This window comes from Pseudomonas sp. SZ57, from assembly GCF_009495975.1.
Lineage (GTDB): Bacteria > Pseudomonadota > Gammaproteobacteria > Pseudomonadales > Pseudomonadaceae > Aquipseudomonas > Aquipseudomonas syringae.
On sequence record NZ_WIBD01000030.1, the window covers coordinates 1 to 57671 of the forward strand.

The following is a 57671-nucleotide window of genomic DNA, read 5'->3' on the forward strand; positions in this document are numbered from 1 at the left end:
GCATTTCGTGACGCTCCGCGTCACAGCTACATGCTGTATCGGGCTGGACAGAAATCTTGGTGGGAGTGAGCTTGCTCACGAAGACTTTGGTCCAAACGCCATATTTCCGGGGGCTGCACCGGCCTCTTCGCGAGCAAGCTCGCTCCCACGAAGACTGTGTATTACGCTGAGCGCGGAGCATGTTGCGGGCACTTATCGTTCCTCACGCTCCGCGTCACAGCTACATGCTGTATCGGGCTGGACAGAAATCTTGGTGGGAGTGAGCTTGCTCACGAAGACTTTGGTCCAAACACCATATCTCCGGGGGCTGCACCGGCCTCTTCGCGAGCAAGCTCGCTCCCACGAAAACTTGTGTGTAACGCTGAGCGCGGCGCATGGACAAGATGGCGTTCTTAGGGATACCTCTCGTTCCGCACGCTTTAGCGTGGCAATGCATTTTGGTGACGCTCTGCGCCACATGGCATTGATGGCCATACGCCACGCGCGCGAGTAATACCGGGTATTTCCGGTGCCTGAACAGCTTCGCGTTGGCGGCAAGCATGGATCGTGGCACGATGGTCCGGTTATCGAACCGGACTTCCTGACCATGCCGCACTCAACACCCAAGAATTTTTCACTGATCGCCGCTATCGACCTGGGCTCCAACAGCTTTCATATGGTTGTGGCAAAAGCCAATCAGGGCGAGATTCGCATTCTTGAGCGCCTGGGCGAGAAGGTGCAGTTGGCCGCTGGCATCGACGAAGAGCGCCAGCTGACCGAAGAATCCATGCAGCGCGGCCTTGACTGCCTGAAACGCTTCGCCCAGTTGATCAATGGGCTGCCGCTCGGTGCGGTGCGCATCGTGGGCACCAATGCCCTGCGTGAGGCGCGTAACCGCAACGACTTCATTCACCGCGCCGAAGAAATCCTCGGCCACCCGGTGGAAGTGATTTCCGGCCGCGAAGAAGCGCGCCTCATTTACCTGGGCGTTTCCCACACGCTGGCCGACACCCCGGGCAAACGTCTGGTCGCCGACATCGGCGGCGGCAGTACCGAATTCATCATCGGCCAGCGCTTCGAGCCGCTGCTGCGTGAAAGCCTGCAGATGGGCTGCGTGAGTTTTACCCAGCGCTACTTCCGCGACGGCAAGGTGACACCGGCCCGGTACGCTCAGGCCTACACCGCTGCACGCCTGGAAATCATGAGCATCGAACACGCGCTGCATCGCCTCAAGTGGGATGAAGCGATCGGTTCGTCAGGCACCATTCGTGCTATCGGCCTGGCGCTCAAGGCCAATGGTTACGGCGCTGGCGAGGTCAACGCCGAAGGGCTCGCCTGGCTCAAGCGCAAGCTGTTCAAGCTGGGTGATGTGGAAAAGATCGACTTCGACGGCATCAAGCCCGACCGTCGCGCCATTTTCCCCGCAGGCCTGGCGATTCTCGAAGCCATCTTCGACGCCCTCGAGCTCAAGCGCATGGATCACTGCGAAGGTGCCCTGCGTGAAGGCGTGCTGTATGACCTGATGGGCCGCCATCATCATGAAGACGTGCGTGAGCGTACGCTCAGCTCGCTGATGGAGCGTTATCACGTCGATCTGGAACAGGCCGCACGCGTCGAAGCCAAGGCGCTGCACGCGCTGGAGCAGGTTGCCGAGAGCTGGGAGTTGCAGCACGAGAGCTACGCCGAACTGCTGAGCTGGGCGGCCAAGGTGCACGAGATCGGCCTGGACATCGCTCACTATCACTACCACAAGCACGGCGCTTACCTGATCGAGCACTCGGACCTGGCCGGCTTCTCACGCGAAGACCAGCAAATGCTCGCACTGCTGGTGCGCGGTCATCGCCGTAATATTCCCAAGGACAAGTTCGCCGAGTTCGGCGATGAAGGCATCAAGCTGATTCGCCTGTGCGTGCTGTTGCGCTTTGCGATTCTGTTTCACCACATTCGTGGCACCCAGGAGATGCCACGTGTGACGTTGCGTGCCGACGGCCCGAATCTGGACGCCGAATTCCCGAAAGGCTGGCTGGAAAACAACCAGCTGACTCAGGCCGACTTCGCGCTGGAAGCGGAGTGGCTGACCCGAGTCGGCATCGTCTTCAGCGTACGCTGAGAACCGGGTTGCTCAGGCGCTCCAAAAGAGTCGCCTGGGCGCTTCGCGGGTTCTGATTACCGGTCGGCGTGCTGCGCACGTAACGCCCGTCCGACTGCAACAGCCAGCTGTGGGTGTTGTCGGTCAGGTAGCTTTCCAGCTCCTTCTTCACACGCAAAATCAACTTCTTGCCTTCCACCGGGAAGCAGGTCTCGACGCGCTTGTCGAGGTTGCGCTCCATCCAGTCGGCACTCGACAGGAACATCTGCTCGTCGCCGCCGTTGAGGAAGTAGAACACCCGCGTGTGCTCCAGGAAGCGGCCGATGATCGAGCGCACATGGATGTTGTGCGAAACCCCGGCGATGCCCGGACGCAGGCAGCACATGCCGCGCACCACCAGATCGATGCGCACGCCGGACTGGCTGGCCTTGTACAACGCCCGGATGATCTTCGGATCGGTCAGCGAGTTGAACTTGGCAATGATGTGCGCAGGCTTGCCATCGAGCGCAAATTGCGTCTCGCGGGCGATCATGTCGAGCATGCCTTTCTTGAGCGTGAACGGCGCATGCAGCAGCTTTTTCATGCGCAGCGTCTTGCCCATGCCGATCAACTGGCTGAACAGTTTGCCGACGTCTTCGCACAACGCGTCATCGGAGGTCAGCAAGCTGTAGTCGGTGTACAGACGTGCGTTACCGGCGTGGTAGTTGCCGGTCCCGAGGTGCGCATAACGCACGATCTCGCCCGCTTCGCGACGCAGGATCAGCATCATCTTGGCGTGGGTCTTGAAGCCGACCACGCCGTAGATCACCACTGCACCGGCGGCCTGCAGACGGCTGGCCAGTTGCAGGTTGGACTCTTCGTCGAAACGCGCACGCAACTCGATCACCGCAGTGACTTCCTTGCCGTTACGCGCGGCATCGACCAGCGCATCGACGATTTCCGAGTTCGCGCCGCTGCGATACAGCGTCTGGCGTACTGCAAGCACGTGCGGGTCTTTTGCCGCCTGGCGCAGCAGGTCGACCACCGGCGTGAACGACTCGAAAGGGTGCAGCAACAGGATGTCCTGCTTGCTGACCACGCTGAAAACGTTTTCGCTGTTCTGCAGCAGCTTGGGGATGGCTGGCGTGAACGGCGGGTATTGCAATTCGGGGTGGCTGTCCAGGCCGGTGATGCTGAACAGACGCGTCAGGTTGACCGGGCCATTCACCTGATACAGCTCGGACTCGTGCAGGTTGAACTGCTTGAGCAGGTAGTCCGACAGGTGTTTCGGGCAGGTGTCCGCCACTTCCAGACGTACCGCATCACCATAGCGACGCGAGAACAGCTCGCCACGCAGTGCGCGCGCCAGGTCTTCCACGTCTTCGGAGTCCAGCGCCAGGTCGGCGTTGCGGGTCAGGCGGAACTGGTAGCAGCCCTTGACCTTCATGCCCTGGAACAGATCGTCAGCGTGGGCGTGGATCATCGACGACAGGAACACGAAATTATCGCCAGGCCCGCAGACCTCTTCCGGCACCTTGATCACGCGCGGCAGCAGACGCGGCGCGGGAATGATCGCAAGACCGGAGTCGCGCCCGAAGGCATCGATACCTTCCAGCTCGACGATGAAGTTCAGGCTCTTGTTGACCAGCAACGGGAACGGGTGCGTCGGGTCGAGACCGATCGGGGTGATGATCGGCGCGATCTCGTCGCGGAAATAGCGTCGTACCCAGGCCTTGAGCTTGGCCGTCCAGTGACGGCGGCGAATGAAGCGGACCTGATGTTTCTCCAGCTCCGGCAACAGAATATCGTTGAGGATCGCGTACTGACGATCCACATGACCGTGGACCAGCTCGCTGATCCTGGCCAGCGCCTGATGCGGCTGCAGACCGTCGGCGCCCGCCTGTTCACGGGCAAAGGTGATCTGCTTCTTCAGGCCTGCAACACGAATCTCGAAGAACTCATCGAGGTTGCTGGAGAAGATCAGCAGAAACTTCAGCCGCTCCAGCAATGGGTAGGACTCATCGAGCGCCTGTTCCAGAACCCGGATATTGAACTGCAGTTGCGACAGTTCACGGTGGATATACAGGCTGCTGTCGTCCAGGTTTGGCGCGACGATAGCGGGCACCGCAGCGACGGGTGCCTCGATGGCCGGGATTACTTCGATGTCAGGTTCGACCACGGGCGTTGCCTCCGGGACATCGACTTGAACAGCGGCTTCGATGAGTGCTTCGGTATTCATGAATGTTCCTGTGAGGCTATTGCCCCTTCAACAGTTGAGCGGCGCGAACAGCAAAGTAGGTAAGAATGCCGTCGGCGCCGGCGCGTTTGAAGGCAGTGAGGGACTCGAGAATCACCCCTTCACTCAGCCAACCGTTCTGGATTGCGGCCATGTGCATCGCGTATTCACCGCTGACCTGATAAACAAAGGTCGGCACTTTGAACTCATCCTTGACCCTGTACAGAATGTCCAGATAAGGCATGCCTGGCTTGACCATGACCATGTCGGCGCCTTCGGCAAGGTCGGCGGCCACTTCGTGCAGTGCCTCGTTGCTGTTGGCCGGGTCCATCTGATAGGAAGCCTTGTTGGCCTTGCCCAGATTCAGGGAGGAACCCACCGCATCACGGAACGGACCGTAGTAGGCACTGGCGTACTTGGCCGAATAGGCCATGATCCTGACATTCACATGCCCGGCCAGCTCCAAAGACTCGCGGATGGCCTGAATGCGACCGTCCATCATGTCCGACGGCGCGACCACCTGAGCACCGGCCTCGGCGTGCGACAGCGCCTGTTTCACCAGCGCGTCGACAGTGATGTCGTTCTGAACGTAGCCCTCTTCGTCGAGGATGCCGTCCTGGCCATGCGTGGTGAAAGGGTCCAGCGCCACATCAGTGATGACGCCCAGCTCCGGGAAACGGTCACGCAGGGCGCGGGTTGCGCGCTGGGCGATGCCGTCCGGGTTCCAGGCTTCGGCACCGTCGAGGGATTTCTTTTCCGGCGGTGTCACCGGGAACAGCGCCAGCGCAGGGATACCCAGTGCGACCCAGTGCTCGGCTTCCTTGAGCAACAGATCAACGCTCAAGCGCTCGACGCCAGGCATCGAGGCGATGGATTCACGACGGTTTTCACCATCGAGAACAAATACGGGAAGAATCAGATCGTCGACAGTGACAACGTTTTCACGCACCAGCCGACGGGAAAAGTCGTCGCGGCGATTACGGCGCAGACGAGTGAGAGGAAACAGGCGGTTAGCGGGGGTAAAGCTCACGGCGAGACTCCTGAGCCCGCTTACGCGGGCAAGCGCGACAGTTATAAGCCGCCATTATGACCAATGTGTGACAGTCATGGTTCGACCTGCGACTGCACGTCGCGGTCACGGCCTTAAAGGGGATACGACCATTGTGGTTGCAAGAATCTTTAACGTCGAGACACATATGGACACTTTCATGATTGCCTTGGGCGCGTTAGGCTGCGCGTTCATTTCGCCAGCATCCAGACAATGCTCCAGAATTTCTTGAACGAATTCGGCTACTTTGCCCTGTTCCTCGGCACCTTTTTTGAAGGCGAGACCATTCTGGTTCTTGCCGGATTCCTGGCGTTCCGCGGATACATGGACCTCAACATCGTCATCCTTGTGGCCTTTTTTGGCAGTTATGCGGGTGACCAGTTGTGGTACTTCATGGGGCGCAAGCATGGCCGCAAGCTTCTGGCGCGCAAGCCTCGCTGGCAACTCATGGGCGACAAGGCGCTACGGCTGGTCCGCAAGCACCCGGACATCTGGGTACTGGGCTTCCGCTTCGTGTACGGTTTGCGAACGGTCATGCCTGTGGCCATCGGCCTGTCGGGTTATCCACCGGGTCGTTATCTTCTGCTGAACGGTATCGGCGCGGCTGTCTGGGCTGCGGCGCTGGGTTCGGCTGCTTACCACTTCGGCGCGGTTCTCGAAGGCTTGCTGGGTAACGTCAAGAAATATGAACTCTGGGTGCTGGGCGCGCTGGTTCTGCTGGGGCTGGCCCTGTGGATACGCAGACGCATCAAGAACGCCCGTATCGCCCGTGAAGAGCGTGAAGAAAAGAGCCGCTTCTGCGCATCGGCAGCGGCCTCCGATCTGGAAACACCGGTCACCGTACCGGTCGATCTGACGAAAAAATCCGACGAATAAACTCCCCCGTACCTCTCCCGAGCGAAGGCTGACAGGCCTCGCTCGGCGACAGCGCACAGACGCTGCAGACCTCGCGACCACCGCCCTCCCCATGCACCTTGTGCGCAGCCAGCTTTTGCGCAGCCGACAATGCCTCAACTGAACACTCGGCCCGTAAAGCGATCAACTGAACAGACAAATTAAAACAAGCCTCAGGTTGATCGAGCACAAGGAGCCGATATCGATGCAGAAAAAAGTGGCTGTAATCCTCTCCGGCTGTGGCGTCTACGACGGTGCCGAGATCCACGAAAGCGTTCTCACCCTGTTGCGTCTGGATCAGCGCGGTGCGCAGGTTCAGTGCTTCGCGCCCGACATCACTCAGCATCACGTCATCAATCACCTGAACGGTGAGGAAATGCCCGAGTCGCGCAATGTGCTGGTCGAGTCCGCGCGCATTGCACGAGGCGAAGTGAAGGACATCCGCGAAGCAAATGCCGAAGACTTTGATGCCCTGATCATCCCGGGCGGCTTCGGCTCGGCAAAGAACCTTTCCGACCTTGCCCTGCAAGGCCCGGCCTGCCAGGTCGAAGCGGGATTGCTGGAGCTCGCCGAGGCGTTTGCCGAAGCCGGCAAACCGGTCGGGCTGATCTGCATCACCCCGGCACTCGCGGCCAAGATCTATGGCCCCGGCGTGACCTGCACCATCGGCAACGACCCTGAAACCGCTGCGGCCATCACCAAAATGGGCGGCAGCCATGCGGAATGCGCCGTCGATGACATCGTCGAAGACGAAGCGCGAAAACTGGTCAGTACACCTGCCTATATGGTCGCCAAGAGCATCAGCGAAGCGGCCTCGGGCATCAACAAGCTGGTTGACCGCGTGCTGGAGCTGACTCACGAGGGCGATGCCTGACCGTCGTCCTGCCTGCAAAACACCGCCCGTCAGGCGAGCGGTGTTTTGCAGGCCGGCCATAGTGATCCACCCGGGCTTTATGCTGTACTGTATGCATGAACAGTATACGAGTAATGCCAGATGTCCAGCCTCTATCCGGTTCGTGGCCGAGGTACTGCCAGCAATCCGCATAACCGTTTCGCGCCCAGTCAGTCGGTGGCCGAAGACGATGGCTGGTATCAGGAAGTGCCGCTTACGCAAGGTACTCAGGTCACCAGCGAAACAGCCAAAAGCATCATTACCCGCAACAGCTCGCCGGATATCCCCTTTGACAGGTCGATCAACCCTTACCGGGGCTGCGAGCACGGCTGCATCTATTGTTTCGCCAGACCCAGCCACGCCTATTGGGACATGTCGCCGGGCCTGGACTTCGAGACCAAGCTGATCGCCAAGACCAACGCGGCGGCGCTGCTCGAGCAGCAGCTGTCCAAACCCGGCTACCGCTGCGCGCCCATCACCCTCGGGGCCAATACCGACCCTTACCAGCCGATCGAGCGTGAGTACCGCATCACCCGGGCGACGCTGGAAGTGCTACTGCGTTATCGGCATCCGGTCAGCATCATTACCAAAGGCTCGCTGATCCTGCGCGATCTGGATCTGCTGGCAGAAATGGCCAGGCTGCGGCTGGTGTCGGTGTTCATCAGCCTGACGACGCTGGATGACGAGCTCAAATGCATCCTCGAACCCAGGGCCGCAGCGCCCAAGGCTCGCCTGCGGGCCATTCGGGTATTGCGTCAGGCGGGGGTCCCGGTCGGTGTGCTGTGTGCGCCGATGATCCCGATGATCAACGACAGCGAGCTGGAGGCACTGCTGAGCGAAGCGAAAGCTGCGGGCGCCTTGAGCGCCAGCTACGTGATGCTGCGCCTGCCGCTGGAAGTCGCACCGCTGTTCGACGAGTGGCTGAAGACGCATTACCCGCAACGCGCCGAGCATGTCATGAGTCTGATTCGTCAAAGTCGCGGCGGAGCCGTGTACGACAGCACGTTTGGTTCTCGAATGCGTGGCGAAGGACCGTTTGCCGACCTGCTGGCTCAACGCTATGCCTTGGCAATCAAACGACTCGGATTGAACAAACGGGGTGGATTTGCACTCGATTGCGATGCGTTTTGTCCGCCGGGAGGGCAAATGTCGTTGCTGTGACGAACTTGGTACTATCGTGCAAACCCGCGTCCCAGAGCCATCGCATTCAGTTTCGTTTAAGCTTCGGCGATTAGTCTGTAACTCGGAGTGTCATCAGCGATAGCGCTCAAGGGATTTGTTCGTGATGCCCTTCAGAGAGGGATCACATCCGGCTCTGGTCAAACAGGCATGAAGAATCCACATCAATTCGTCAGAGAGGGTGAAGACATGACAGACATCGGTAAACAGCATTCGGCTACGTCGTCCAGCACATCAAGCCATTCAGACAGCGCCGACGTAGCGTTGAAACATATCGTCGATGGCTTTGTACATTTCCGTAAAGAGGTCTTCCCCCAGCAGGAAGAACTGTTCAAGAAGCTGGCGACTGCCCAATCGCCACGGGCCATGTTCATCACCTGCGCCGACTCGCGCATCGTGCCCGAATTGATTACCCAAAGTTCGCCAGGCGACCTGTTCGTCACGCGTAACGTCGGCAACGTCGTACCGCCGTATGGCCAGATGAACGGCGGCGTGTCCACCGCTCTGGAATACGCAGTGGTTGCACTGGGCGTGCAGCACATCATCGTTTGCGGACACTCTGACTGCGGCGCCATGCGCGCAGTGCTCAACCCTGACAGCCTGGACAAGATGCCTACGGTAAAAGCCTGGTTGCGCCATGCCGAGGTTGCCCGCACGGTGGTCGAGCAGAACTGCAGCTGCAGCGGCGAACTGGAAACCATGCAGGTCCTGACTCAGGAAAACGTGATTTCCCAGTTGCAACACCTGCGCACCCACCCTTCGGTCGCAGCGAAAATGGCCAGTGGCCAATTGTTCATTCACGGCTGGGTCTACAGCATCGAAACCAGCGAGATCCTGGCTTATGACGCCGAGCTCGATCGTTTCATACCGCTCGACGGTACGGGACCGACGCCGATGGCTTCACCGAAAGCACGCTTTTCAGCCGACTGATCACCAGTCCGACTGACGGCAAGCCCTTCTTTATCAGCTGATGGCGACTGCGCAGGATGCGCGTCGCCCGTCTTGCCTCGTCTGAAGAATCCCGGAGAAGCGTCATGGGTATTACAGCATTGAAAACCGCTTTACCACGGGAGCTGCTCGCTTCCGTGGTCGTGTTCCTGGTCGCCCTGCCGCTGTGCATGGGGATCGCCATTGCATCCGGCATGCCTCCGGCCAAAGGTCTGATCACCGGCATCGTGGGCGGGCTGATAGTCGGCTGGATAGCCGGTTCGCCGTTGCAGGTCAGCGGCCCCGCAGCCGGTCTGGCAGTACTGGTTTTTGAAGTGGTGCGTGAGCACGGCATGGCCATGCTGGGTCCTATTCTGGTACTCGCCGGACTGCTTCAGCTGCTGGCAGGTCGATTCAAGCTTGGCTGCTGGTTCCGCGTCACGGCGCCTGCCGTGGTCTATGGCATGCTCGCCGGTATCGGCGTGCTGATCGTACTGTCACAGGCACACGTGATGTTCGACAGCGGTCCCAAACCCTCCGGGCTGGACAATCTGATCGCCTTCCCTTCCACACTGATCCAGGCCTTCGGACCCGGCACCGGCATGCAGGCCGGTATGCTCGGTCTGGGCACCATGCTGATCATGTGGGGCTGGGAAAAACTCCGTCCGCAGTCTTTGCGCTTCGTACCCGGCGCGCTGCTGGGCGTAGGTATCGCCACCGGCATCAGCCTGTTCATGGCCTTGCAGGTCAAGCGTGTCGAAGTGCCTGACAACCTGGCCGACGCCATCGACTGGCTTCGCCCGGCCGACCTGATGAATCTGGCCGATCCGGCCATTCTGGTGGCGGCTATCGTCGTAGCCTTCATCGCCAGTGCCGAAACGCTGCTTTCCGCCTCGGCGGTTGACCGCATGCACAGTGGCCAGCGTTCGGACTTCGACAAGGAACTCAGCGCTCAAGGCGTGGGCAACATGCTCTGCGGCCTGCTCGGTGCGTTGCCGATGACCGGCGTTATCGTACGCAGCTCGGCCAACGTCCAGGCCGGTGCCACCACGCGCTTCTCGACGATCTTCCACGGCCTGTGGCTGCTGGCGTTCGTGTTGCTGCTGTCGAGCGTACTGCAGAGCATTCCGGTCGCGAGCCTGGCTGGCGTGCTGGTCTACACCGGCCTGAAGCTGGTCGATCTGAAGGCGTTTCGCGGTCTGGGCCGCTATGGCCGGATGCCGATGTTCACCTATGCGGCGACTGCCATAGCGATCATCTTCACCGACCTGCTGACCGGTGTACTGGTCGGTTTCGGCCTGACTCTGGTGAAGCTGGCGTTCAAGGCTTCGCGTCTGAAGATCAATGTGGTCGAACTGGCGGGCGAGAAGGAATTCGAGCTGCGTCTGGTCGGTGCCGCAACCTTCCTCAAGGTGCCGGCGCTGACTCAGGCACTGGGCACTATCCCGCAGGGCAGCACGGTGCATGTGCCGTTGGGCAATCTGTCCTACATCGATCACTCGTGTCTGGAACTGCTGGAAGAATGGGGTCGTTCCAATGCTGCTCATGGCACCCGGTTGCTGATCGAATCGCGTGGCTTGAAGCGTCGTCTTGAAGGGCGGATCTACACGACAACGGGGATCGGCTCGGGCGCCGCCTGATAGTCGCGGCCCTGTTATCACAGCCCCGGAAACATGGGAGCCGGATGGGTCTTCGCGTAGCAGCGGAGCGATATCCGGCTCCTTCCATTGCTGGCGAAGACAGTGATTCGGGCCTCTGAATCAGACCGCGGAGCGCTCCAGCTCCAGGCCGACGCCCAATTGCCGTGACAGGCTTGGCCAACGCTGCCAGGCCGCCCCCGTTTCAGGGCTGATCAGCTTCTCGCGGTAGGCCTCGACCGAGTCCAGCGCGAAACTCTCCTCATCAAGCAGCTCATCGACAGCATGGTGCACCGCTTCGTCCAGCTGGTTGGCAAATTGCTCGCCGATCAACTGGTGGGCAATCACGCTGGCAACCGTGGTATTGGACGGTATCAGCGGCTGACCGAAATGCTTGATGTACAGGTCATTCACTTCCTCGACCAGCCGGTGGGCCAGATAGGCCTCGTCCAACAGGCTTTCCAGACCTTCGTGCCCATCCATGATGGAAGGCGGAGCCGCGAAAAAATGCTCGGCGATTTTCAGCACCGGCTTTATCTGCCCTTCGATCCCGGCCTCCAGCGCGACCTCATGAGCAGCGTCCAGCAGATCGGGGACCAGATCGATATAGGCCGTGACGAAACGCGTCAGTACGTCTTTCGCGTCGACTTCCGGCAGGTGAATGGCGGGATGAAGATGTGGGAGCTTTTGTTCCAACTGTTGCAGCAAGTGGCCGGTCCGGGCCTCATGTTGATGGGCTAGTTGTATCTGCTCGCGCAATGCGGCGGTGTTCATGGCTGCTGGCACTCCTTGAGGCGTCAGACCCCGTGGTTGGTTGATGAAGAGTCATACGTTAGCTTGCTTAACTAACCGCCTAAGACGGTTTTGCTATATGCGACTCATAGTTAGATATTTCGGCTATATCAAGATATCTTTTGCTCAATTTCTGACCAAATACGGCTGCCGTGCCCGGCTATGCGGACGCGCTGCAGCTCGCGTTTTGCATAAGCAGGCTACTCTGAAGTCGCCCGCAGCTCTTTCGACACGCGGTCCGACATAAAAAGTGAGCCACGCATGAGCCAGCCTCTTTTGTCCAAACGGCTCGTTCTGCGTTTGACGTGTTTAATAGTGATCATGCTGATGTGCGGATTGGCATTGCCGTCGCTCTACGGCGTGCTGACCGGACATGGCAGGACCGGCGTGCAGGGCCAGGACGCTTCGCGCCAGGTCGAGGTGCAATTCACCGCCGGCAACGCGGCCGGGATGACCTGGGCGTTCTACCCGCAGTCCCGCCAGATCCAGGTCCACCCCGGTGCGGTCAACGAGATGATCTTCATCGCGCAGAATCCGACCGACAGGCCGATGCAAGCCCAGGCCGTACCGGGTATTTCGCCTGTAAAGGCGGCAGCGTGGTTTCACAAGACCGAATGCTTCTGCTTTACCCAACAGACATTGCAACCGGGCGAGCGCATCGAGATGCCGGTGCGCTTCATCGTCGACCGTGACCTGCCCGACGATGTAAAAAGTCTGACGCTGGCTTATACGCTGTTCGATGTCACCACGCGCTAGGCGCTGTACGAAAAGTCGGCGAGCGAAGGTCAGGCGAGACAAAAACAGGCGAGGAACGGCCGGGGTCGCGTTCGACTCTACGTGTTGTAAATGAGCATTCCGATTGGACTCGCATCCGAGCCTGTTTTTAACGAAGCATCACCGATGCGCAGCCACTTTTCGTACAGAGCCTAGGCTCGGTGCGCAATATAGGCCATCATCCTCGACCTTACGCCGATCACGACTCGCGCTGACACCATGACCCGTACCCAGAAAGCCGTTTTCATTGCTGCCGCCATCGTCGCCCTGATTCTGGGCGTGATCCTCAGTCAGGTGCTGCCTGGCCGCAGCTCCCAGGACCAGGCGGCGCTCAACGACGCGGGTATTGTGCTGCTCCCCAAAAGCCGCCAATTGCCAGCCCTGAGCATGACCGACCAGAACGGCGCGGCTGTGGCGCTTGATGGCTTGAAAGACCAATGGACGCTGATGTTCTTCGGCTACACCTTCTGCCCGGACATCTGCCCCACGACGCTGGCGCAGATCAAGCAGATCAGGACCGAGCTGCCCGAAGAGACAGTCAAGCGTATGCGGGTGGTACTGGTCAGCGTCGACCCGAACCGCGACACGGCGCAGCAGCTCAAGCAGTACCTGGGCTACTTCGATCCGCAGTACATCGGCCTGACGGCACCTGTCGCTGATATTCAGACACTGGCCAATGCGGTGAGCATTCCGTTCATTCCCGCAGACACCAGTAAACCGAACTACTTCGTCGATCACAGCGGTAACCTGGCCCTGATCGGCCCGGACGGTACCCAGCGAGGCTTTATCCGCGCACCGCTGAACAATCAGAAGCTGGTGAGGCAATTGCCGGGGCTGCTGGAAAGGGATTAGGACCTGTGAGATTCCTGCGAGAGTGACCGGGGCAGCGATCCGCGTTGCTCACGAAGACTTGGTCCAAACGCTCTATTTTCCGGAGGCTTTACCGGCCTCTTCGCGAGCAAGCTCGCTCCCACGACGCGCATGTATAACTATGAGCGCAGAGCGTGGGAGCGATAGAGCGTTCCAGAACGCAGTCCCCGATGCTCTGCGTCGCAAGGGACGCAGAGCATTGGCGCGAGAACCGCAGGTTGCGATCAGATCAGAACGCCGGAACCACAGCGCCTTTGTACTTCTCGGCCAGGAATGTTTTCACTTCCGGGCTTTGCAAGGCGGCGACCAGCTTCTTCATCGCGTCCGAGTCCTTGTTGTCCGGGCGGGCCACCAGAATGTTCGCGTAGGGCGAATCGGCACCTTCGATGATCAGCGCGTCCTTGGTCGGATCGAGCTTGGCGCTCAAAGCGTAGTTGGTGTTGATCAGCGCCAGATCGACCTGAGTCAGTACGCGGGGCAGCGTGGCCGCTTCCAGCTCACGGAATTTCAGGTCTTTCGGGTTATTCACGACATCCGAAGGCTTGGACAGGATGTTGTCCGGCTCCTTCAGAGTGATCAGACCGGCCTTGGCCAACAGCAGCAAGGCGCGGCCTTCGTTGGTGGCGTCATTGGGCAGCGCGACATTGGCGCCATTGGGCAGGTCTGCCAGCGTCTTGAGCTTGTCAGAGTAAGCGCCGAAAGGCTCGATGTGCACCTTGGCCACGGCCACCAGATCAGTGCCTTTGCCCTTGTTGAACTCATCCAGATACGGCTGGTGCTGGAAGAAGTTCGCGTCCATACGGTTCTGCGACACCTGCACGTTAGGCTGAATGTAGTCATTGAACACCTTGATGTTCAAATCCACGCCTTCTTTGGCCAGGGTCGGTTTGACGAACTCGAGGATCTCGGCGTGCGGCACGGCAGAGGCCGCGACGGTCAGGGTTTCGTTGGCCTGCGCGGACAAGGCGGTGACAGCGGCGAATATGGCCAATAGTTTTTTCATGCAACAACTCCTTTGGGCCCGTACGAGACGGGCCGATACCAACGGGTTCGATCAACGATGTGTGAAATGCGCGACCAGTCTGTCGCCGATGGTCTGCAGAATCTGCACCAGCACCAGCAACAATACGACCGTCACGAACATCACATCGTTCTGGAAGCGTTGATAACCATAACGAATCGCCAGGTCGCCCAGCCCGCCAGCGCCCACGGCACCGGCCATGGCCGTGAACGACACCAGCGCAATGGCGGTCACCGTGATCGCTGCCAGAATGCCCGGCCGCGCCTCGGGCAGCAGCGCCTTGACGATGATCTGCCGAGTCGTTGCGCCCATGGCCTGCGTGGCTTCGATGATGCCGCGGTCCACCTCGCGCAAGGCTGTCTCTACCAGACGCGCAAAGAACGGCGTGGCGCCGGCGATCAGCGGCGGCAACGTGCCGAGGATACCCAGTGACGTACCGGTAATGATCTCGGTCAGCGGCATCATCACGATCAGCAGGATGATGAACGGCAGCGCGCGCAGCATGTTGACGATCACCCCGACCGTCGCATACAGCTGCTTGTGCTCCAGCAACTGACGCGGCGAGGTGAGAAACATCAGCACGCCCAGCGGCAGGCCGAGCAGGATCGTGAAACCGAGCGATACACCGAGCATGATCAGCGTGTCACCAGTGGCCACCCAGATCTCGTACCAGTCGACATTGGAAAACAGGTTCAGGAAAGCGTCCATCAGCGCAGCACCTCCATATGAACATCAGCGGCGGTGAAGCGCGCGAAGGCGGCGTCCATGTCGCCGCCGGTGATGGCCAGCGTCAACTGCCCGTAAGGGGTGTCCTTGATGCGGTCGATACGACCGGCGAGGATGCTGTAATCGACGCCGGTTTCCCGCGCCACGGTGCCGAGCAACGGCGCGTAGGTGGCCTCGCCCTGAAACGTCAGACGCACGATACGGCCTTGAACGTGAGCGAAGTCGTCACGCTGCTCGTTTTCGTCGACCTGCTCGTCTTCCTGCACAAAGCGCCTGGTCGTCGGGTGTTGTGGATGCAGAAACACATCAGCGACCTTGCCGTGCTCGACAATCACCCCGGCGTCCATCACGGCCACCTGATCGCAGACGCGACGAATCACGTCCATCTCATGGGTAATGAGCACGATGGTCAGCTTCAGCTCACGATTGATCTCGGCCAGCAGTTGCAAGACCGACGCAGTGGTCTGCGGGTCGAGTGCGCTGGTGGCTTCATCGCATAACAGAATTTTGGGTTTGGTGGCCAGTGCGCGGGCGATGCCGACGCGCTGCTTCTGGCCGCCCGACAGTTGTGCCGGGTACTTTTTGGCGTGATCGGACAGGCCGACCCGCTCCAGCAACTCGGCCACGCGCTGGTCGATCTGCTTGCGCGGCATATCGCCTGCCAGGGTCAGCGGCATGGCGACGTTGTCGGCCACGGTTTTGGACGCCAGCAGATTGAAGTGCTGGAAAATCATCCCGACCTGTTGGCGGAAGCGGCGCAGGCCGTTGGCATCGAGCGCAGTGACGTCTTCGCCATCGACCACGATCTGCCCACCACTCGGGGTTTCCAGGCGGTTGATCAGGCGCAGCAGGGTACTTTTGCCCGCGCCGGAGTGGCCGATGATGCCGAACACCTGGCCGCTGTCGACGCGCAGGCTGGTGGGGTGCAGGGCCGGTATTTCCTTGCCTGCCACCCGATAGGTTTTGTGGACGTTATGAAACTCGATCACGGAGCGAACCTTGTGGGGCGCGTTAAAAAATCAGCGCAGTGGCTAGAGCACCACCTGCTTCGTTACCTCGGCCGGATAAAGCCGGGCGCGCATTTTAGCCTGTCCGGCCCGCTGTGCTTAGCATTTATTTACCGGCTGTCCTGTGCAATGGGCATAACACGACCGTTGGTGAGCGTATGCGGAAAATAAAAGGAACGGCTGTTTTTAGCTCCGGTCACTTCTTGGATACCGTGATTTCCCGCTTACGCCAGGGAAGTCGTAATCAGCGAACCCAACTCAATGATTGGGGCGAGATAAGGAGTCTCTGATGGCTAGCAAGAACGCACCACCTGTAACCCAAACGCCCAAGAGCGAAATGGCAGGCACCGACACCCTGGACCGTGGCAATACCAACGAGAAGCTGGAAAGTCTCGAGCAGTTTCGCTCGGACGCCACCCAGCAAGCCCTGCGCACCAACCACGGCGTCAAGATTTCCGATAACCAGAACACCCTGAAAGTCGGCAACCGCGGCCCGTCGCTGCTCGAAGACTTCATCATGCGTGAAAAGATCACGCACTTTGACCATGAGCGTATTCCGGAGCGTATCGTCCATGCTCGCGGTACTGCAGCACATGGTTATTTCCAGACTTACGAAGACCATGGCGCCCTGAGTAAAGCAGGCTTCCTGCGTGATCCGGGCAAGAAGACCCCGGTGTTCGTGCGCTTCTCCACCGTTCAGGGCCCACGCGGCTCGGGCGACACCGTGCGTGACGTGCGTGGCTTCGCCGTCAAGCTCTACACCGACGAAGGCAACTTCGACCTGGTGGGCAACAACATGCCGGTGTTCTTCATTCAGGACGCCATCAAGTTTCCTGACTTCGTGCACGCGGTGAAACCCGAGCCGCACAACGAAATCCCGACGGGTGGCTCGGCTCACGACACTTTCTGGGACTTCGTCTCGCTGGTGCCGGAGTCCGCGCACATGGTGCTGTGGACCATGTCCGACCGTGCGATCCCGAAAAGCCTGCGCACCATGCAGGGCTTTGGTATCCACACCTTCCGCTTCATCAACAACGAAGGTGAGTCGAGCTTCGTGAAGTTCCACTGGAAGCCCAAGTTCGGCGTCTGCTCGCTGGTCTGGGACGAAGCGCAGAAGCTCGCCGGCAAGGACACCGACTTCCACCGCCGCGACCTATGGGAGTCCATCGAGATGGGCGACTACCCGGAATGGGAACTGGGTGTACAGATCGTTGCCGAGGAAGATGAGCACAAGTTCGACTTCGACCTGCTCGATCCGACCAAGATCATCCCGGAAGAACTCGTGCCGGTCACCCCGCTTGGCAAGATGGTCCTGAACCGTAACCCGGACAACTATTTCGCCGAGACCGAGCAGGTTGCCTTCTGCCCTGGCCACATCGTGCCGGGTATCGATTTCTCCAACGATCCGCTGCTGCAAGGTCGTCTGTTTTCCTACACCGACACGCAGATCAGCCGTCTGGGTGGGCCGAACTTCCACGAAATCCCGATCAACCGTCCGATTGCGCCGAACCACAACGGTCAGCGTGACGCACAGCATCGCACCACTATCGACAAGGGCCGCGCTTCCTACGAGCCGAACTCGATCGATGGCGGCTGGCCGAAAGAAACCCCTGCCGGCCCGGTAGATGGCGGCTTCGAGACCTACCCTGAGCGTGTTGAAGCGCACAAGGTGCGTGAGCGCAGCGAATCGTTCGGCGACCACTTCTCGCAGGCCACCCTGTTCTTCCAGAGCATGAGCCACCACGAGAAAGAGCACATCATCGCGGCCTACAGCTTCGAGTTGGGCAAGGTCGAGCGCGAGTACATTCGTGCCCGTCAGGTCAACGAGATTCTGGCCAACATCGATCTGGAGCTGGCCAAGCGTGTAGCCGCCAACCTAGGCTTGCCAGCACCGACTGCCGGTACCGTACCTGTGCGTCAGACTTCGGTTAAAGAGTCGCCGAAGCTGAGCCAGGTCAACCTGCTTTCTGGCGATATCGTTTCGCGCAAGGTTGCCATTCTGGTGGCTGACGGCGTCGACGGCAAAGCGGTCGAAGCCATGAAGGCTGCACTGACTGCCGAAGGCGCACACGCCAAGGTATTGGGCCCGACCTCCGCACCGGTCAAGACAGCTGACGGCAAGAGCCTGCCAGTGGACGCATCGGCTGAAGGCCTGCCTTCGGTAGCGTTCGACGCAGTGTTCGTGCCGGGTGGCAAGGCTTCGATCGAAGCGCTGAAAGGCGACGGCGTGGCATTGCACTTCATCCTCGAAGCCTACAAGCACCTCAAGGCCATCTCCTTTGCCGGGGAAGCCAAAGAGCTGCTGAGTCTGCTACGCCTGGAAGAAGATGCTGGGCTGCTGGAAGTGTCCGATAGCAAATCGTTCAAACCGTTCTTCCACGCGATTGCTCAGCACCGCGTGTGGGATCGTGAAGTGAAAGCCAAGGCTGTTCCGGCTTGATCTGACGCTGCTATATCGCTCCCACGCTCAGGCGTGGGAGCGCCTTTCTGAACGCTCTCGCCCCCCCCCCGCATAGATTCCCCAACACTTCTCGTCCTTTACGCTGCGCGTGGGAATGCAGTTCTGGACGCTAATCGTGATACATGATCTCGATGAGCACACGAAATGGGGTTTCTGACCGCAGGGCATCCGAGAGAACCGAGCGACGCTTTGCTTGTTTGAGAAAGCGCTATTCCGGGCGATACATACTCAGCGGATGTAACGGCCCTTTCGCGAACAAGTTCGCTCCCACGGCCTTCGGCCAGAATCAAGAGCGGATCAAGGATCGGCTCAGGACTTGGCTGGTGTCAGGATGATCTGCGCTTTTTCATTGCGCTCGATCTGGCGACGCAATTGCAGTTCGAAATCCGGATTGGTCTTGACCACTCGCTTGGTCAGCAACGTCGCCAGCCACGGATAGTCTTCGGTGCGCGGCACCACCATCAGCACTTCGCAGTTGAACGCTACGGTATCGGCTGCGATATCGTCCAGTTGGCGACGCAGTGCACGCATATCGCCGATCTTGAGTTCAATCGTCGTGCTTTCTGCCGACGGATCAATCAGCTTGGCAACCCTTCTGGCCTCGGCCGCCTTCAAATCCGCTTCGGCTTTTTCCAGCTCGGCCTTGCGCGCATGGGCAATGGCGCCGTTGACGCCGCTGGTCAGCGCCGGTGCCTTGGGCATCAGGGCGCGTGCACGGCTCAGCGCAGAGGCCGCCGCGTTCATGTCACCCTTCTGCAGGCTGATCTGGCTACGGCTCAGATAGGCTTCGGCCAGACGACGCTGAAAAGGCTCCAGACGGATGTCGGCAGGATTGGCCGCCTGCAACGCCGCCAATTGGTCCTCGGCGGTTGCCAGCTCATTGCCGGCGATGTTCTGCTCGAGCTGAGCGAACGCGTCAGGCTGAGCCTCGGAGGCAGGCGTCTCGACAGTGGGCGCACTCTGGCAGGCACCCAACAGGATGGAAAATGCGACAAGCAGCAGATAGCGTGGGGCGAACGGCTTCATTCCTGCGATTCTCTAGTTTGCGCAAAAAACGAGCAAGTCTACACCGCTCGCCTGGGTAGAACAAAGCTGAGCAAGAACAACGCCGCAGCGGATACCACTATAGACGGTCCGGCGGGGGTGTCCTTGAACCAGGACAATGATAGCCCGGCACACACGGCTATCACGCCCAACAGGCTCGCGCCCAGCGCCATTTGCTCCGGCGAACGGGCGTGACGCTGTGCCGCAGCCGCCGGGATGATCAACAGCGACGTAATCAGCAGCACACCGACGATTTTCATCGCAACCGCGATCACAACGGCGATCAGCAGCATCAGCGTCATGCGCAGTGTAGCAACCGGCAGGCCTTCGACCCGCGCCAGTTCTTCATGCACGGTCATTGCCAGCAGTGGGCGCCACAGCGCGACGATCAGCACCAGCACCAACGTGCTGCCGCCCAGAATCCAGCCCAGATCAGCCGGGCTGATGGCCAGCAGATCGCCGAACAGGTAGGCCATCAGGTCGATGCGCACTTCGTGCATGAAACTGAGCACCACCAGCCCCAGCGACAAGGTGCTTGGCGCCAGAATCCCCAGCAGCGTGTCCGAAGCCAGCGGCTGACGCTGCTGCAACGTGACCAGCAACACCGCCAGCAGCAGGCAGCCGACCGTCACCGCGATGGTCGGGCTGATATCCAGCAGGAAGCCCAGTGCGACGCCGAGCAGCGCGGCGTGGGACAGTGTGTCGCCAAAATACGCCATGCGCCGCCAGACCACGAATGATCCCAGCGGGCCAGCGACCACGGCCAGAGCAACGCCTGCGAGCAAGGCATACAGTAGAAAATCAGCCATGCTTGCAGCTGTCTCCGTGAACGTGAGTGTGAGAGGTCGCAGCGTCATTCACCACCGCGCCATGCAGATCATGGGCGTGGTCGTGATGGTGGTGATAAATCGCCAGGCTCTGCGCATTGTTGCCGAACAGCTCGACAAAGGCCGGATCATGGCTGACCTGCTCGGGATGCCCGGAGCAACAAACGTGGCGGTTCAGGCACACCACCTGATCGGTGGTGCTCATGACCAGATGCAGATCATGGGAAACCATCAGCACGCCGCACTGGTGGCGGTCGCGCAGCCGGGTAATCAGGCTGTACAGCTCGGCCTGTCCAGCCACATCGACACCCTGCACCGGTTCGTCGAGGACCAGCAACTCAGGCTTACGCAACAATGCGCGGGCCAGCAGAACACGCTGCATCTCGCCGCCGGAAATGCCTTGAATCGGGCTGTCGATGACCTTTCCGGCGCCGACTTCTTCCAGCGCCGACGCTGCGGCCGTGCGATCCACACCGGGAACCAGGCGCAGGAAACGCAGCACCGACAGCGGCAGCGTCTGGTCCACATGCAGCTTTTGCGGCATGTAGCCGACACGCAACTTCGGCTTGCGCCAGACGCTACCGGAGTCGGGCTTGAGCAGCCCCAGCACCGCACGCACCAGCGTGGTCTTGCCGGCACCGTTGGGGCCGATCAGGGTAACGATCTCGCCGGGTTTGACGCTCAACTGGATGTCATCCAGAACGTTTTGCCCGGAAAGCGTCACGGCGACCTTGTCCAGACGTATCAATGCATCCGACATCAAGCGGCCTTGCAGCCAGCGCACACGCCGACGATCTCGACCGTCTGGCCTTCGACCGCGAAGCCGACGCCTGCGGCGGCATCGACCACGGCATTGCTGATGGCCGGGTGCTGCAGCTCGATCGCCGCATGACACAGGCGGCAAATCAGGAACTGGCCCTGATGCGCGTGAGTGGGGTGGTTGCAGCCAGTGAAGGCGTTGAGCGAGGCAATCCGGTGCACCAGACCGTTTTCCAGCAGGAAATCCAGCGCACGGTAAACGGTTGGCGGGGCCGCACGGCGCCCGTCTTCATCACTCAGCACCGCAAGGATGTCGTAGGCACCCAGCGGCTTGTGGCTTTGCCAGACCAGTTCCAGCACGCGACGGCGCAAGGTGGTCAGGCGCAGACCCTGTTTGGCGCACAGCGTATCGGCTTCGGCGAGGGCCGAATGCACGCAGTGAGAGTGGTCATGGGGGCGACTGGCCAGGGGAGTATTGGGCATGAGCAGCGACGATATTGGCTAGAGACGTTATTATGTTACCCGTTCCTGGCTGATATGAGTGATTCGAGTGCGCCGTCTTTTAAATCTTGCTGCTGTTTTCTGGGTCAGCCTGCTGATCATCGCCCCCGCTCAGGCCGAGGTCCGAGTGCTGACCAGTATCAAGCCTCTGCAGCTGATTGCGGCCGCTGTACAGGATGGCGTCGGTACACCGGAAGTGCTTCTGCCACCGGGTGCCTCACCGCATAACTACGCGCTGCGCCCATCCGACGTACGGCGCGTACAGGAAGTCGAGTTGCTCTACTGGATCGGCCCGGACATGGAAACCTTCCTGCCGCGCGTCCTGAAAGGCCGCAAACTGCCTACGGTTGCCGTACAGACGCTGCCGGGCATGCACTTGCGCCACTTTGGCGAAGACAATGCCTCGCATGATGACCACGAGCATGATCACGACAACGACGCAGACGAACATGACCACGACCACCGTCCCGGCAGTCTCGATTCGCACCTGTGGCTGTCGACCGTCAACGCGCGGGTGATCGCCGCAAAAATGGCCACCGACCTGAGCGCCGCCGACCCCGCCAACGCAGCACGCTACGCCAGCAACGCCGAGGCTTTCAGCAAACGTCTCGATACACTGGACGCCCGTATCAAGCAACGTGTCAGCGCAGTGGCAGGCAAGCCGTACTTCGTGTTCCACGAGGCCTTCGATTATTTCGAAGAGGCCTATGGGCTCAAGCATGCCGGCGTATTCGCCATCGCCGCCGAGATCCAGCCCGGCGCCCAGCACGTCGCCGCCATGCGCGAACGCCTGAAAGCTGCCGGCAAGACCTGCGTATTCAGCGAGCCACCCCTGCGCCCGCGCCTGGCCGAAACCCTGAGCGCCGGCCTGCCGGTCAAACTGGCCGAACTGGACGGACTGGGCGGCTACACCCCGGCCACCGCGCAGGGTTACGAGCAAGTACTGCAAAAGCTGGCTGATGATTTGGCAGGTTGCCTGAGCAGTCTCTGACTGCCACCGCCCACATAGCAGCACTGCTGTGTGACGCAGAGCGTCACGAACTGCATTCCCACGCGTGAGGAACGATAGTCATCAGGGATAACACTATCGTGCCCATGCTCCGCGTCCTCTTGCGACGCAGAGCGTCACCAACTGCATTCCCACGCGGAGCATGGGAACGATAGTCAGCCGCCCAACTAGCTCAGGCTCGCGGAGACAGGTCCGGTCTCAGAGCGCAAACGGCAATGCAATGTGCGCTTCCTGGCGCTCGGCCAGGCGGCGCTCGAACTCCGCAGGATCATGAATCAGCACATCCTGCCCGGCGAAGGTTTCGGCGGCGATCAAACGTGACAGCCAGAAACGCACACAAGCGATACGCAACATGATCGCCCACAGCTTCGACTCCGCAGCCGTGAACGGTCGCAAGCCCGCATAGGCACCCAGCAAGGCGCGCGCGCGAACAGCGTCGAGCTGACCGTTTTCCCGGGAACACCAATCGTTCAGGGCAATCGCCAGGTCGTACAACATCGGACCCGAGCAGGCATTGTAGAAATCGATCAACCCGGTCAGGTGCGTCCCTTCGAACAGTACGTTGTCGCGAAACAGGTCGGCATGCAGGTTGGCGCGCGGCAGCGCCATGATCTGCGGCTTGAACGCCTCGATTTCCTGAAGGCTCTTTTCAAGCAGCGCTCGCTGAGTCTCGCCCAGGTGCGACAGAAAATTGCGCCCCTCGCTCAGCATCCAATCCAGACCGCGATCAGTCTTGCGCTCGACGATCTGCCCGCGGGTTGCCAGATGCAGGTTGGCCAGCAACTCACCGATCTGCACGCAGTGCTGGGTGTTCGGCTCGCTGATGTGCTTGCCCGGCAGACGCGGCTGCAAAAGCGCCGGTTTGTCTGCCAGCTCGCGCAGCGCCTGACCGTCGGTGGTGCGCAGCGCATAAGGCACTGGCAGATCGGCTTCATGCAGCACGTCGAGCAGTTCGATGAAGAACGGCATCTCCTGAACCGGGCCGCGCTCGACCAGCGTCAGCACGAACTCGCCCTGCTCCAGGCTGATGAAGTAATTGGTGTTTTCACTACCGGCAGCGATGCCCTGATAGTCAAGCAGACGGCCGAGCCCGTAAGGGGCGAGAAATGTTTCCAGCTCGGGCCGAGCCAGTGGGGTAAAAACGGACATATCAGGACTGCCAACGATTGAAGTGAATGTAGGGTGCTACCAGCTGAATATTTCCCACTGCGGGATCAGCATGTCCGGTTGGTCCGAACGAATGAAATTGGGGCTTGTACCATCGGCGCGCACCAGAAAATAGGGTTTGCCGTGTTTCGGGGTGATTTTAACCGCATACAGAAAGCCGTTCTGGCGGTATTCCTGAATGGTTCTGTCACCGTCAGTGCGAATAGTAACGTCCGGCGCCGCAGAAGGTGGATCTTCTGCTGCAACAGCGAGCAAAGGGCAAAAGGCCAACAGCCCGGTCAATATCAGTCGATTTACCTTGCGCATGATAACCTTGTCCCTTTGTCGTCAATGGTTCGCGCATTCTAGCGCCGACCCCGCCGAAAAGGTTGATTCTGCTCATGACCCAAGCGCCACTCGTCCTGGTAGACGGTTCCTCCTACCTCTACCGCGCCTTCCACGCACTGCCACCACTGGCCACCTCCAAAGGATTGCCGACCGGTGCCGTCAAGGGCGTGCTCAACATGCTCAAAAGCCTGCGGCGCCAGTACCCGGACAGCCCGCTCGCCGTGGTGTTCGACGCCAAGGGCGGGACGTTCCGTGATGCGCTGTACAACGACTACAAAGCTAACCGGCCGAGCATGCCGGACGATCTGCGCGTGCAGGTCGACCTGCTGCATGCCTGCGTCAAAGGCATGGGCTACCCGTTTCTGTGCGTCGAAGGCGTCGAAGCCGATGACGTGATCGGCACGCTGGCACGCAGCAGCGCGGCAGCCGATCGTCCAGTGGTGATCTCCACCGGCGACAAGGACATGGCGCAACTGGTCGACGGCCACATCACCCTGGTCAATACGATGACCGGTAGCGTGATGGATGTGGCGGGCGTGAAAGAGAAATTCGGCGTCGGTCCGGAGCACATCATCGATTACCTGGCTTTGATGGGCGACAAGGTCGATAACATTCCCGGCGTGCCCGGCGTTGGCGAGAAGACCGCGGTCGGTCTGCTGGTCGGCATTGGCGGCGGCATCAAGGTGCTTTACGAGAACCTCGACAAGGTCGCTTCCCTGCCGATCCGTGGCGCCAAGACCCTGGCCGCCAAACTCGAAGAACATCGTGAGATGGCCTTTCTATCTTACGAACTGGCGACCATCAAGATCGACGTACCGCTGGACATCGAGCTGGATCAATTGCATTGCGGCGAGCCCGACCGCGACACGTTGATGGAGCTGTACGCCGAGCTGGAATTCAAGAGCTGGATCGAAGACCTGCAACGCGACGCCAAACGTGCCGGCCAGGAGCTGACCGTCGAAGAGCCTACTGTCGAGGCCAGGGAAGCGGCTTATGAAGTCATTCTTCAACAGGGCCAGTTCGATGCGTGGCTGAAGAAGCTGCAGGCCGCGCCGCTGTTTGCCTTCGTCACCCAGAGCAACGGCACCGATGCCCAGCGTGCGCAACTGGTCGGCCTGTCGTTCGCCATTCAGACCCACGAAGCCGCTTACATTCCGCTGACCCACTCGTACATGGGCGTGCCGCAGCAGCTGGACCGCGACACCGTGCTCAAGGCGCTCAAGCCACTGCTGGAAGATCCGGACAAAACCAAGGTCGGCCAGCACGCCAAGTTCGCAATAAATCTGCTGGCCAATTGCGCGATCGACGGCGATCAGGCGCAAGGTATCGACCTGCAGGGCGTGCGCTTCGACACCATTCTGGAATCCTACGTACTGGACTCCACCGCCACCCGCCATGACCGCGACAGCCTGGTGGCCAAGTACCTGACGCACACGCCGATCAATTTCCAGGAAATTGCCGGCAAAGGCGCCAAACAACTGAGCTTTGACCAGATTGCCCTGGAGCAGGCGGGCAATTACGCCGCCGAAGAAGCGGACCTGACCCTGCGCCTGCATGAAGTCTTCGACGCACGGCTGGCCGCGATTCCGACCCTGCAGCCGGTATTGAACGATATCGAGATGCCGCTGGTGCCTGTGCTGGCGCGTATCGAGCGCCAGGGCGCGCTGGTCGATGCCAACCTGCTGGGCATCCAGAGCGTCGAACTGGGCGACAAGATGACTGCGCTGGAGCGCGAAGCCTTCGCCATTGCCGGCGAAGAGTTCAACCTCGGCTCACCCAAGCAGTTGGGTGTGATTCTCTACGAAAAACTCGGCATGCCGATTCTCAGCAAGACCGCCACCGGCCAGGCATCGACTGCCGAGGCCGTGCTCGCCGAACTCGCGGAGCAGGATTTCCCGCTGCCCAAGGTGCTGATGCAATACCGCTCGATGAGCAAGCTCAAGAGCACCTACACCGACCGCCTGCCAGAGCAGATCAACCCGCGCACCGGGCGGATTCACACCTCCTATCATCAGGCAGTGGCCGTCACCGGTCGCTTATCGTCCAGCGATCCGAACCTGCAGAACATCCCGATTCGTACCGCTGAAGGCCGGCGCATTCGTCAGGCGTTCGTGGCCCCGAAGGGTTACAAACTGCTGGCCGCCGACTATTCGCAGATCGAACTGCGCATCATGGCGCATCTGGCTCAGGACGAAGGGTTGCTGCACGCATTCCGCAATGACCTGGACGTTCACCGCGCGACGGCTGCGGAGGTTTTTGGCGTCGAGCTGGAAAACGTCACCACTGACATGCGTCGTAGCGCCAAGGCAATCAACTTCGGTCTGATATACGGCATGAGCGCATTCGGTCTGGCCAAGCAGATTGGCGTCGATCGCAAGCAGTCACAGGCGTATGTCGACCGCTACTTCGCCCGCTACCCTGGCGTGCTGAACTACATGGAGCGCACCCGGGCCCAGGCTGCCGAGCAAGGTTTTGTCGAAACCATCTTCGGTCGTCGCCTGTACCTGCCGGACATCAACGCCAAGAACCAGTCCCTGCGCAAAGGCGCGGAACGCATGGCGATCAACGCGCCGATGCAGGGCACCGCTGCGGACATCATCAAAAAAGCCATGGTGGCGGTGAACGGCTGGCTGGACGAGTCCGGCCTGGATGCTCGGGTCATCCTGCAGGTTCACGACGAACTGGTGCTTGAAGTGCGCGAGGACCTGGTCGATCAGGTCAGTGAACAGATCCGTCCACACATGAGCGGCGCAGCAGAACTGGCAGTGCCATTGCTGGTGGAAGTGGGGGTTGGCAACAATTGGGACGAGGCTCACTGAGCCTGAAATGGCGGACCTGTACGCAGGTTCGTCAAATACTGTAGGAAATGTGAACTTTTCTTCACTGCTGGAACTTAACCGTTTGGACAGGAGTCAGACGTGTCGATTGGTTGAAAAATCGATCGTGCTCCTAGTTGTGTTAAGTGTTGGCAGTTATCCAGATCCCACCCTAAGGTCTGGACCTTAAGCCCCGGAACTTCCCCCTCCCCATGCGAAGTCCGGGGTCTTTTTTGCCTGCGATTTACTCCGCAGGTGCCTTGTCTTCCAGTTCCATCCAGTCGGCCAGCACGGTGTAAGCCTCTTCCAGCCCCATGCGCTTGGGGGCCGAGAACAACTGGATGCTCACTGCATCGCCCCAGCCTTTGCGAATCTCGGCCTGAACCTTGAGCAGCGTGTTCTTGGCCGCGCCGTAGGTCAGCTTGTCGGCCTTGGTCAACAGAATGTGCATCGGCATGTTGCTGGCGATGGCCCAATCGAGCATCAGCACGTCGAAGTCGGTCATTGGATGACGGATATCCATCATCAGGATCAGACCCTTCAGGCTTTCGCGGCTGCCCAGATAGGCTTCCAGGTGACGCTGCCAGTGCAGCTTGAGCGGGATGGGCACTTTGGCGTAGCCGTAACCGGGCAGGTCGACCAGACGGCGATCTTCGTCCAGACCGAAAAAGTTCAGCAACTGGGTACGCCCCGGGGTCTTGGATGTACGCGCCAGGCTGGCGTGGGTCAGGGTGTTCAGCGCACTCGATTTGCCCGCGTTGGAGCGACCGGCAAACGCGACCTCAAAACCTTCGTCGTCGGGGCATTGGTCGACCTTGGCGGCGCTGAGCATGAACGTGGCCTGTTGGCACAGACCGAGGATGGGGTTTTTGAGTTGCATGTGATTTCCGGTGAAGACCTGCCTGCAAGGGGTGCGGCAGGAGGTGTCGGTTTCGTTTGGATGCGTGCGCATATAATGACACACCTGTCCCCCGACCCACACTCACACCGTATCGGGCCGCTCTGACGGATGTGCTGGAACATTCAGACATGACCTGCTTCACTCCTTATGCAAAAAGGCCGTCCTCGGTCGCCCATTTTTACAACCTCAGCGTTACACTAACGAACTCAGGCTTTCGCGTCCGGTCGAAACCACCGTCGCTTGAAGGCGATTCAATCTGCTCAGGAGTAAAGCATGCGTAATCTGATCATCAGCGCCGCTCTGGTTGCCGCCAGTCTGTTCGGTATGTCCGCCCAGGCTGCCACGCCCATCGAGGCCGGCAAGCAATATGTCGAGCTGGCAAGCGCTGTGCCTGTTGCCGAGCCAGGCAAGATCGAAGTCGTCGAACTGTTCTGGTATGGCTGCCCGCATTGCTACGCGTTCGAGCCGACCATCAATCCGTGGGTTGAAAAACTGCCGTCCGACGTCAAGTTCGTACGCATCCCTGCCATGTTCGGCGGCCCTTGGGACGCTCACGGCCAACTGTTCATCACCCTGGACACCATGGGCGTCGAGCACAAGGTTCACGCGGCCGTATTCGAAGCCATCCAGAAAGGCGGCAAGCGCCTGACCGACAAGAATGACATGGCTGATTTCGTCGCCACACAGGGCGTGAACAAGGAAGACTTCCTGAAGACGTTCGACTCTTTCGCAGTCAAGGGCAAGATCGCCCAGTACAAGGAACTGGCCAAGAAGTACGAAGTTACTGGCGTTCCGACCATGATCGTCAATGGCAAGTACCGCTTTGACCTGGGTTCTGCCGGTGGTCCGGAAAAGACCCTGGAAGTTGCCGACCAGTTGATTGCCAAAGAGCGAGCGGCTGCCGCAGCCGCCAAGTAAGCGCACATCATGCGCCGCTGGGGCAAAGGCAGTACCCGTATCGTTGGCCTGCATGATCCGCAGGTCAACGAACATCATCTGCTGCAAAACGGCCTGCCGGAAGACGGCAGGCTGCGTTTGCTCAGTTTCAATATCCAGGTGGGTATCAGTACCCAGCGCTACCATCACTACCTGACACGCAGCTGGCAGCACTTGCTGCCGCATGGCGGTCGGGCGGGCAACCTGCAGAAGATCGGCGATCTGATCAACGATTTCGATCTTGTCGCGCTGCAGGAAGTCGACGGCGGCAGCATGCGCTCCGGCTTCGTCAATCAGGTCGAGCATCTCGCCCAACTGGGCGGCTTTCCGTACTGGTATCAACAGCTCAATCGCAATCTCGGGCGTCTGGCGCAGCACAGCAACGGCGTGCTGAGCCGTCTGCGTCCGACCAAGATCGAGGATCATCCGCTGCCAGGCCCGGCCGGGCGCGGCGCAATCCTTGTGCGTTTCGGCGAAGGCGAGGATGCGCTGGTCGTGGTCATGATGCACCTGGCGCTGGGGACTCGGACCAGAACCCGGCAGCTTGCCTACATTCGCGAACTGATCGGCGGTTATCGCCATCAGGTGCTGATGGGCGACATGAACACCCACGCCAATGACCTGCTGGAACACTCGCCGCTACGGGATCTGGGGCTTCTGGCCCCGCAGATAGAGGCGACCTTTCCGAGCTGGCGGCCACAACGCTGCCTCGATCACATTTTGCTCAGCCCGACCCTGACGCTCGAACGCGTACAGGTGCTGGCGCAACCCATTTCCGATCACCTGCCTGTCGCTGTCGAGATTCGCCTGCCTGACTCACTGCGTGGGGACTCACTGCCTGTGCCCTCTGGTGGAAGCCTTGCATGAGCGACGACGCGGAGCGTTGGAAAGAGAAATACCTCAAAGGGATCGAGCAACAGGACAAGCTCGAAAAGCGCTGGGATGCGCGGCTCGATTTGTTGCGCCGCGGTCTGGTGCGCAGCAGTCTGGCGGCGGAGGGCTCTGACCGCGCTGTCGATGAATGCATGAAGGAAATGCGCGAAATCGTCCGCAAGGACGATATGGATGCGGGCCTGGCAGCCCTGATCCCGCGCCTCGAAAAAGCCGTACTGGACTCTGAACAACGCCGCGAAGTCAGGGCCGCGCAAATCAGCTCGGCATTGACCGCACTGGTTGCACAACTGCAGTCACTGCCGCTGCCACGCGACGTACGCAAGCCGCTCAAGCGCTTTGCCAAGGAGCTTGAAGAGCGCGCCTCCCAGGCCCGCGAGCTGCCCCTGTTGCTCGGCGAGTTGAGCAATTTGCAGGGCCAGGCCCTGACCCAGGTTGAAAAACCCGAAGAAGGTCCGCGCCAGGGATTGCTGCAACGCCTGTTCGGTTCGCGCGAAGGCCACAGCAACGACTCCCATCCCGAGGCTGCTCACCCCGACGACGCCACCTTCTCCGCGCCGGAATCGCATGAACCCGATGCCGAGCCGCGAGCAGCGAACACTCACGCCCCGCCAGACGCCCCTCCTGTCGAAGCCGAGGCTGTTGATTCCCCTGCCGCAGCACCCATTGCCGCAGACAGCACGCCGCCAGCGCCTGCCCCGGAAACCGCTGCGCCTGCCGCAGTAATACCCGCTGCAGTGACGCCTGAAGAACCTGTGCCACCGGCCACTGCCACGGATATTGCCCCGATATCGGCAGAAGCCGTCGCCGAACCTGCACCTGCCACCGTCGAACCCATCGATTTTGCGGATGTTCTGGCGCCAGTCCCATCAGTGCCCTACCAGCAGCGGCCCGCGCCAATCGAGGTGACAGTTGAGGAACCCGACGCAGAGGCCGAGCAGCAGCCCGAATCGGCAGAGGGCGAAGAAGGTTACGCGCTGCCCTCCTCACCAGAGCCCAGCTACAGCTCTGTGGCGGCACACATTGAACAAACCCTGCTGGGCCTGCTGGACGACCTGACCCTGTCCGAGCACTTTCGCCCGCAGGTCGAGGACATGCAGTTACGCTTGAAACATGGGCTTAACTGGTACGAGTTGCTGCCGATCCTCGACGATCTGGCGGTGTTGATGCTGGCGATCAACAACGGCGGTCAGCAGGAGTTCGGCACTTACCTCAAGCAGCTCAATGAGCGGCTCGAATCGTTTCAGAGCCACCTGCAGGCCGCCAGTGAAGATCATGCCGAAGACCAATCCACCGCGCGCGACCTGAACGACCAGTTGCGCGAACAGGTGGGCGGCCTGCAAAGCAGTGTTCAGGACGCCTCCGATCTGCCCAGCCTCAAGCGAGTGCTCGATAATCGGCTCGAGGCGCTGCTTGGCACTATGGATCACTACCAGCTCAAACGCGATGCCCGCGAGCGCGAAGTGGCCTCGCGCCTGCAAGGTCTGGCGGCCCGCGTCGCGAGCATGGAGCAGGAAGCCCTGGGTTTCAGGACTCACCTGGAGGAACAGCGTCAAAAGGCCCTGATCGACCCGCTTACCGGACTGCCCAATCGTGCCGCCTGGGGTGAGCGCCTCGAACAGGAGATGGCCAGGTGGCAGGAAGAAAAAAACAGCTTGCTGGTGTGCATTCTGGACCTGGACCATTTCAAACGCATCAACGATGGCTACGGTCACCTGGCTGGCGACAAGGTATTGAAGATCGTCGCCAATGTCCTCAGCAAACGCCTGCGCGCCGATGACTTCATGGCACGGTTTGGCGGCGAAGAATTCGTCATGCTGCTGCCTGCAACGCCTCTTGCCACCGGGTTGACGCTTCTGGATGAACTGCGCGCCGCCGTCGAGTCATGCCCTTTCCACTTCAAGGGCGAGCGAGTCACCATCACCGTCTCCATTGGCCTGACGGCCTTTCGCCCGTCAGAGAAGAGCGACACCGCCATCAAACGTGCCGACCAGGCGCTTTACAAGGCCAAGGAGAACGGCCGGAACCGCATCGAACAGGGCTGACTGAAACATTTTGACCTGAACAAATGGCTGGCGCCCCATGCTATTTGTACACATTTTGTTATGATGTTTCATTTCCTGCCGACGCTGCCGACCTCATGAAGCTGTATTTCTCTGCCTTGCTCATGCTCCTCCTCACTGCCTGTGCCAGCGGCCCCAGGCTGGATACCAGCCATCCCTCGGTAAATTTCGATGGCCGTGCCCAGTATGTGGTGATGCACTACACCTCGGCTTCGCTGGAACGCTCGCTGCAGTTACTGACCCATGGCGAGGTCAGCGCCCACTACCTGATCGGTGACGACAGCAAGGCCACCATCTACAAACTGGTCGATGAAAACGCACGTGCCTGGCATGCCGGCGAAAGCGAGTGGGAAGGCCGCACCTGGCTCAACTCCAGCTCGATCGGCATCGAGATCGTCAACCCGGGTTTCAAGGAAACGCCGACAGGTCGCCTGTGGTATCCGTACACCGAAGCACAGACCCAGTCGATCATTGTCCTGCTCAAGGACATCGTCAAACGCAATAAGATCGACCCTAAACACATCATCGGTCATAGCGACATCGCCCCGTCGCGCAAGCAGGATCCGGGGCCATTGTTCCCGTGGAAACGCCTCGCTGCCGAAGGTCTGGGAAACTGGCCGGACGAACGCCAGGTTGCCCAGCGTCAGGCATTGCTGGCAGTCAATCTGCCGAGCATCACCTGGTTCCAGCAGCAATTGGCACGCCTGGGCTACAGTACCCCGCAGACCGGTGAGCTGGACGTCGCAACACGCCAGGTACTGGCCGCCTTCCAGATGCACTATCGCCCGGCTCGCTTCGACGGCGAGCCGGACGCACAGAGCGCGGCCATCCTGCAGGTGCTCAATCATTCGAATTGAAGCGCATGAGGGCCTGGCGCTCAAGCCCTCAGAGCGGTAAAGCCATATAGAACTGCGTGCCCTGCCCCGGCCGTGAATAAACGCCCATGCGTCCGCCGTGCAGCTGGACAATCTCCTTGCACAGCGCCAGCCCGAGCCCGGCACCGCCTTTCTTGCGACCGACCTGGACGAAGGGTTCGAAGATCCGCCCCTGCTGTCCATAGGCAATGCCCTCGCCGTTATCTTCGACGCTGATGATCGCCCGCTCGCCGTGACGCCTGGCCTGCAGGCGAATCAGGCCGTTCGGCGGCGTATGACGCAAGGCATTGTCCAGCAGATTATCCAGCACCCGTTCCAGCTGGGACTGATCGGCATGCAGGCGCGGCATCGGCTCCTGCATATCCAGCATCAGCACAATATCCTGTTCCTGGGCCTGATCCTCAAAGCGCACCTTGGCTTCTTGCAGCAAGGTCTCGATGGAGCACGGTGCAAGTTTGAGCTTCTGCAGACCGTTCTGGTAACGCGAGAAATTCAGCAGGTCGTTGATGAGCTGCATCAGACGCTGCATTTCTTCGGTGACCGTATTGAGCAGATCGGCCTCACGAGACTCGGGAGCAAAATGCAGACGCTCCTGAAGAAGGCCGAACGCCATGTGCATGCCCGTGACCGGCGTGCGCAACTCATGCGAGGCGCGCAGGACGAACTCGCTGCGTACCCGCTCGAAAGCACGCTGCTCGGTCACATCGTGCAGCACCATCACCGCACCCAGGATGTGGCCTTTGGTGTGGCTGACCGGCGTCATGCTGTAGGTCAGCAGTCGCGACTCGCCGTCGATTTCGATGGCCAGGTCTTCCGGCGCGCGCTCCAGCGTTCCGCCTCGCAGCACCAGATGCAATTGCTCGTCCAGCTCGGGGCGACCCAACGCCTCGCCCAGACTGTGCCCGAGGCGACTCTCGTCCCATCCGAGCTGGCGCTGCGCAACAGGGTTGAGGTGCTCCAGGTGGCCTTGCCGATCGATCATCAGCAGGCCATCGTCGATACTGTCGAGGACCGCCTGCAGGCGCTGCTGGCCCGCCAGAAGCTCATCGACGTTGGTCGCCTGATGCTGACGCAGGGCTTCGGCCATGATGCCGAAGCGCCGGGTCAGCAGGTTCATTTCTGCGGCCGAGGAAATGGGCAGCGTGACCTCGTAATCACCCTCACCAATGCGATCGGCAGCCTTGGCCAGCGCCTCGATCGGCGCACCGAAACGACGGGCGATGCCATGCGCGGTCACAAAGCCGATGCACAGCACCGCCAGCCCGACCAGGCCCAGCAAGCCGGCGATCCACAATGCACGATCCCTGGAGTTGATCTCGGCGTTGCTGATGTTCTCCAGCGCCTTGCGATGCACATCCATCAGACCGTTACGCAGCGTGTCGAAACTTTCGCTCAATTGCGGGTTGCCGCGTATGCCTCGCGGATCATTGCGATACTGCTGCCAGGCGGCAATGAATCGCTGATAATCGCCCCGGGTCTTTTCAAAACCGTTGCGTACGTTTTGCTGGGTGTCCTGCACCGATCCTTGCTCCAGCAGCTCTTCGAACTGCTTCTGGATTCTGTCCAGCTCAACGTCATTGCGATTGGAACCGGTCATCAACACCAACTGATCACCCATGTTCTGGCGCAACTTCAAGCCCAGATCGAGGATGGCGAAGTTATGCTGAATAAGTGATTCCTGAGTCCGGGCCATCTGCATGACACTGACGAGCCCCAGCAGCAGCCCGAGCAAAGCGACCGTGATAAGCGCCGAAATACTCAGAAAGAGGCGGGTGCGCAACTTCATGGCCAGCTTCATTTGAGGTATTTCATAGGTTGTACTGTTTTCGTTTGCGGTAAAGCGTCGAAGCATCGATACCCAGCGTCTTGGCGGCCTGATCAAGGGTTTCACTGGTTGCCAGTACGGCCCCGATGTGTGCCTTTTCAAGCTCGTCCAGACTCAAGGCCGCTCCCACCCGCGGTGCGTTGTTGGTCGGCTGCTCAGCCATGCCCAGATGACTGACTTCCACGCGTTCCTGTGGACAGATGATGCTGGCTCGCTCGATCACGTTACGCAGCTCACGAATGTTGCCCGGCCAGCGGTAATTGAGCAGCGCCGCACGGGCTTCTTCGCTGAAGCCGCGAGCCGGACGAGCGTACTCCTTGACGAAACGCGCCAGAAAGCGGTCCGCCAGGGTCAGAATGTCTTCGCTGCGCTCACGCAGGGCTGGCAGATTCAGGGTGATTACGTTCAGGCGGTACAGCAGATCCTCACGGAAACGCCCGCTGCGCACCATGTCCTCAAGGTTGAGGTTGGTGGCGGCCAGGATGCGCACGTCGGCACGTCGGGTCACCGGGTCGCCGACGCGCTCGTATTCCTTGTCCTGAATGAAGCGCAGCAACTTGGGCTGCAACGTCAGCGGAAAGTCGCCGATCTCGTCGAGAAACAGGGTGCCGCCATCGGCCTGATTGACACGACCCAGCGTGCTTTCGCTGGCACCGGTGAAAGCGCCGCGGCTGTGGCCGAACAGTTCGCTTTCCATCAGTTCTGCAGTCAGCGACGGGCAGTTGATGGTGACGCAGGACTTCTTGGCCCGCTTGCTCCAGCCGTGAATCGCCCTGGCCAGCTCGCCCTTACCGGTACCCGACTCGCCCAGAATCAAGATGTTGGCATCGGTGACCGCCACCTGACGGGCCGTTTCCAGAATGGCCATCATCGAAGGGCTGTGGGAATCCAGACCATCCTTGGGCTTGCGAACCTCGCCTTCCAGTGCTTCGAGACGTGCAGACAGTTGCCTGACTTCAAGCTGCTTGGCCGTTGCAAGACGCAACTGGTCAGGACTGCACGGCTTGACCAGATAGTCGGCTGCGCCAGCCTGAATGGCATCGACAGCCGTATCCACCGCCGAATGGGCAGTCACGATCACCACACGCATCCACGGCGCCTGAATCCGCATCTGCGCCAGCACGTCCAGGCCATTGTCTTCGCCCAGACGCAAATCGAGAAAGCACAGATCGAATACTTGGCGCTGCATGAGCGTGTCAGCCTGGGCTGCGCTGTTGGCAGTGGCGACACTGTAGCCTTCGTCTTCCAGACAGTACCGGAAAGTGCGGAGGATGGCGGACTCGTCGTCCACAAGCAGAATACGGCCCTGATTCTCAGTGGCTGCTTCCATTTTTCCTACGCTCCTTAATGAATTGTCTCAGTTAGTCTCGGAATCATCGGGCAAGTTGCATGGTCAATTCTGATTGATTCTTCGGCATGCATGGTAGCTTTCTGATCAGCTAATGGCGAACAGCCTGATTAATCCGCGTTTATGCCGTTAAAACCGTCTATTCGGAGACGAAATCTCACCGCAAAAGGAACGCTCTTATGTTTTCACTGAAAAAGATTGCTCTGATCACCGCCGCCGCTGCGCTACTGGGCAGTGGCCCGGTACTCGCCCAGCCTGACCTGCCCACTCAGCTCACCGAGGCGCGCCAGGAAGGCTCGATCTGGACAGCTTTCGCGCTGAACAAGCATCTGAGCCCGTTCAAGATCGATGTGGGTGTCGAACAAGGCACTGCGACGCTCAAGGGCAAGGTTGAAAACGAGGTGGACCGCGAGCTGGCCGAGCGCATCGCGCTGGATACCAAAGGCATCGAAAAGGTCGACAACCAGCTGGAGGTGGATCCTGCTGTCGCCAGCGAGCCTGGCACCCGGACCAACATGGCTCAGCGCTTCGAGGATGCAACGCTGGTCGCGACGGTGAAATCCAAGCTGCTGTGGAGCAGCGTGACCGAAGCGCTGAATATCGAGGTCGACAGCAAGGACGGCGTCATCACCCTCAAGGGCCGGGCACAGAGTCCCGAAGCCAAAGAGCTGGCGGGTAGCCTGGCCAGCAATACCGATGGCGTGGTCAGCGTCAATAACCTGATCAGCCTCAGCGCGGCCGACTCGATCGCGGCCAAGACTCAGCCACAGTCACTGACCCCGACCGAGGAAATGAGTGACGCCTGGATCACCAGCAAGGTCAAGGCGAGCCTGATCTACAGCCGGACGCTGGATGGGCTGAACATCAAAGTGGACACCAAGGCCGGTGTGGTCAGCCTGAATGGCGTGGTTGCCAACTTCGCCGAGAAAGAACTGGCGGTGGAAATCGCGAAAAATATTCGTGGTGTTAAAGGCGTCAACGGCGATGCGCTGAAGGTCATGGCGCGCAGCGCAGGCTGAGGGTTCAGCGCCATCGCGCTGAGAGCTTCGTGCAGAACGCACGATTACAAAGGGGTAATCGTGCAGGTTGCTGGTAGGACGCTCTTGCTTGACTTATTAACCTATTGATTTTAAAGAGATTTATATCGATCAAAAACTGGCATGCAGTCTGCAATAACCCATTCAACAAAGGTCGATCCACAACGACCCATCAGATTGAATGCCCACTCAGGCAAGGGGATTTTGCAGATGAACAGCCAGCGTATTGCACAATTGCGTATCTCTCCCCTGCACATCCAGCAAGGTCTTTTTCTGCTCCTTGCCTTGCTCGTTACTCTGATCGCCATTCAGCAGTTCCAGCGTTGGAATCAAGCCAACGAGGCAGCTCAACCGAAACAGCAATTCATCCAGACCAGCAGCATCTCCTATCGCGGTGTTAGTGCACCAGCAGTCAAGGACATGTCCTCAAGCCTGCGCAATGTCGACGGCCTGGTTTCTGTAGATGAAGTCGCTCCGCAGCAAAAATGGGTTTTCTGACCCGACCTTAAAAAGCAGCACCCTTATTAAAACGGCATCAAAAGGAGTATCACCATGTTGAGTTGGGCAATCACGTTTCTGATCATCGCTATCGTCGCTGCAGTACTGGGCTTCGGTGGCATCGCGGGCACGGCTACTGGTATCGCCAAGATCCTGTTCGTCGTCTTCCTGGTGATGTTCGTTGTGTCGTTCTTCTTCGGTCGTCGCGGTCGAGGCTGATAATGCACACGTCATTTCGCACACTGGCCGCCGCCCTGTTGATGGGTGGCAGTGCCATGGTCATGGCAGCCAATGATGGGCAGTCTCGGGTCAATGAGCTTCTAAGCTCCGCCCCCGAGTACCGCACCACCTGGGCGAAGGTCGTCAAGAAGGAAGAGCGTTTGCCGGATTGGGTGATCAACCTGTCCGGTGCTTCCGGGCAGCAGATGACAGCGGCCACTGAAGACGGTGACAACTATCTGGTTGGACCGCTCTGCGAAACGGCCGATACGTGCAAAAGCAAGCGCCTGATCGTGGCTTTCAGCCTCGACAAGGAAGATGCTTACGCCATGTTGGTTGAAGTGCCTGCCGGTCTTCCTGCAGACAAATCGCCAACACGTCACGCGACTTACCGTTACCTGGGTAAGCCTGACGAGGGTATGCAAAAGCTCTTGAATGAAGAGCTGCGCAAGGACCCGAACTGGTATTGATCCAGAAGAAAGGTGTCGGCTCCAGGAGTCGACACCTTTCGGCTTTGTGCGGCCTGAGGAAGGTACGCACATGACCAGGGGGCCGGGACGCGTTGATCATATGATCGGCGTGACCTAGGGGTACAGGGAGTACCTCCGCCAAGGGCCGGGTCAGGCAAGCCGCCGTGCAAGGCTACGAGAATGCGTCGACCTTTCGAACGCCTCCCGTGACCTTGCGCGGCGCTTTATATATCCCTTCTCGCTTCCCACTCTTCTTAAATCGCATCCCTCGGCAGCATCAGCCCCAGCGGCAGCCTTACGCGTGCTTCCAGTCCGCCTCCCGAACGATTTCTCAACTCGACATTACCGCCGTGCATGGCAGCGATACGCTTGACGATGGCCAGGCCGAGGCCGGTGCCCTTGCCACTGCGTGCGCGATCACCACGAATGAACGGGTTGAAGATGGTGTCCAGCTCGGACGGATCGATGCCCGCGCCCCTGTCCAGCACGCTCAACACCACGTAAGGCGCGTTTCGGTCACCGGATACATAGGCGGCGACTTCGATACCGTTACCGGCGTGGTGCTTGGCGTTGCCAATCAGGTTGGTCAGCAGGCGCTTCATCGAGACACGGCGCAGCGGGAATGGCGGAATGGGCTCCAGGCACAGACGGATGCTGTCTTCATCGTCATTGAAGGGGGCAACCACATCGCGCACCAGGTGCCCCAGATCGACCTCTTCGATCTCTTCGTCGCGTCCATCGCGGATGAACGCCAGGAACTGATCGAGAATGGCGTCCATGTCCTCGATATCGCGCACCATGCCTTCGGAGAACTCATTGTCGTTCATCAGCTCCAGAGACAGGCGCAGGCGCGTCAGCGGTGTGCGCAGGTCGTGGGAAACCCCGGCCAGCATCAGCTCGCGCTCCTGCCCGGCCTGCTCGACGTCTTCAGCCATCTGATTGAAGGCCCGGTAGACTTCGGTCATCTCGCTCGGCGTGTCACTCACCGGCAGCCGCACGCTGCGCCCCTGCCCCAACTGGCGCGCCGCAAACACCAGACGCTTGAGCGGCTGACTCAGTTGACGCACGAAAATCCAGGCGGATGCCGTGGAAAGCAACCCGATGGCCAGGAACCAGCCCAGCACGTTCCAGATCTTCTGACCGCGCAACGGGTGCGGATAAAGCGGCACTTTCAGCCAGCCATCACCCAGGCTCGGCGCTCGCACCCACAGCGCGGGTGGCGCGTGTACCCGCAGACGCACTTCCGTATCGGCGCCCAGCTCAGCCTGCATCTGCCGCTGATAGATCTCACTGTAAGGCCAGTGCTGCTCACCTTCCGGCACGCCGCCGCCCACCACCCGAATCAGACCTGCCGCCTCGGCAATCGCCTCGCGATCGTTTTCACCGGCGGCCCAGTACGCGCGCAGGGTCAGAGCAACGCCGTGGCTGTATTGCCTGTCGACCAGCACGTCTTCGTTCATCAGCAGATATACCAGCGTCAGGGCCTTGGAAAACAGCACGACGATGAGCACCAGCCAGAGCGTGCGGGAGAAAAAGCTTTGCGGGAACCAGAGCGGAGTCTTCATAACTGCAGCCATACACTTTGCAGGGCGAGCGAGGCTCGCAGGTTTGCCGAACGCGGGCCGGACCCGATGGACGAACGCAAAAAACCAGTACGCCGATAACCCTTTTAAGATTATCGACGTGACTGGCAGCAATGACGGATTTCCAGGCCGACAACCGGGTTATCAGCGACTTCCGGCACCGTCCGGAACAAATACATAACCTACGCCCCAGACCGTCTGGATATAACGGGGCTTGGACGGGTCAGGCTCGATCAGGCGACGCAGGCGGGAAATCTGCACATCAATGGATCGCTCCAGCGCATCCCATTCCCGGCCACGCGCCAGGTTCATCAGTTTGTCGCGGGTCAGCGGCTCGCGAGCGTGCATGACCAGCGCTTTCAGTACCGCGAATTCACCGGTGGTGAGCATGTGCACTTCTTCACCGCGCTTGAGCTCGCGGGTTGCCAGAGACAGCACGTAGTCACCGAAACTGACCGACTCGTCCTCGCTGCCGGGTGCGCCGGGCACCGGTGCCGCCTGACGACGCAACACCGCCTTGACCCGCGCCATCAGCTCGTCCGGGTTGAACGGCTTGGCCAGATAATCGTCAGCACCCAGTTCGAGCCCCTTGATGCGGCTCAGCTCATCGCCCTTGGCGGTCAGCATGATAATCGGCACCTGATTGTTCGCGGCACGCAGACGACGACAGGCTGAAAGGCCGTCTTCACCGGGCAGCATGAGGTCCAGCACCACAAGGTTGAAAACCTCACGGGCCAGCAACCGGTCCATTTGTTCCACATTTGCCACGGCGCGGGCACGATAGCCCTTGCTGGTGAAAAAACGTTCCAGGAGACTGCTCAGCCCCGGATCGTCATCGACAATAAGGATTTTTTCGCCTTCGGCATTTTGTGCGGTGCTGCTCATCGGATGCTCCTCTGATCTCGGGGCGCATTATGGCGTAGCTGCGGTGATGCGCACCTTGTGCATTGTTAGCAGATTTTACTGGAGGCGACACTTGTGCCTGCGTTTTCGCCGAAAAAACACCCCATTTATCGGCCGATCCCCTAATCCGGCTTCGCTGGGTATAATGCGCCGCCCTCGAAGTCAGGCAACGCCGGACTCATGGCGGTTCGCCAGCACTGAAAATAAATGCTGGCGCACGATACCCAGGCAAGGCAATTCGTACATAGCCCAGTTTTTTGCTCACAACTCCAGGTGGTTTTATGGACAGCATCAACAGCCGCATCGCCGAAGAACTCGGCGTACGCCCACAACAGGTCGCAGCGGCCGTAGCACTACTGGATGAAGGCTCGACCGTGCCCTTCATTTCCCGCTACCGCAAGGAAGTGACCGGCAGTCTTGATGACACGCAACTGCGCCATCTGGAAGAGCGCCTGCGTTATCTGCGTGAACTGGACGAGCGGCGCGTCAGCATTCTTGCCAGCATCGAAGAGCAAGGCAAGCTGACCCCGGAGCTGGCCCGCGATATCAAGTTGGCCGACACCAAGACCCGCCTCGAAGACTTGTACCTGCCTTATAAGCAGAAACGCCGCACCAAGGGCCAGATCGCCCTTGAAGCCGGCTTGGGCGAGCTGGCCGACGGCCTGTTCAACGACCCGAGCCTGGCCCCGGAAGCAGAAGCAGCCCGCTTCGTCGACGCGGATAAAGGCGTGGCCGATGTAAAGGCTGCGCTGGAAGGCGCCAAGTACATTCTGATGGAGCGCTTTGCCGAAGATGCCTCGCTGCTGGACAAGCTGCGCAGCTTCCTCAAGCAGGAAGCGGTGATCAGCGCACGCGTGGTGCCGGGCAAGGAAGAGGAAGGCGCCAAGTTCCGCGACTACTTCGAACACGACGAACCGCTCAAGAGCATGCCGTCGCACCGTGCGCTGGCGATTTTCCGCGGTCGTAACGAAGGCTTCCTGAGTTCCGCACTGAAAGTCGGTGAAGAATTGCCGGGCGCCATGCACCCGTGCGAGCTGATGATCGGTGAGCGCTTCGGTATCCAGAACCAGAACCGCCCGGCAGACAAATGGCTGGCCGAAGTGGTGCGTTGGACCTGGAAGGTCAAGCTGTACAGCCACCTTGAAACCGATCTGCTGGGTGAGCTGCGTGACGGCGCGGAAACCGAAGCGATCAATGTCTTCGCCCACAACCTGCACGACCTGTTGCTCGCCGCGCCGGCCGGTCAGCGCGCCACGCTGGGCCTCGATCCTGGCCTGCGCACCGGCTGCAAGGTCGCCGTGGTCGACGCCACCGGCAAGCTGCTCGACTACGCCACCGTCTATCCGCACGTACCGAAAAACCAGTGGGACCAGACCATCGCTGTACTGGCCGCACTGTGCGCCAAACATTCGGTCGATCTGATTGCCATCGGCAACGGCACCGCCAGCCGCGAAACCGACAAGCTGGCTGCCGACCTGATCAAAAAATACCCAGGCCTGAAGATGACCAAGGTCATGGTCTCCGAAGCAGGCGCTTCGGTCTACTCGGCATCGGAACTGGCCGCCAAGGAATTCCCGGACCTCGACGTGTCGATCCGTGGCGCGGTGTCCATTGCCCGTCGCTTGCAGGACCCGCTCGCCGAACTGGTGAAAATCGACCCGAAATCCATCGGGGTCGGCCAGTACCAGCACGACGTTTCGCAGCTCAAGCTGGCTCGCGGCCTGGATGCAGTGGTGGAAGACTGCGTGAACGCCGTGGGCGTGGACGTGAACACGGCCTCAGTGGCGCTGCTGGCACGCATTTCCGGCCTCAACACCACGCTGGCGCAGAACATCGTTGCGCATCGTGATGAAAACGGCGCGTTCAAGACCCGCGCGGCGCTGAAGAAAGTCAGCCGCCTGGGCGAAAAGACCTTTGAACAGGCCGCCGGCTTCTTGCGCGTCATGACCGGTGACAACCCGCTCGACGCCTCCGCCGTTCACCCGGAAGCCTACCCGCTGGTGCAGCGCATTGCGGCTGAAACCGACCGCGATATACGCTCGCTGATCGGCGACGCCAGCTTTCTCAAGCGTCTGGACCCGAAGAAATTCACCGACGAGACCTTTGGTCTGCCGACCGTGACCGACATCCTTCAGGAACTCGAAAAGCCGGGCCGCGATCCGCGTCCAGAGTTCAAGACCGCAGAGTTCCAGGATGGGGTCGAAGACCTCAAGGACCTGCAACTGGGGATGATCCTCGAAGGCGTGGTCACCAACGTCACCAACTTCGGTGCATTCGTCGATATCGGCGTGCATCAGGACGGTCTGGTGCACATCTCGGCGTTGTCCGAGAAGTTCATCAAGGACCCGCGCGAAGCGGTCAAGGCCGGTGATGTGGTGAAAGTGAAGGTCATGGAAGTCGATATCCCGCGCAAACGCGTCGGTCTGTCGATGCGCATGAGCGACACGCCCGGCGAGAAAATCGATGGCGCGCGCGGTGCTCGTCCGGGTTCTTCGCCTCGCCAGAACAACGCCCCGCGCAAGGAAACCACTGCGCCAGCACCCGCCAACAATGCGATGGCGTCGCTGTTCGCCAATGCCAAGCAATTGAAGAAGCGCTGATGGATATTCCTGAAGATCTGACCCACAGCGCCTACTTCAAGATGCTCGGCTGCGAGCTGCGGCGTCTGGACGAGGGCGTTGCCGAGGTTGCGTTGCCGCTGGAGGCGCACCTGCGCAATCGCGGCAACGTGATGCACGGCGGTGCAATCTTCAGCCTGGTCGATATCGCCATGGGCCTGGCCTGTTCCAGCGTTCACGGTTTCGACCAGCGCAGCGTGACCATCGAGTGCAAGATCAACTACGTGCGTGGCGTCTCCGAGGGTGAAGTCCTGTGCATCGCCAAGGTGCTGCACGCGGGTCGCCGCACGCTGGTGGTCGAGGCCGAAGTCGTTCAGGGCGACAAGCTCGTCGCCAAAGCCCAGGGCACATTTGCGGTGATCTAGACTTGATCGAGGGCTGATGAACAGCATCCCTGCGAACTGAACCTAGCCGTACCGACATCATTTGGGTTAATTTCGGCACCATTAGCGTGGTGCCGAGTCCATTTGGGTAGTACGACAAAGAGCAGTGATTGTGAACAGGCGCTACCGACCAACCAGGCGACTACGCCAGTTCCTTTCTTCACCCCTGTAGACCGTCAAGTCCACCCCCATATCGGGGCGACCGATGCGTGAAGGATTACACCTTGAGCGAACTTTTAAACCGTCGTCTTGCATTGCTCGGCGAGCGTAACAACCTCTCTCTTCTGGAGCAGTGCCTGCACGGTATCGAGCGTGAGTGCCTGCGCGTTACCGCAACGGCAGAACTGGCCCGGACGCCCCACCCGCAAGCTCTGGGTGCCGCCCTGACCAATGGTCAGGTGACGACCGATTATTCCGAATCGCTGCTGGAGTTCATCACCCCTGCGTTGAAGAACCCGGCCGAGACCATCGACAACCTGGACCGGATCCACCGCTTCGTTTACAGCAAGCTGGGCGACGAGCTGCTGTGGAGCCCGTCGATGCCGTGCCCGTTGCCCGATGAAGAGCACATACCGATTGCCTATTACGGCACGTCGAACATCGGCAAGCTCAAGTACGTGTACCGCAAGGGCCTGGCGCTGCGTTATGGCAAGACCATGCAGTGCATTGCCGGCATTCACTACAACTTCTCGTTGCCGGAAGACGCCTGGGCGCTGCTCAAGCAGACCGAGGACTTTGCAGGCGATGCGCGCGACTACCAGTCGCATTCCTACATCGCGCTGATTCGTAACTTCCGCCGCTACAGCTGGCTGCTGATGTACCTGTTCGGCGCTTCACCGGCACTCGACGCAGGCTTCCTGCGTGGCCGCAAGCATCAGCTGGAGCAGCACTTCGACGCCGATACCCTGTATCTGCCGTACGCCACCAGTCTGCGCATGAGCGACCTGGGTTATCAGAGTGACGCCCAGGCCGACCTGACCCCTTGCTACAACGACCTGGTCAGCTACACCGACAGCCTGCGCAAGGCCGTGGCCACGCCTTACAAGCCTTACGTCGAGGTCGGCACCCATGACCAGAATGGTGAGTGGGTACAGCTCAACACCAACGTGCTGCAGATCGAGAACGAGTACTACTCCAACATTCGTCCCAAGCGTGTGACCTATAGCGGCGAACGCCCTATTCAGGCGCTGGTGGCCCGTGGTGTGCAGTACGTCGAAGTGCGCTGCCTGGACATCAACCCGTTCCTGCCGACCGGCATCAGCCTGGAGCAGTCGCGCTTCATCGATGCCTTCGTGCTGTATTGCGCCCTCGAGGAAAGCCAGCAACTGGCCAGCCACGAATGCTCCAACGCAAGCTCGAACTTCCTGTCAGTGGTCAAGGAAGGGCGTCGCCCGGGCCTGAGCCTGATGCGTGACAACCGCCCTGTCGATCTCAAGACCTGGGCAACCGAGCTGGTGGAGAAGATCACGCCGATTGCCCACCTGCTCGATCAGGCTCAGGGCACCGATGAGCACCTCAAATCGATTACCGTGCAACAGGCCAAGATCGACGATACCGCGCTCACGCCGTCTGCCCAGGTGCTGGCCAGCATGGAAGCGCATAACGAGGGCTTTACCGCGTTCTCCCTGCGCCAGAGCCAGGTCCACGCCGAATACTTCCGCACTCACCCGCTGAGCGCCCAGGAACAGGCAGACTTCGAAGCCCAGGCCAAAACCTCGATCGAAGATCAGGCCGAGCTGGAAGCAACCGAGGAAGTGGTGGATTTCGACACGTTCGTGGGTTCGTATCAGGCGAGCATTCTGTCGATCAGCAACTGATCGTGCAACTACTGTGGGGGGCTTGCTCACGAAGGTGCCGGTGCAGGCGCGACTATCGTGCGGCGCTCTGCGTCGCATGCCTTTCTGGACGCTCCGCGTCCTCTTGACGACGCAGAGCGTCGAGAACTGCATTCCCACGCTGGAGCGTGAGGAACGATCATCTCAACTATCGTGCCCAATGCTCTGCGCTTCTGCCCGAAGGGCGTGGGTGAGCTTGCTCACGAAAGGGACGGTTCAAACGCCCCTTTCTGGGGGCTTGTTCCAGCCTCTTCGTGAGCAAGCTCACTCCCACAAAATATAGTCCGCACTCAGGCTTATATCGCCTTTTCGAAGATCTTCGAATTACGCTGGTAGTTGTACAGCGAGGCGCGGGCGCTTGGCAGGCGGTCGACGCTGCTGGGTTCGAAACCGCGTTCGCGGAACCAGTGTGCGGTGCGGGTGGTGAGGACGAACAGGGTCTTGATACCCAAAGCCCGGGCGCGGTTTTCAATACGCTCCAGCAACTCGTCGCCACGGCCACCGTGCCGGTATTCCGGATTGACGGCCAGACACGCCAGCTCGCCCGACTCCGAATCGGCAATCGGATACAGCGCGGCACAGGCGATGATCAGCCCTTCGCGCTCGACCACGCTGAACTGGGTGATCTCGCGTTCCAGCACTTCGCGGGAACGACGCACCAGAATGCCCTGCTCTTCCAGCGGCGTGATCAGGTCCATCAAACCGCCGACATCCTCGATAGCCGCTTCGCGCACCAGTTCGAACTGTTCCTGCGCGACCAGCGTGCCGCCACCGTCACGGGTAAACAGCTCGGTCAGCAGCGCGCCGTTCTCGGCATAACTGACGATATGGCTACGCGCCACGCCGCCACGGCAGGCCTCGGCCGCAGCATCCAGCAGTTCTGCCTGATAGTTGGAACCCAGGCGTTGCAGGTGCGCGGGCACCTGTTGCGGACGCAGTTCGCGCACCAACCGGCCCTGCTCGTCCAGCAGGCCGGTTTCGGCGCCGAACAGCAGCAGTTTGTCTGCGGCCAGATCGATGGCCGCGCGGGTGGCGACGTCTTCGCAGGCCAGGTTGAAAATCTCGCCCGTCGGTGAATAACCCAGTGGCGACAGCAGCACGATATGGCGCTCGTCCAGCAGGCGATTGATACCTTTGCGGTCGACCCGGCGCACTTCGCCGGTGTGCTGATAATCGACACCCTCCAGCACCCCGATAGGCCGTGCGGTGACGACGTTGCCGCTGGTCACTCGCAACCGCGAGCCCTGCATGGGCGATGCAGCCATGTCCATCGACAGACGCGCCTCGATCGAAATGCGCAGCTGACCCACTGCATCGATCACGCACTCCAGCGTTTCGGTATCGGTGATCCGCAGGTCACGGTGGTAACGCGGCGTAATCCCGCGCTGGGCCAGACGGCTTTCAATCTGCGGACGGGAACCGTGAACCAGCACCAGGCGCACGCCCAGGCTGTGCAGCAGCACCAGATCGTGGACGATATTGCCGAAATTGGGGTGCGCAACGCCGTCGCCGGGCAGCATGACGACGAAGGTGCAATCGCGGTGAGCATTGATGTACGGAGACGCGTGGCGAAGCCAGTTGACGTATTCGGGCATGACAACAAGAGCCTGTAGAAAAAATGGACGAAGAAAAGAAGCACGCACAACGGTGTGGTGGTTATCGTCGGAACAGGCTTGGCAGCACGCGCAGTCTCCTTTTACTCAAGATGCTTTCATTAATAAACACGGGTTATGCCTGACTCACTGGGGCGTCAGGCAGTAATGTTCGATCAATTGACGTAACAGACGCACTGTAGGGTCAAGACGTGACATTTCGAGGTATTCCCCCGGCTGATGCGCACAGGCGATGTCGCCCGGGCCGAGCACCAGTGTCTCGCAGCCGAGGCGCTGAAGATAAGGCGCTTCGGTGCCGAATGCTACTGCTGCGGCCGTATGACCGGTCAGACGTTCAGCGACACGCACGAGTTCAGCGTCAGCGACCTGCTCGAACGGCGCGCATTCGGGGAACAATGGCGCGTAATCGATCTGTACCTGATGCAGCTCGGCCAGCGGCTGCAGCTTCTGCCGAATGGCCGAGCGCAGCATCTCCGGGTCCATGCCCGGCAGCGGACGCAGGTCGAATTCCAGCGAGCACTGGCCACAAATCCGGTTCGGGTTGTCGCCGCCATGAATACAGCCCAGGTTCAACGTCGGCTGCGGCACCGTGAATTGCGGGTTGCGGTACTTCGCCTGCCACTGCGTGCGCAGGCCCTTGAGTTCGCTGATGGCGTCGTGCATGGCTTCGAGTGCGCTGTGCCCAAGGCTCGGGTCGGAGGAATGGCCGCTGCGCCCGAGAATATCGATGCGCTCCATCATCACGCCCTTGTGCAGGCGGATCGGCTTGAGCCCGGTCGGCTCGCCGATCACTGCCGCACGACCCAGCGGGCGTCCGGCCTCGGCCAGCGCGCGGGCACCGGCCATCGAGCTTTCCTCGTCGCAAGTGGCGAGGATCAGCAGCGGCTGCTTGAACGGCTGATCAACAAGGCCACGCACCGCTTCGATGACCAGCGCAAAGAAGCCCTTCATGTCGCAACTGCCCAGCCCGACCCAGCGGCCATCCACCTCGGTCAGCTTCAAGGGGTCGGTCTTCCACAGTGCCTCATCGAACGGCACGGTATCGCTGTGCCCCGCCAGTACCAGACCGCCCGGGCCTGTTCCGTAGGTCGCCAGCAGATTGAACTTGCCGGGCGACACTTGCTGGATGTCGCAGGCAAACCCCAGATCGCCCAGCCATCCGGCCAGCAGATCGATGACGGGACGGTTGCTCTGGTCCAGGGAAGGCTGAGTGCAGCTCACCGAGGGTACGGCGATCAGCGCGGCGAACTGGTCTTTCATGGACGGCAACGGCATGGACGCTTCCTGTAATCGAGACGGAACACGGCCCATCATAGGGCCATAGCAACCCAGGAATAAACCGTTTCGGGCCATGTCCTGTACACTGACGGCCTCAGCAGCCGTTCAATCATGGGCTGCGCTCCCGTTTATCCGTATCAGCGTTTGGATTCCCCCGGCCATGCAAAAAGAAACTGAAATCAAACTCCGCGTCAGCCGCGAGACCCTCGCTGCACTGCGTGAACACCCGTTGCTCAAGAAGCGCAACAAGAGTGGCTGGGAGCGCCTTGAACTGTCGAACCAGTATTTCGATACCCCCGAAGGTGAGCTGGCGCAGGCCAAAGTCGCCCTGCGTATCCGCCGCGACGGCGATCAGATCATCCAGACCATGAAGACTCGCGGGCAAAGCGTGGCCGGTCTGTCCGAACGCAATGAGTACAACTGGGACCTGAGCAAGGCCAAGCTGGACCTGAAGAAGCTCGAAGGCGATTGCTGGCCCGAGCAACTGGCCGATCTGGACAAGAAAACCATCAAGCCGCTGTTCACCACCGATTTCGTGCGTGAGAAAGCCGAGATCGCCTGGGGCCGTGGCAAGGCCAAAGTGGTGATCGAAGCCGCACTGGATCTGGGTCAGGTGGTGGCCGGCAAGCAGAAGGAAGAAATCTGCGAGCTGGAACTCGAGCTGCGTGAAGGCGAACCTGCCGCGCTGCTGGAACTGGCCGCCGAGCTGGCTGCAACGTTGCCGCTGATGCCGTGTGATATCAGCAAGGCCGAGCGCGGCTACCGTCTGCTCGATGCCAGCAGCTACTCGCTGAGCCTGCAGGCGCCCGCCCTGACTGCCGAAACGCCACTGGACGACGCTTATTCCGCGCTGGCCTGGCACCTGCTGGGCAGCAGCCAGCGTCTGGCCGAGCAATACCGTTTCAACGGCCACTGGCGTCTGCTGCAGGACTGGGTCGAGATGCTCGCCGAACTGCGTGCTCTGACCAGCAGCCTCGGCCAGGCCGCGCCACGCACCTCGACCGCACACCTGCGTACTGCGCTGGACGCTTTGCTGGAAGACTGGCGACCGCTGGTTCAGGCCGGGCAGGACGATGCCGATGTACGCGGTGCCGCCCACGAGCAATTCCTCGAAGAATTGCAGGACACGCGCTGGGGCGAGTTCTCGCTGAATACCTCACGCTGGTTGCTGGCCCGCAGCTGGACCGCCGAACGCAACACCCGCGGCAATCGTCAGGGCGCCGCGCTGTTGAGCAGTTGGCTGCCACGCCTGCTGGGCGAAGAAGCCACGTCCTTGCAGTTGAGCCGTTATCAGCAGCAGCCGGAAGACCTGGCCGAGCAACTGCCCCGCATCGAGCGCATCCAGTCCTGGCTGCACTGGGCACGCGGCGCGCTGGACCTGCCGGAACTGGATCGCCTGTATGGCGAACTGCGCAAACTGGAAGAACTGGCACATCTGGACATCAGCGACGAAGTCCTCGATGCCCGCGTGCAACAGGCAATCACCGTCTTCCAGAGCCGCGCCTGGAAAACCCTGCTGCGCTTGTAAGGCTGGATCAGAAGGCCGTAGAAGTGGACCAAGCGACGCTTCGTTTGTCCGCGACTGCCTGAAACGTTTTAGGGCCGCTTCGCAGCCATCGCGGACAAGTCCGCTCCTACGCCCTCCGGGCAGAAGCACTGCTGCAGGCCAGATCATTCAGCGTCATACGCAAGTCCGCTTTTGATTCTGCCCGAAGGGCGTGGGAGCAGACCGGGCGACGCTGCGCTTGTACATGATCTCCCGTTTTTTGGAGCGGACAAGTCCGCTCCTACGCCCTCCGGGCAGAAGCACTGCTGCAGGCCAGATCATTCAGCGTCATACGCAAGTCCGCTTTTGATTCTGCCCGAAGGGCGTGGGAGCAGACCGGGCGACGCTACGCTTGTACATGATCTCCCGTTTTTTGTAGGAGCGGACTTGTCCGCGAACTGCCCGGAACCGGCAGCAAAACCAGTCACCTCGGTGCACGAGGCACAACCGAGGCGGGCGCAACTCCGGGCACCAGCCCCGTCAGCGCATCAGCGGCAGGCTGGTGGTGGATTTGATCTCGGAGAGGGCCACTGTCGAGTTCACCTCCTGAATGCCGGGTACCAGCGACAGTTTTTCGAAGAAGAACCGCTCGTACGCCTCGATATCCGGGGTCACGATGCGCAGCAGAAAATCCACCGAGCCCATCAGCACATAGCACTCCAGCACCTCCGGAAAGCCACGAATCGCGTCGGTGAACTCGGTGAAGTTGGAGCGCCCGTGGGCATTGAGTTTTACCTCGGCGAATATCTGTGTGTTCAGACCGATTTTCTTGCGGTCCAGCAACGCCACCTGACGGCGAATCACCCCTTCATCCTTGAGCCGCTGAATGCGGCGCCAGCAGGGTGATTGCGACAGACCGACCTGCTCGGCAATCTGCGCACTGGAAAGCGAAGCATCTTCCTGCAGCAGCGCCAGAATCCTGCGATCGTAACTGTCCAGCTCGATTTGCATAATTAATTTTCCAAAATAGCCTGCAGCGCATTAACAAGTCTTATAAAGACTAATCCACCCAATGATGGACCAGAAATTTCTTTTCACGCATGCAAAGATTTCCAGCATCCTTGTGGAGTATCAGCATGCCCAATCTCGAAGCCCTCACCCTCCCTTCGCAACGTCCAGATAGCTGGTCGTCCAGCAATGCGCAGTGCTGCGCACGCTACCGTGTCTGCGCCGAAGCCGAGCCTGCCTTGCTCTGTCAGGTGTTGAACCTGTTTGCCATGCAGTACCTGATTCCCGACCAATTGAGTGCTGTGCAACAAGAGAGCCTGCTGCTCATCGACCTTCAGGTTTCCAGATTGAGCTGGCATCGAGCCCAGGTGATTGGCGAAAAAATGCGCAACCTGATCGACGTCTGCTCAGTGGAAGTCGAGCAGGTCAACGCCCGGAACACTGCGCAATCCCGTGTCGCCCTGGCGACGGGCTGAATCAATTCGCCTGCTCCGGCAATTCCCGGTCGCATAGAACGAACAACGCTGTCACGCTTGGCGTCTACTCTTGTTCATCGTCCAATGACGAATTGCCTCAAGGAGCGCACATGGCAGCCCTGGCCCCCTCTTCACAGGATCGCTGGCTCGATCTGAATGATGTGTTGCGTGATCTGGTTGCCGAAGGCTATCTCGGCCAGGACGACGCGGAAACGGCACTCACCCAACGTCGCAGTGCGGTGAACATCCAGCTGCACCCCCTCGAGTTTCTCGCTTCGCTGCAGTTTGACGACCTCAAGCGACCGGGCAAGAAGCTGGACGTGGAAACCCTGACCGCCTGGCTGGCCAAAACCTGTGGCCAGCCTTACATGCGTATCGACCCGCTGAAGATCAACGTCGCGGCGGTCACGCCACTGATGTCCTACGCCTTTGCCCAGCGCCACAAGATTCTGGCCGTGGCGGTCGATCGCGAATCGGTGACCATCGCCAGCGCGCAGCCTTATGTGCGCTCATGGGAAGCCGACCTGGCGCACGTGCTCAAGCTGCAGATCAAACGTGTGGTCGCCAACCCGGCAGACATCCAGCGCATGGCGATGGAGTTTTTCAGGCTGGCCAAATCGGTCAGCGGTGCCAGCGCCTCCGAGCAAAAAATGAGCAACATGGGCAACTTCGAACAGTTGCTCAAGCTCGGTGCCAGCGATCAGGAGCCTGACGCCAACGACGCGCACATCGTCAATATCGTCGACTGGCTGTTCCAGTACGCCTTCCAGCAACGCGCCAGTGATATTCACATCGAGCCGCGCCGCGAACAGGGCACCGTGCGCTTTCGCATCGACGGGGTGCTGCACAACGTTTACCAGTTTCCGGCGCAGGTGATCATGGCGATTGTCAGCCGCCTGAAAAGCCTGGGCCGGATGAACGTCGCCGAAAAACGCAAACCACAGGACGGGCGGGTCAAGACCACCACGCCGGAGAATCGCGAAGTGGAGTTGCGCCTGTCGACCCTGCCGACCGCGTTCGGCGAAAAAATGGTCATGCGGATCTTCGACCCCGAGGTATTGCTCAAGGACTTCGACCAACTGGGCTTTTCCAGTGACGACCTGCGACGCTGGCAGGAAATGACCCGCCAGCCCAACGGCATCATTCTGGTCACCGGCCCGACCGGTTCGGGCAAGACCACCACGCTGTACACCACCCTCAAGAAGCTGGCGACCTCCGAGGTCAACCTGTGCACCATCGAAGATCCCATCGAGATGGTCGAACCGGCCTTCAACCAGATGCAGGTTCAACACAACATCGACCTGAGCTTTGCCGCCGGCGTGCGCGCACTGATGCGACAGGACCCGGACATCATCATGATCGGCGAGATTCGCGACCTGGAGACGGCCGAAATGGCGATTCAGGCGGCACTCACCGGTCACCTGGTGCTGTCGACGCTGCACACCAACGATGCGCCCAGCGCCATCAGCCGGATGCTCGAACTGGGTGTGCCGCACTACCTGCTCAAGGCGACCATCCTCGGCGTCATGGCCCAGCGTCTGGTGCGCACCCTTTGCCCACACTGCAAGGCGCCCATCAACCTCAACGAGACCGACTGGCAAACCCTGACGCGCCCCTGGCAGGCACCGGTGCCACCCGGCGCGCATCAGGCGGTCGGCTGCGTGGAGTGTCGCGATACCGGCTACCGGGGTCGGGCGGGTGTCTACGAGATCATGGTCATGTCCGACAACATCAAGGCATTGATCTCGGCGGACCTGGACCTGACCGCCATGCGTCGTCAGGCCTTCAAGGAAGGGACGCGCAGCCTACGTCTGTCCGGCGCGCAGAAAGTCTCGGCGGGCCTGACTACACTTGAGGAAGTGCTGCGGGTAACACCGCAAAGCGAACAACGCTGATCAGGGTTGAAAGCGTTGTTCCAGAAGGCCGCACGGCATGGCGAGCCAGCTAAAGTGAACTATGCGGTACACCTTGATTGAACTAGTTCGTGGCTTTGGCTATCCAACCCCTCAGAACAACCACAGCTGGAGTAATTCATCATGCGTCTCAAGTTCGCTGTCGCCACCGTAGCCTTGCTTTCCATCCCAATGGGTTCAGCGATGGCTGACACCTTCTGGCGTAATGTGCTGTCTTCCGGTGCAACCACCGGCTCGACTTACCTGACCTTCAAGGATCACAAACTGATCGTTGCCGCCCAGGACGACGCAGGCAGCTTCGTCGCCAGCGACGGTGGCATCCGCGGTCCGTTCCTGGAAGCGGCCATCGAGCAGGTACGCAAAGACAATCCAGGCCTGAAAGCCACCGACATGGAACTGGCCAACGCGATCCTGGATAAAAACCTGGTCGCTGAAAACCAGTAAGTCTTGCCGATTAGCTTCGCGCATAAAAAATGCCGCTCCATGAGCGGCATTTTTGTGAGCGGTAATCGGTTATTCGCCGATAGCGCTCGTGTACCCGGCTGCATCCAGCAGCTTGGCCAGATCGCCTTCAGCGTCGCTTGGCTTGAGCTTGAAGATCCAGGCGCTGTATGGCTTGCTGTTGAGCAACTCGGGCGAACCGCTCAGTTCTTCATTGATCTCGATGACCTCGCCCGCAACCGGCGAGTAGATATCCGAAGCGGCCTTGACCGACTCGACAACACCGGCGGTGTCACCGGCAGCGAACACCTTGCCGACTTCCGGCAGTTCGACGAAGACCACATCGCCCAGTGCTTCCTGTGCATGGTCCGAGATGCCGACGGTCACGGTGCCGTCTGACTCCAGACGTGCCCATTCATGACTTTCGGCGAAACGCAGCTCGGCGGGAATATTGCTCATTTAGTCATCCTCAACATCGGGTCAGCGGAAAACCCGCCATTAGGTTAGATCAAGGTTTTGCCATGGCGCACGAACGCAGGCTGCACCACCCGCACCGGGTACCATTTGCCGCGGATTTCCACCTCGGCCCGGTCAGCGGTCGCCATCGGAACGCGAGCCAGTGCAATGGATTTGCTCAACGTAGGAGAGAAACTACCACTGGTGATCTCTCCTTCGCCAATTTCTGCGACACGTACCACCTGATGCGCCCTTAAAACGCCGCGTTCTTCGAGCACCAATCCAACGAGTTTGAAGGCGGTTCCTTCAGTCCGTTCGCTCTCCAGCGCCTTGCGACCGACAAAATCACGCTCGGCAGGCTCCCAGGCGATGCTCCAGGCCATATTCGAGGCCAAGGGCGAAACATGTTCACCGATGTCCTGGCCATAAAGGTTCATGCCGGCCTCGAGGCGCAGCGTGTCGCGAGCGCCCAGACCGATCGGGGAAATACCCGCGCCAACCAATTCATTGAAAAAGCTCTGGGCCTCTTCGGCAGGCAGCATGATCTCCAGGCCGTCCTCACCGGTATAGCCGGTGCGCGCGATGAACCAGTCGCCATCATCAAGCCCTTCGAACGGCTTGAGCTGGTGAATCAGTTCGGCGCGGGCGCTTGAAACCAGCTCGGCAATACGGGTTCTGGCCTTGGGGCCTTGAATGGCGAGCATCGCCATTTCACTGCGCTCGACCAGTTGCACGTCGAAATCGCCCAGTTGCGCCTGCATCCAGGCAAGATCCTTGACGCCGGTCGCCGCGTTGACGACCAGCCGATAACCTTCGGGCGTGAGGTAGACGATCATGTCATCGATCACCCCGCCGCGCTCGTCCAGCATGGCGCTGTACAAGGCACGACCGGGGGTTTTGAGCTTGTCTACATCATTGGCCAGCAAGTAACGCAGCCAGGCATTGGCCTGGCGGCCGCGCACGTCGATCACGTTCATGTGAGAGACATCGAAGACCCCACAGTCGCGACGCACCTGATGGTGTTCCTCGACCTGCGATCCGTAATGCAACGGCATGTCCCAGCCACCAAAATCGACCATTTTCGCGCCAAGGGCGAGGTGCAGGTCGAACAGGGGGGTACGCTGTCCCATGGGTTTCTCCTTCCGGGCGTGGCGAAGGTGCGGGCAGAAGAAATCGGCAAGCCCCCCAATAAACCGGGGTTTGCAGCACGTAACAGCTGACCGAATTATCTGACAGACCGCACCAATTGCGGCGCATTGTAGCCGCAAGGTGAGGCCCCCGCACCTAGCCAATCTGACGGGCAGAGCGACGAATCAGCCCAATGACGGGTAATAATCCTACAAGCACCAGCGACAAAGCTGGCAACGCAGCCCGTGCCCACTCGCCCTCGCTGGTCATTTCGAAGATGCGTACCGCCAGCGTATCCCAGCCAAACGGGCGCATGAGCAGGGTTGCCGGCATTTCCTTGAGCACATCGACGAACACCAGCAGCGCCGCGCTCAGCGCCCCTGGCACCAGCAACGGCAGATACACGTTGAGAAACAACTTTGGCCCACTGACCCCCAGACTGCGCGCCGCTTCAGGCAATGACGGGCGGATACGCGACAGGCTGTGCTCCAGCGGACCGAAGGCGACGGCGATGAAGCGCACCAGATACGCCAGCAGCAGGGCCGAGAGGCTGCCCAGCAGCAAAGGCTTGCCTGCGCCGCCCAGCCAGCCGGACAGCGGAATGACCAGTTCGCGGTCCAGGTAACTGAACGCCAGCATGATTGAAACCGCCAGTACCGAGCCTGGCAATGCGTATCCCAGGTTGGCGAGGCTGACGCCGGAGCGGATCGCGGGCGTGGGCGCCATACGTCGGGCAAACGCCAGAATCAGCGCCACACTGACAGTGATCAACGCCGCCATGCCGCCCAGATAGAGCGTGTGCAGAATCAGCCCGGTGTAGCGCTCATCCAGATCGAAGCGGCCGCGCTGCCAGACCCAGACGATCAATTGCAGCATTGGCACCACGAAGGCACAGAGAAACACCAGCCCACACCAGAAGCTCGCGGCCCATGCCTTGATGCCGCGTAACCGGTAAAGCGCAGCGCCACGCGGACGCTCGTTGGCCGGTCGGCTTGCACCCCGGGCGCGGCGTTCGCCGTACAGCAGCACCAGCACGGCCAACAGCAGCAGGCTGGCCAGTTGCGCGGCGCTGGAAAGGCTGAAGAAGCCGTACCAGGTCTTGTAGATGGCAGTGGTGAACGTGTCGAAGTTGAACACCGACACGGCACCAAAATCGGCCAGGGTCTCCATCAGCGCCAGCGCCACCCCCGCGCCGATGGCCGGACGCGCCATTGGCAGCGCCACGCGCCAGAACGCCTGCAGGGGCGTGTTGCCCAGCACTCGCGCAGCTTCCATCAGGCCCTTGCCCTGCGCCAGAAACGCCGTGCGCGCCAACAGGTAGACGTAGGGGTAGAAAACCAGCACCAGGACGATGATCACCCCACCAGTGGAGCGCACCCGGGGCAAGCGCAGACCGGAGCCGAACCATTCGCGCATCAGGGTCTGCACCGGGCCGGAAAAATCCAACAGCCCGACAAACACGAACGCCAGCACATAGGCGGGGATCGCGAAAGGCAGCATCAGCGCCCAGTCCAGCCAGCGGCGACCGGGGAATTCACACAGGCTGGTGAGCCACGCCAGGCTCACCCCCAGCAGCGTCACGCCCACGCCGACACCCAGCACCAGGATCAGCGTATTGCCCAGCAGACGCGCCATCTGGGTTTCGAGCAGGTGCGACCATATCTGCCGGTCAACCGTCTCCCACGACAGCAGCAGAACGCTCAGCGGCAGCACGACCAGCGCAGCGATGGCAAAGACCAGGGGGTACCAGCGGCGTTGCACAGGATGGGCCAAGGAGGTTCTCGAAATGAGGGGGGTCAAGAGGGGTGCACAGGCCTGCTTCTGATTCTGGCTGAAAGCCGTAGGAGCGGACTTGTCCGCGAAAAGGCCGGTACATTCTCAGAAAATGCACTATCTGAACTGACGGCTTCGCGGACAAGTCCGCTCCTACGCCCTGCGGGCAGAAGCCTGAAAGCCCCGTGTCCCAGGCTATTCAGTACCTGAGCTAACGCTGAGCACTGAAGCGTGAAGCGATAAGGCGCTGGATATTAAATCAATTCCAGCCCGCGCGATCCATCATGCGTATCGCTTCTGCCTGACGCTTGCCTGCCACTTCAACCGGGAGGGTGTCGGCCTTGAACGGCCCCCAGCTCGCCACTTCTTCTGAAGGCGCCACATTCGGGTTGGCCGGGAACTCCTGATTGACGCTGGAAAAAATCTTCTGCGCCTCAGGGCCGGTCATCCACTCGACCAGCGCCTTGGCCGCTTCAGGGTGCGGGGCGTATTTGGTCAGACCGATACCCGACAGGTTGACGTGCACACCGCGATCCGCCTGGTTCGGCCAGAACAGCTTCACCGCCAGGTCGGGTTTTTCCTTGTGCAGGCGACCGTAGTAATAGGAATTGACGATGCCCACGTCGCACTGCCCGGCATTGATCGCCTCGAGCACCGCAATGTCATCGGAGAACACGTCGGTGGACAGGTTGTTGACCCAGCCCTTGAGGATTTTCTCCGACGCTTCGGCGCCGTGGGTTTCGATCAGCGTAG

50 protein-coding genes (1 of these 50 running past the window's edge) are annotated in these 57671 nt (G+C 60.3%); 26 read left to right on the forward strand and 24 right to left on the reverse strand.

From position 1 onward, the window contains the following. Positions 1-586: 586 nt before the first annotated feature. Positions 587-2089 (forward strand): exopolyphosphatase, encoded by a 1503-nt coding sequence (gene ppx / locus GE543_RS23680; protein WP_032697643.1) that lies wholly within the window; start codon positions 587-589, stop codon positions 2087-2089. Here ppx and ppk1 read toward each other — a convergent pair. Together ppk1 and hemB are read right to left on the reverse strand one after the other, a co-directional pair. Continuing rightward, entirely contained in the window at positions 2076-4286 is a 2211-nt protein-coding gene (gene ppk1, locus GE543_RS23685; RefSeq protein WP_046235809.1) for a polyphosphate kinase 1, read from the reverse strand. The genes ppx and ppk1 overlap by 14 nt on opposite strands. A gap of 16 nt (positions 4287-4302) precedes the next feature. Then, positions 4303-5313 carry a porphobilinogen synthase gene (gene hemB, locus GE543_RS23690; protein WP_046235810.1) on the reverse strand — a complete coding sequence of 337 codons (1011 nt, stop codon included), beginning with the start codon at positions 5311-5313 and terminating at the stop codon, positions 4303-4305. 231 nt (positions 5314-5544) lie between these two features. Here hemB and GE543_RS23695 point away from each other — a divergent pair, with 231 nt between their 5' ends. The 5 genes from GE543_RS23695 (at position 5545) to GE543_RS23715 (ending at position 10863) form a co-directional block, all read left to right on the forward strand. After that, positions 5545-6207 (forward strand): DedA family protein, encoded by a 663-nt coding sequence (locus tag GE543_RS23695; RefSeq protein ID WP_032697621.1) that lies wholly within the window; start codon positions 5545-5547, stop codon positions 6205-6207. Between the two features lie 223 nt (positions 6208-6430). Continuing rightward, positions 6431-7099 carry an isoprenoid biosynthesis glyoxalase ElbB gene (elbB, locus tag GE543_RS23700; protein WP_153222511.1) on the forward strand — a complete coding sequence of 223 codons (669 nt, stop codon included), beginning with the start codon at positions 6431-6433 and terminating at the stop codon, positions 7097-7099. A 120-nt stretch (positions 7100-7219) separates the two neighbouring features. Further along, entirely contained in the window at positions 7220-8278 is a 1059-nt protein-coding gene (locus GE543_RS23705) for a PA0069 family radical SAM protein (RefSeq protein WP_003414105.1), read from the forward strand. 207 nt (positions 8279-8485) lie between these two features. Beyond that, entirely contained in the window at positions 8486-9226 is a 741-nt protein-coding gene (locus tag GE543_RS23710; protein WP_003414103.1) for a carbonic anhydrase, read from the forward strand. Between the two features lie 104 nt (positions 9227-9330). Continuing rightward, positions 9331-10863, forward strand: coding sequence for a SulP family inorganic anion transporter (locus GE543_RS23715; protein WP_003392495.1), 1533 nt, complete (start codon positions 9331-9333; stop codon positions 10861-10863). 120 nt (positions 10864-10983) lie between these two features. On the opposite strand, the gene GE543_RS23720 is transcribed toward GE543_RS23715, so the two are convergent. Next, positions 10984-11634, reverse strand: a complete 651-nt coding sequence (locus GE543_RS23720; RefSeq protein ID WP_046271310.1) for a hypothetical protein — start codon at positions 11632-11634, stop codon at positions 10984-10986. Positions 11635-11913: 279 nt separating this feature from the next. Here GE543_RS23720 and GE543_RS23725 point away from each other — a divergent pair, with 279 nt between their 5' ends. Both GE543_RS23725 and GE543_RS23730 read left to right on the forward strand, forming a co-directional pair. Beyond that, positions 11914-12408, forward strand: coding sequence for a cytochrome c oxidase assembly protein (locus GE543_RS23725; RefSeq protein WP_103689108.1), 495 nt, complete (start codon positions 11914-11916; stop codon positions 12406-12408). Between the two features lie 237 nt (positions 12409-12645). Beyond that, positions 12646-13278 (forward strand): SCO family protein, encoded by a 633-nt coding sequence (locus tag GE543_RS23730; RefSeq protein WP_153222512.1) that lies wholly within the window; start codon positions 12646-12648, stop codon positions 13276-13278. Positions 13279-13525: 247 nt separating this feature from the next. Here the strand turns inward: GE543_RS23730 and GE543_RS23735 are convergent, their stop codons facing one another. From GE543_RS23735 to GE543_RS23745, 3 genes are read right to left on the reverse strand one after another with little or no spacing between them, the layout of a single operon-like run. Next, positions 13526-14299 carry a MetQ/NlpA family ABC transporter substrate-binding protein gene (locus GE543_RS23735; protein ID WP_046236104.1) on the reverse strand — a complete coding sequence of 258 codons (774 nt, stop codon included), beginning with the start codon at positions 14297-14299 and terminating at the stop codon, positions 13526-13528. A 51-nt stretch (positions 14300-14350) separates the two neighbouring features. Continuing rightward, a complete protein-coding gene (locus GE543_RS23740; RefSeq protein WP_003317371.1) occupies positions 14351-15025 on the reverse strand; it encodes a methionine ABC transporter permease in 675 nt (224 codons plus the stop codon). Further along, the gene (locus GE543_RS23745) at positions 15025-16032 is read right to left on the reverse strand and encodes a methionine ABC transporter ATP-binding protein (protein ID WP_003414095.1); all 1008 of its coding nucleotides are present in this window, start codon (positions 16030-16032) and stop codon (positions 15025-15027) included. The genes GE543_RS23740 and GE543_RS23745 overlap by 1 nt, the downstream gene beginning before the upstream one ends. A 307-nt stretch (positions 16033-16339) precedes the next feature. On the opposite strand from GE543_RS23745, the gene katE reads away from it, so the two are divergent. Then, complete coding sequence (katE, locus tag GE543_RS23750; RefSeq protein WP_153222513.1) at positions 16340-18490, forward strand: catalase HPII; 2151 nt, start codon at positions 16340-16342, stop codon at positions 18488-18490. 330 nt (positions 18491-18820) lie between these two features. Here the strand turns inward: katE and GE543_RS23755 are convergent, their stop codons facing one another. The 4 genes from GE543_RS23755 to GE543_RS23770 are packed head-to-tail and all read right to left on the reverse strand — an operon-like array spanning position 18821 to position 21624. Beyond that, positions 18821-19537, reverse strand: a complete 717-nt coding sequence (locus GE543_RS23755) for a PA5502 family lipoprotein (protein WP_003414093.1) — start codon at positions 19535-19537, stop codon at positions 18821-18823. A gap of 38 nt (positions 19538-19575) precedes the next feature. After that, a complete protein-coding gene (gene znuB, locus GE543_RS23760; RefSeq protein WP_003341611.1) occupies positions 19576-20364 on the reverse strand; it encodes a zinc ABC transporter permease subunit ZnuB in 789 nt (262 codons plus the stop codon). Beyond that, a complete protein-coding gene (znuC, locus tag GE543_RS23765) occupies positions 20357-21142 on the reverse strand; it encodes a zinc ABC transporter ATP-binding protein ZnuC (RefSeq protein WP_046236107.1) in 786 nt (261 codons plus the stop codon). Before znuC ends, znuB begins: the two co-directional genes overlap by 8 nt. After that, the gene (locus GE543_RS23770; RefSeq protein WP_153222514.1) at positions 21142-21624 is read right to left on the reverse strand and encodes a Fur family transcriptional regulator; all 483 of its coding nucleotides are present in this window, start codon (positions 21622-21624) and stop codon (positions 21142-21144) included. Before GE543_RS23770 ends, znuC begins: the two co-directional genes overlap by 1 nt. Before the next feature lie 67 nt (positions 21625-21691). Between GE543_RS23770 and znuA the strand changes: the two genes are divergently transcribed. Next, entirely contained in the window at positions 21692-22633 is a 942-nt protein-coding gene (gene znuA, locus GE543_RS23775; protein WP_371927247.1) for a zinc ABC transporter substrate-binding protein ZnuA, read from the forward strand. A gap of 216 nt (positions 22634-22849) precedes the next feature. Here znuA and GE543_RS23780 read toward each other — a convergent pair whose 3' ends face one another. Next, positions 22850-23800, reverse strand: a complete 951-nt coding sequence (locus GE543_RS23780; protein WP_003318905.1) for a homoserine kinase — start codon at positions 23798-23800, stop codon at positions 22850-22852. Between the two features lie 36 nt (positions 23801-23836). Continuing rightward, complete coding sequence (locus tag GE543_RS23785; RefSeq protein WP_024693376.1) at positions 23837-24124, reverse strand: DUF2782 domain-containing protein; 288 nt, start codon at positions 24122-24124, stop codon at positions 23837-23839. 74 nt (positions 24125-24198) lie between these two features. On the opposite strand from GE543_RS23785, the gene polA reads away from it, so the two are divergent. Then, a complete protein-coding gene (polA, locus tag GE543_RS23790) occupies positions 24199-26964 on the forward strand; it encodes a DNA polymerase I (protein ID WP_153222515.1) in 2766 nt (921 codons plus the stop codon). Between the two features lie 241 nt (positions 26965-27205). On the opposite strand, the gene yihA is transcribed toward polA, so the two are convergent. Then, the gene (gene yihA, locus GE543_RS23795) at positions 27206-27841 is read right to left on the reverse strand and encodes a ribosome biogenesis GTP-binding protein YihA/YsxC (RefSeq protein ID WP_003341625.1); all 636 of its coding nucleotides are present in this window, start codon (positions 27839-27841) and stop codon (positions 27206-27208) included. Positions 27842-28135: 294 nt separating this feature from the next. Here yihA and GE543_RS23805 point away from each other — a divergent pair, with 294 nt between their 5' ends. The 4 genes from GE543_RS23805 to GE543_RS23820 all read left to right on the forward strand — a co-directional run bounded on the left by GE543_RS23805 (position 28136) and on the right by GE543_RS23820 (position 32609). Then, a complete protein-coding gene (locus tag GE543_RS23805; RefSeq protein ID WP_003403888.1) occupies positions 28136-28780 on the forward strand; it encodes a thiol:disulfide interchange protein DsbA/DsbL in 645 nt (214 codons plus the stop codon). A 9-nt stretch (positions 28781-28789) separates the two neighbouring features. Further along, a complete protein-coding gene (locus GE543_RS23810) occupies positions 28790-29665 on the forward strand; it encodes an endonuclease/exonuclease/phosphatase family protein (protein WP_003414076.1) in 876 nt (291 codons plus the stop codon). Further along, a complete protein-coding gene (locus tag GE543_RS23815) occupies positions 29662-31734 on the forward strand; it encodes a GGDEF domain-containing protein (protein ID WP_153222516.1) in 2073 nt (690 codons plus the stop codon). The genes GE543_RS23810 and GE543_RS23815 overlap by 4 nt, the downstream gene beginning before the upstream one ends. Before the next feature lie 95 nt (positions 31735-31829). Continuing rightward, positions 31830-32609: an N-acetylmuramoyl-L-alanine amidase gene (locus tag GE543_RS23820; RefSeq protein WP_153222517.1), complete on the forward strand. Its 780-nt coding sequence runs from the start codon at positions 31830-31832 to the stop codon at positions 32607-32609. A 28-nt stretch (positions 32610-32637) separates the two neighbouring features. Here GE543_RS23820 and GE543_RS23825 read toward each other — a convergent pair whose 3' ends face one another. Beyond that, positions 32638-34425: a KinB sensor domain-containing domain gene (locus tag GE543_RS23825; protein ID WP_153222518.1), complete on the reverse strand. Its 1788-nt coding sequence runs from the start codon at positions 34423-34425 to the stop codon at positions 32638-32640. A gap of 10 nt (positions 34426-34435) precedes the next feature. Beyond that, a complete protein-coding gene (gene algB / locus GE543_RS23830; RefSeq protein ID WP_003318895.1) occupies positions 34436-35782 on the reverse strand; it encodes a sigma-54-dependent response regulator transcription factor AlgB in 1347 nt (448 codons plus the stop codon). A 197-nt stretch (positions 35783-35979) separates the two neighbouring features. Between algB and GE543_RS23835 the strand changes: the two genes are divergently transcribed. From GE543_RS23835 to GE543_RS23850, 4 genes are all read left to right on the forward strand, one after another. After that, positions 35980-36819 (forward strand): BON domain-containing protein, encoded by an 840-nt coding sequence (locus tag GE543_RS23835; RefSeq protein WP_003414069.1) that lies wholly within the window; start codon positions 35980-35982, stop codon positions 36817-36819. 228 nt (positions 36820-37047) lie between these two features. Next, positions 37048-37335: a hypothetical protein gene (locus GE543_RS23840; RefSeq protein ID WP_011266283.1), complete on the forward strand. Its 288-nt coding sequence runs from the start codon at positions 37048-37050 to the stop codon at positions 37333-37335. A gap of 54 nt (positions 37336-37389) precedes the next feature. After that, complete coding sequence (locus tag GE543_RS23845; RefSeq protein WP_002555679.1) at positions 37390-37554, forward strand: DUF1328 domain-containing protein; 165 nt, start codon at positions 37390-37392, stop codon at positions 37552-37554. A 2-nt stretch (positions 37555-37556) separates the two neighbouring features. After that, positions 37557-38024, forward strand: coding sequence for an inhibitor of vertebrate lysozyme family protein (locus GE543_RS23850; protein ID WP_011266282.1), 468 nt, complete (start codon positions 37557-37559; stop codon positions 38022-38024). Positions 38025-38278: 254 nt separating this feature from the next. Here the strand turns inward: GE543_RS23850 and GE543_RS23855 are convergent, their stop codons facing one another. Continuing rightward, the gene (locus GE543_RS23855; RefSeq protein WP_003392530.1) at positions 38279-39589 is read right to left on the reverse strand and encodes an ATP-binding protein; all 1311 of its coding nucleotides are present in this window, start codon (positions 39587-39589) and stop codon (positions 38279-38281) included. A gap of 162 nt (positions 39590-39751) precedes the next feature. After that, entirely contained in the window at positions 39752-40492 is a 741-nt protein-coding gene (gene ompR / locus GE543_RS23860; protein WP_003318889.1) for a two-component system response regulator OmpR, read from the reverse strand. 299 nt (positions 40493-40791) lie between these two features. On the opposite strand from ompR, the gene GE543_RS23865 reads away from it, so the two are divergent. From GE543_RS23865 to gshA, 3 genes are all read left to right on the forward strand, one after another. Then, a complete protein-coding gene (locus tag GE543_RS23865) occupies positions 40792-43110 on the forward strand; it encodes a Tex family protein (RefSeq protein ID WP_003425961.1) in 2319 nt (772 codons plus the stop codon). Next, complete coding sequence (locus GE543_RS23870) at positions 43110-43493, forward strand: PaaI family thioesterase (RefSeq protein ID WP_003314033.1); 384 nt, start codon at positions 43110-43112, stop codon at positions 43491-43493. The genes GE543_RS23865 and GE543_RS23870 overlap by 1 nt, the downstream gene beginning before the upstream one ends. A 242-nt stretch (positions 43494-43735) precedes the next feature. After that, on the forward strand, positions 43736-45328 hold the full coding sequence (gshA, locus tag GE543_RS23875) for a glutamate--cysteine ligase (protein ID WP_153222519.1): 1593 nt from the start codon (positions 43736-43738) through the stop codon (positions 45326-45328). A gap of 314 nt (positions 45329-45642) precedes the next feature. Here the strand turns inward: gshA and argA are convergent, their stop codons facing one another. Then, positions 45643-46941 (reverse strand): amino-acid N-acetyltransferase, encoded by a 1299-nt coding sequence (gene argA / locus GE543_RS23885; protein ID WP_003414058.1) that lies wholly within the window; start codon positions 46939-46941, stop codon positions 45643-45645. A gap of 144 nt (positions 46942-47085) precedes the next feature. Then, positions 47086-48234 (reverse strand): acetylornithine deacetylase, encoded by a 1149-nt coding sequence (argE, locus tag GE543_RS23890; protein WP_003414056.1) that lies wholly within the window; start codon positions 48232-48234, stop codon positions 47086-47088. 163 nt (positions 48235-48397) lie between these two features. Between argE and GE543_RS23895 the strand changes: the two genes are divergently transcribed. Continuing rightward, a complete protein-coding gene (locus GE543_RS23895) occupies positions 48398-49765 on the forward strand; it encodes an inorganic triphosphatase (RefSeq protein WP_004408989.1) in 1368 nt (455 codons plus the stop codon). A gap of 498 nt (positions 49766-50263) precedes the next feature. On the opposite strand, the gene GE543_RS23900 is transcribed toward GE543_RS23895, so the two are convergent. Beyond that, entirely contained in the window at positions 50264-50734 is a 471-nt protein-coding gene (locus GE543_RS23900; RefSeq protein WP_004408978.1) for an Lrp/AsnC family transcriptional regulator, read from the reverse strand. Positions 50735-50859: 125 nt separating this feature from the next. Between GE543_RS23900 and GE543_RS23905 the strand changes: the two genes are divergently transcribed. From GE543_RS23905 to GE543_RS23915, 3 genes are all read left to right on the forward strand, one after another. Further along, positions 50860-51207 (forward strand): hypothetical protein, encoded by a 348-nt coding sequence (locus GE543_RS23905; protein ID WP_178118664.1) that lies wholly within the window; start codon positions 50860-50862, stop codon positions 51205-51207. Positions 51208-51317: 110 nt separating this feature from the next. Next, complete coding sequence (locus GE543_RS23910; protein WP_003347463.1) at positions 51318-53102, forward strand: GspE/PulE family protein; 1785 nt, start codon at positions 51318-51320, stop codon at positions 53100-53102. A 141-nt stretch (positions 53103-53243) separates the two neighbouring features. Continuing rightward, positions 53244-53564, forward strand: a complete 321-nt coding sequence (locus tag GE543_RS23915; protein WP_002551535.1) for a DUF2388 domain-containing protein — start codon at positions 53244-53246, stop codon at positions 53562-53564. A gap of 69 nt (positions 53565-53633) precedes the next feature. Here GE543_RS23915 and gcvH read toward each other — a convergent pair whose 3' ends face one another. The 4 genes from gcvH to GE543_RS23935 form a co-directional block, all read right to left on the reverse strand. Next, positions 53634-54020, reverse strand: coding sequence for a glycine cleavage system protein GcvH (gcvH, locus tag GE543_RS23920; RefSeq protein WP_046236120.1), 387 nt, complete (start codon positions 54018-54020; stop codon positions 53634-53636). 44 nt (positions 54021-54064) lie between these two features. Beyond that, positions 54065-55147: a glycine cleavage system aminomethyltransferase GcvT gene (gene gcvT, locus GE543_RS23925; RefSeq protein WP_153222521.1), complete on the reverse strand. Its 1083-nt coding sequence runs from the start codon at positions 55145-55147 to the stop codon at positions 54065-54067. A 154-nt stretch (positions 55148-55301) separates the two neighbouring features. Then, complete coding sequence (locus GE543_RS23930) at positions 55302-56918, reverse strand: iron ABC transporter permease (RefSeq protein WP_153222522.1); 1617 nt, start codon at positions 56916-56918, stop codon at positions 55302-55304. A gap of 259 nt (positions 56919-57177) precedes the next feature. Then, on the reverse strand, positions 57178-57671 hold the end of the coding sequence (locus GE543_RS23935; RefSeq protein WP_003414043.1) for an extracellular solute-binding protein. The gene runs 508 nt beyond the window's last position; 494 of the gene's 1002 nt are visible here — the last part of the coding sequence; the start codon falls outside the window, past its right edge; its stop codon occupies positions 57178-57180.

What these genes read in the sequence shown, in the direction of transcription:
- ppx (WP_032697643.1), top strand. Translation starts at nt 587, where the DNA reads ATGCCGCACTCAACACCCAAGAATTTTTCACTGATCGCCGCTATCGAC.
- ppk1 (WP_046235809.1), bottom strand. Translation starts at nt 4,286, where the DNA reads ATGAATACCGAAGCACTCATCGAAGCCGCTGTTCAAGTCGATGTCCCG.
- GE543_RS23695 (WP_032697621.1), top strand. Translation starts at nt 5,545, where the DNA reads ATGCTCCAGAATTTCTTGAACGAATTCGGCTACTTTGCCCTGTTCCTC.
- elbB (WP_153222511.1), top strand. Translation starts at nt 6,431, where the DNA reads ATGCAGAAAAAAGTGGCTGTAATCCTCTCCGGCTGTGGCGTCTACGAC.
- GE543_RS23705 (WP_003414105.1), top strand. Translation starts at nt 7,220, where the DNA reads ATGTCCAGCCTCTATCCGGTTCGTGGCCGAGGTACTGCCAGCAATCCG.
- GE543_RS23710 (WP_003414103.1), top strand. Translation starts at nt 8,486, where the DNA reads ATGACAGACATCGGTAAACAGCATTCGGCTACGTCGTCCAGCACATCA.
- GE543_RS23715 (WP_003392495.1), top strand. Translation starts at nt 9,331, where the DNA reads ATGGGTATTACAGCATTGAAAACCGCTTTACCACGGGAGCTGCTCGCT.
- GE543_RS23720 (WP_046271310.1), bottom strand. Translation starts at nt 11,634, where the DNA reads ATGAACACCGCCGCATTGCGCGAGCAGATACAACTAGCCCATCAACAT.
- GE543_RS23725 (WP_103689108.1), top strand. Translation starts at nt 11,914, where the DNA reads ATGAGCCAGCCTCTTTTGTCCAAACGGCTCGTTCTGCGTTTGACGTGT.
- GE543_RS23730 (WP_153222512.1), top strand. Translation starts at nt 12,646, where the DNA reads ATGACCCGTACCCAGAAAGCCGTTTTCATTGCTGCCGCCATCGTCGCC.
- GE543_RS23735 (WP_046236104.1), bottom strand. Translation starts at nt 14,299, where the DNA reads ATGAAAAAACTATTGGCCATATTCGCCGCTGTCACCGCCTTGTCCGCG.
- GE543_RS23740 (WP_003317371.1), bottom strand. Translation starts at nt 15,025, where the DNA reads ATGGACGCTTTCCTGAACCTGTTTTCCAATGTCGACTGGTACGAGATC.
- katE (WP_153222513.1), top strand. Translation starts at nt 16,340, where the DNA reads ATGGCTAGCAAGAACGCACCACCTGTAACCCAAACGCCCAAGAGCGAA.
- GE543_RS23755 (WP_003414093.1), bottom strand. Translation starts at nt 19,537, where the DNA reads ATGAAGCCGTTCGCCCCACGCTATCTGCTGCTTGTCGCATTTTCCATC.
- znuB (WP_003341611.1), bottom strand. Translation starts at nt 20,364, where the DNA reads ATGGCTGATTTTCTACTGTATGCCTTGCTCGCAGGCGTTGCTCTGGCC.
- znuC (WP_046236107.1), bottom strand. Translation starts at nt 21,142, where the DNA reads ATGTCGGATGCATTGATACGTCTGGACAAGGTCGCCGTGACGCTTTCC.
- GE543_RS23770 (WP_153222514.1), bottom strand. Translation starts at nt 21,624, where the DNA reads ATGCCCAATACTCCCCTGGCCAGTCGCCCCCATGACCACTCTCACTGC.
- GE543_RS23780 (WP_003318905.1), bottom strand. Translation starts at nt 23,800, where the DNA reads ATGTCCGTTTTTACCCCACTGGCTCGGCCCGAGCTGGAAACATTTCTC.
- GE543_RS23785 (WP_024693376.1), bottom strand. Translation starts at nt 24,124, where the DNA reads ATGCGCAAGGTAAATCGACTGATATTGACCGGGCTGTTGGCCTTTTGC.
- polA (WP_153222515.1), top strand. Translation starts at nt 24,199, where the DNA reads ATGACCCAAGCGCCACTCGTCCTGGTAGACGGTTCCTCCTACCTCTAC.
- yihA (WP_003341625.1), bottom strand. Translation starts at nt 27,841, where the DNA reads ATGCAACTCAAAAACCCCATCCTCGGTCTGTGCCAACAGGCCACGTTC.
- GE543_RS23805 (WP_003403888.1), top strand. Translation starts at nt 28,136, where the DNA reads ATGCGTAATCTGATCATCAGCGCCGCTCTGGTTGCCGCCAGTCTGTTC.
- GE543_RS23810 (WP_003414076.1), top strand. Translation starts at nt 28,790, where the DNA reads ATGCGCCGCTGGGGCAAAGGCAGTACCCGTATCGTTGGCCTGCATGAT.
- GE543_RS23815 (WP_153222516.1), top strand. Translation starts at nt 29,662, where the DNA reads ATGAGCGACGACGCGGAGCGTTGGAAAGAGAAATACCTCAAAGGGATC.
- GE543_RS23820 (WP_153222517.1), top strand. Translation starts at nt 31,830, where the DNA reads ATGAAGCTGTATTTCTCTGCCTTGCTCATGCTCCTCCTCACTGCCTGT.
- GE543_RS23825 (WP_153222518.1), bottom strand. Translation starts at nt 34,425, where the DNA reads ATGAAGCTGGCCATGAAGTTGCGCACCCGCCTCTTTCTGAGTATTTCG.
- algB (WP_003318895.1), bottom strand. Translation starts at nt 35,782, where the DNA reads ATGGAAGCAGCCACTGAGAATCAGGGCCGTATTCTGCTTGTGGACGAC.
- GE543_RS23835 (WP_003414069.1), top strand. Translation starts at nt 35,980, where the DNA reads ATGTTTTCACTGAAAAAGATTGCTCTGATCACCGCCGCCGCTGCGCTA.
- GE543_RS23840 (WP_011266283.1), top strand. Translation starts at nt 37,048, where the DNA reads ATGAACAGCCAGCGTATTGCACAATTGCGTATCTCTCCCCTGCACATC.
- GE543_RS23845 (WP_002555679.1), top strand. Translation starts at nt 37,390, where the DNA reads ATGTTGAGTTGGGCAATCACGTTTCTGATCATCGCTATCGTCGCTGCA.
- GE543_RS23850 (WP_011266282.1), top strand. Translation starts at nt 37,557, where the DNA reads ATGCACACGTCATTTCGCACACTGGCCGCCGCCCTGTTGATGGGTGGC.
- GE543_RS23855 (WP_003392530.1), bottom strand. Translation starts at nt 39,589, where the DNA reads ATGAAGACTCCGCTCTGGTTCCCGCAAAGCTTTTTCTCCCGCACGCTC.
- ompR (WP_003318889.1), bottom strand. Translation starts at nt 40,492, where the DNA reads ATGAGCAGCACCGCACAAAATGCCGAAGGCGAAAAAATCCTTATTGTC.
- GE543_RS23865 (WP_003425961.1), top strand. Translation starts at nt 40,792, where the DNA reads ATGGACAGCATCAACAGCCGCATCGCCGAAGAACTCGGCGTACGCCCA.
- GE543_RS23870 (WP_003314033.1), top strand. Translation starts at nt 43,110, where the DNA reads ATGGATATTCCTGAAGATCTGACCCACAGCGCCTACTTCAAGATGCTC.
- argA (WP_003414058.1), bottom strand. Translation starts at nt 46,941, where the DNA reads ATGCCCGAATACGTCAACTGGCTTCGCCACGCGTCTCCGTACATCAAT.
- argE (WP_003414056.1), bottom strand. Translation starts at nt 48,234, where the DNA reads ATGCCGTTGCCGTCCATGAAAGACCAGTTCGCCGCGCTGATCGCCGTA.
- GE543_RS23895 (WP_004408989.1), top strand. Translation starts at nt 48,398, where the DNA reads ATGCAAAAAGAAACTGAAATCAAACTCCGCGTCAGCCGCGAGACCCTC.
- GE543_RS23900 (WP_004408978.1), bottom strand. Translation starts at nt 50,734, where the DNA reads ATGCAAATCGAGCTGGACAGTTACGATCGCAGGATTCTGGCGCTGCTG.
- GE543_RS23905 (WP_178118664.1), top strand. Translation starts at nt 50,860, where the DNA reads ATGCCCAATCTCGAAGCCCTCACCCTCCCTTCGCAACGTCCAGATAGC.
- GE543_RS23910 (WP_003347463.1), top strand. Translation starts at nt 51,318, where the DNA reads ATGGCAGCCCTGGCCCCCTCTTCACAGGATCGCTGGCTCGATCTGAAT.
- GE543_RS23915 (WP_002551535.1), top strand. Translation starts at nt 53,244, where the DNA reads ATGCGTCTCAAGTTCGCTGTCGCCACCGTAGCCTTGCTTTCCATCCCA.
- gcvH (WP_046236120.1), bottom strand. Translation starts at nt 54,020, where the DNA reads ATGAGCAATATTCCCGCCGAGCTGCGTTTCGCCGAAAGTCATGAATGG.
- gcvT (WP_153222521.1), bottom strand. Translation starts at nt 55,147, where the DNA reads ATGGGACAGCGTACCCCCCTGTTCGACCTGCACCTCGCCCTTGGCGCG.